Genomic DNA, 57,671 nt, shown 5'->3' on the forward strand with positions numbered 1-57,671 from the left:
CTATCAATTATCGGGTGGGGAGTTGCGTTATTTAGAAATATGCTTATTAATATACCAACCGACGGACTTTGTACTTTTGGATGAGCCTTTTACAGGACTTGAGCCGGTATATGTACAATATATAACAGATTTAATAATACATTTTAAAGATGAAAAAGGATTCGTGATCTCCGATCATAATTACCGAAACGTACTTGATATCGCTACACAGACTATTTTGCTTCAAAATGGGGGATGTCGCCAAATTCAGGATAAAAAAGAATTGGAGTTCTTCTATGTCCCGGATGGTACATTCGATATGGACTGATTTTTACGTCTAAGTCATAAAAAAGAGCTTAATTATCTTAAATAGATATGCTGATATTTTGTAATCTTTTTATCTATGATACGATTATGTGTCGTTTCTAGCTCATCTTTTTATAATATCCATGAACCAATTTATTAGTAGTTTTTATATCTCCTTTGGATCCTATTCCGTCCAAACTGCGAGTTCGTAGCCGTCTAAATCCGTGAATTGAAAACGTTTCCCTCCCGGGAAACTGAAAATATCTTTAACGATAGTACCTCCCGCACTTATTACTTTACTTTTAGTGGCTTCAATATCTTCTGAATAGAGAACGACCAAGATACTTCCTTTGGCTGGTTCTCCATAGGTAAAGCCGCCATCGACATAGTCACCTGCAAAAGCGGTGTACGCTGCTCCATAATCAGTAAACTTCCAACCAAAACATTTGGTATAAAAGTCTTTAGCTTTAACAATATCCTTTGATAGAAATTCAAGGTATTGTATTTGCTCGTGTTTTAGTTTTTGAGAATTAATTTCAGCCATAGTATGCTATTTTATTTATTCTAGTGTTTTTCAGTGCTTAAATTTAGCCTTTTATCGATAGAATTTAACAAAAAATCTTGCTTTGTAGATTTAGCGTCTATGACTATACACATCGTTGTGAGCGTTATACTCTTGGCTTCAGTGGTCGTTTTGATAGATAAGCCTGCTAATCGACCGTTTGCCTTTTCAGCGAGACATCATCTACATAGCAAAATGCTCCGGCATTTCCCTCAGCCACAAACCCAATTTCAACGCGTCCGTGTCTAACGGGTATCTTTTCTATTGTTACCGTAGTCCATCCCTCATTCGACGTAGATATTGATTTCTTCATGATATTACCACTACTTTCGGCATACATTTCAAGCCGAGGAAATCCATTGTTATGTCTGATTTTTGCCGTTAAGTTGTAGTATCCGTCTTCCAAGTCGACGTATGGACTAGATTCGACAGTTTGCACAATTTTGCGTTTAAAATTAACAACATCACTAATCTGGAGGCTTTTTTCGCCGATCACGGTTTGTCGATCCTGCTGTGTATTGAAATAATTTAGACTGGGGGATGTAGAGTTACTGACAGACAGCTTGGTGCCCTCAATGATCGTACTTTCCCATCCGAGCAGTTGCTCCTGCACGGGTTTGACAGGGCTCGGAATCCGACGGCGGTCGGCCTCGAAGCTTCCATTTTTTATGTAATTATTTCCCTCGCCTACCTGCCATTCGCCGGTGGTCGGATTCAGGCACCATGCGCTAAGTGAATTGAAATAAGGCGTCTCTCCATCGAACGATAGGGGACACCACTGATTGTAACCGAGGCCATTGCCCGCAAAATTAGCCCATCGGTCGCCACAATAAATCACAGTCTCTTGCTTACTTCCTTTGACCTTGACAAAAAATCCGGTCTGTGTCACGTGGGCATAGTCCATTTCCGATCCGCGCAAGACCGACATCTCATTGGTTGGCGTATAAGGTCCTCTAATATCGTCCGCCACGAGGTAATACGCATACGACGAATCCCAGCCATACAGATTGGACGCAAACAGATAATATTTGCCCTTATACTTGAACATACAGTTCCCTTCGCGACCAGCACCTTTATAAACTTGTGTACAGTCCAATAAACCGACTTTCCCGTCTTTCATACCTATTTCCGATATATAAATCTTATGGCGTCCCTTTCCATAGGAATAAACAAGATAAGAGATACCGGTATCTTCATCAGTAAACACCGTCTGATCTCCTGTATTTGATGTCCCGATCGTTTCTTCCATGTTAATGCGTTGATGCCATTTAAAAGGGCCATTGGGGCTGTCGGAAACCGTTACCAATACCTCGGCATTGTGCTGTATAAACATTGCATATTTGTCAATCTCTTTGACGTAAGCTACACCTAATCGTCCGGCCCAACGGGTGTGTTGATGCTTGTCCATTTCCTCACGTATAAGGACATCCCCTTTTGATTCCCAGTTTACCAAGTCGGGGGACGTATAGCACGTTACCGAAACAAAATTATCACGGCGCGGAGTAACCGATGGGTCGTTTCGATATTGGGCAGATTCCTTGTATTGTGCACCATACCAGTAATATTTCTCTATTCCGCTTTCGGGATCTTTAAACCGGAATATACCGCCACCCTGACTGTAGATAGGAAGTCCATCTTTGGTATCCCAAAAGACATTGTTTGTAATGGACAGAAATCCTCGAGAAGTTATATCGGTCTGGCATTTACCTGTTTTGAGTATAAGCAATAACAGAACCGGGGTAATTAAAATTTTGGCCAGTGTACGCATGAACGAAATTTATTGATGGTTTACTAAACCCAAAAATAACATGTTATTTTTAAGTAGGCAACATGCGCCATCCTGTATGACTTTTGCGGGTGCTATATCGAGATCTTGATCGATGGAGGAGCATATTATTATTTGTTTGCGTGTAGATTTCCTACTGATGGGAGCTGTTTCATATAGCATCTACCTGGGTCTGATAAGGGCTAAACGAATTACGTGTCATCAATCACACTGCGGCTTTATATATATGTGCATATAATGCAGCACTATAAACCCTAAATCTATTGCCATGAATATGTTCCTTGTCCGTTATAGGCGCGACATATCAAACTACGGAGTGTATCTTCCTGCTCGATATAGGCAAAAACATGATTGTGAAAACTATCACTTTTTATAGCCATGAGCTTAGATGGCTATATTGCCAAACCAAACGACGATTTAAGCTTTTTGAAACTTGTAGAAAAAAAGGATAGCTCTCCATGTGAACTTATAAAGCTGTTTCTAAAAACATCTTCATTAAAAGAGCAAAAACTCCGTTCTTGGAGATGATGTTAAGTTATCAATTATTTAGGTTGTTCCAAACATCGTTATAACAATACCCACTAGTGGGTATTTGCAATTCGACTAACAATATTTAGTTTTGTCAGGACATTATAAGGTAGTTGTAAAAGCCATAAAATATGAAAATGATTGCGCTGATTTCAGTGGTACTGAATATGTATAGAGCTTGTAAGATAAAAAAGAAAATTATACAATTATCTTTATTTATTGCTTGTTTGGGAATGACTACCCTCTCGATGGGACAAACATCCTCTGATGTAGACCCAGATTTAAAAGAAGGGATTTTACATTATGGAAAAGAAAATTATGAAGAAGCTATAATTTCATTTAAAAAAGCTGCAAACAGAGGGGAAGCCAATGCGATGCTTTATTTATCGACAATCTATCTTGGGTTAGATGGCAAAACAACAGTGAATGAAGAGGAATCATTCAACTGGCTTAGAAAAGCGGCAATGCACGGTCAAGATATGGCATTGTACAGGATGGCCACGCTATATTATACGGGTAGTAAATATGTTGAGAAAGACATTTCGAAGGCAATAGCTTATTTTGCTAAATCAGCCGACGCTGGCAATGCCAATGCAGCTTACACTCTTGCATCTATTTACAACAATGATGAAGTGGTTGCGAAGAACAGTGCTCGCTTCATACATTGGATGAAAACAGCTGCTAATTTAGACCATAAGGACGCAGCATTTAATCTTGGGGTACTTTATTATAATGGAGAAGATATTGAGCAGGATCTCGAAACTGCTGTCCACTGGTTTATTAAAGCGGATAGTTTTGGGTCGCAGGAGGCGTATGATGCACTTGAGAAACTCGCTCGAAATGAGGAGATTTTGAAGTTTGAAAATATAAGAAAAATGTTAGAATCTTGGGAAATTAAGCAAGCATCAGGTTTTTACATTCCATTTTAAAAATCTATTATCTCGTGCATGTACTCGGGCAGTTTAGTACTGCGTCAACTAATCACCGCCCAAGATATGTCATTTCTTCAACTCAAACTCATCGTATAGTTTGCCATCTGCAGTATAGGCCTTATATTGCAATATATTTCCTTTGATATCAATGACCTGATACAACTGCATGCGCTCAGCAGATTTCTCTATCCATTCTTTTTGTGGATCGATCTGATACATCTTTGGTCCAGCTACGGAAACGATGTAAACAGGTTTCTTTTCTTTGCTTGATGGTACCACGCTTCGGGCATAGGTATGATCATGCCCTTGCAATAAAAGATGAACACCATATTTCTCGAAGAGGGGTTTAAACAAATCGGCGAACTGATAGTTATCCCGCGATTTGGCCGTCGAATACACGGGATGGTGGCACATGACCACTGTCCATTTCGCAGTGTTGTTTTTCAATATTTGTTCTATCCATTGTGCCTGTGCGGCACGGTAGGTACTATCTAGCATGATCATTTGTGTGTTGAGTGCGATGATGCGAAGTGGTCCATAGTCTACGTAGTAGTTGGACTCTTTTAATCCTTCGACACCGTTTTCAGGTAACCTGAACTGCTGCTGCCAGTGCGGATCGAGCGTGAGCACTTTTTGTTCATCACGAAAGTACTCGTGGTTGCCAGGTACCATTAACTGAGGATAGCTGCTGTTTATACCTGTTCCGGCATAAAACCATTCGCCCCATTCGTTGTCCGAATTGCTGCGGTTAATTAGGTCCCCGGCATGCAATATAAAGTCGGCCTCAGGACAAGTCTGTATGGCTTTGCGGTATACACGTGTCCAGCGTGAACGCAGATCATTCTGCGCATCGCCTAAGTAGATGAAAGATATACTGTCGTTTTGTGCAGCTGTTCGGAATTGAAACCATTCGCTCCACGCACCATCTTTGCCTACGCGGTAGTTGTAGACCCGGTCGGGTTGTAAGTCTTCAAATTGTGCACTGTGATACATCGAGCCGTTATTCTCCCTGTCGGCGAATAGTTTGCTTTCGGCCTGATATACACGAACGACACTGTCAGCGAATTCAGGACTATTGTTCTCTAAACGCAACTGAGCAACCTGCCCGTTCCCCTGGATGACGTTCGTGCGCCAATTCACTGCTTGACTATGTGCAGCGTCGGTGGTTAGATTGAGGATGACACGATCTGGATGGTTGTCTGCAAGATAGCTCTGGCTTTGAGCCATCGCAATTAAAGATAGGCCTAACGTAAGTGTGCTAATCAATTTTTTCATATACGTATGTTTATTGTTAATATTTTAAATTTTGGTCGAACAAATAAGCAAAGGATGTCCTAGGACACCCTTTGTATAAGTCTGTCAATTATTGATTAATCGTGTATTTGACACCGATATTACCCCAACGTGCATAGTATTTATAATCGTTAGGACGTCTGTCTCCGAAGTCAAATCGTACCTGCGAATTCGTTATATTGCTTAAACCTACGAATACGGTGAAATTCTTGTTTATCTTTTGTGAAGCAGAAAAGTCGAGTTGTGTACGGCCTTTTTCCATCAGGTCATTGGCCTCCTCATCTGCCAGTTCGCTGATGAAAGTCTCATAAAAATTGAGTGCGAGGCGTCCAGAGAAACCGTATTTTTCGTACGAAAGAGCAAAGTTACCCACACTTGGACGCATCTCTGGTAGCGCCACTTTACGTACAGATTCCACACCCGGGACCTCAAAAGATGATTTAACATACGTATAGTTGGCGAATACACCGAATCCATTTGCAAAACCCGGTAGAAACGTGAACTGCTGTTGCCAAGCTATTTCTAAACCGTATACATCCGCTGCAGCTCCATTGACAGTCTGTGTGATCGCATAACCGTCATAGGTACCACCAGACCGGGTATAAATGGATTCGTAGATATAATCATTGATTTTTTTGTAGAACACACCACCTGAAAGCAGACCGATAGGATTTAGGTAATGCTCGAACAATAAGTCGATGTTGGTCGATGTGCTTTGATCGAGTTGCGGGTTTCCTTTCTTCATGCGTTTGCGGCGTACTTCAATCTCTTCCCAAGGGACAAGGTCGTAGTACGACGGACGTGACAGTGTGCGTGTAAGCGCACCCCGGATATTAGTCTGTTCGGTCAGTTTGTACTTTAAATTCAAACTTGGGAAGAACCCTGCGAAGGCAGCTTTGGTATCTACAGGCTGCGTAGATTGGTAATTGCCCTGATCATCGAAAGAGACAATATTACCCTCGTACTGAAATCCTGTGCGCTCATAACGCATACCCAGCACAGTCTCGAGTTTTCCTGTAGTCAGTTTACCCATAAAATAACCAGCAGCTAGGTTTTCACTCCCTTCATAAGAATCCGGATCCGTATTTTGGCGGATGTAGTTATCGTTGGGTTGAAAAAGATCCATGTTATTCTGATAATATTGTTCCATGAGGTATCCATTGGCGATAGCCCCCGAAAGGTTGTATTTGCCTCCAAAATATGAAGTACGGCTATAGTTTGACGTGAAATCATTCATAGTCAACGAGCCTGTTTTTAACCGGTATTGGAAGTAGTTGCGCGTGTGTGCATCCTCTTTGTACCGGAAACGCGCGCCAGCTTTAAGATCTAAGGTATGTCCATGACCTAAAGACAGGGAGCGCTTAATATTTCCAGACAACTGTATATCCTGATCGTGTGCAAACTGGTGACGGCGGTTGTAGCTGTTTGCTGTGTATTTTGTGGGATCGCTGTGATCTGTTCCGGCGAATAAAAACTGAGGCGCACTAGGGTCGGTATTATCGATCGACGCACTGAGTCCCCCTTGTTGGAAATATCCATCGTAGTAGAGCGGTTGGTCATAGCGTCCTTTAGCATACGTCGCATCGGCATCCACCTCATAATTGCTGAAGGCTGTCCTTCCACCTAGCGAGAAAGTGATGATATCCCTGTTGTAATCGCGAGGTGTTCCCGAAGAGCCGATACTGATATCAGTACCTTGATCGATACTGCTGTATTCGCCGATATTGTAGGATTTGGTTCCTCTTGTCTGTAATTCGAAATACTTGTTGTACGAGCTGCGGGCGTAAAGCTTGGTCGCATTGTTGGGGTAATAGTTCAGTTCGAACTGTAAGCCCGTGTTTTTACGCTCCAGATCGCTACCCTCCAACTCTAGATTAGACATCAAGATGCGCTCGCTACCGTCGATCTCGTAGGTGTCATAGTCTACCTGTACGCGATCCTCGCCGCGATAGGTCTGGCTATAATTAACATCAGCAAGAAAGCCCCATTTTTTGTAACGCTTACCTAAAACGGCGCCTAGATTGTAATTCGCTTTGGACAGCAACTGATTGTAGCCTCCGCCCACGTTTACGCGGAAAAGTTCCTCGCCTGCCTTTGGTGTTTTAGAAACGATGTTTACCGAACCAGCTGTTGCGTCGGCATCCATATCGGGCGTAAAAGTCTTGTTGACTTCAATAGCTTCGACAGTAGAGGAAAGGATTCCGTTCAGATCGATCTCGCGGCTGTTGGTTTGTGTGGATGGTAAACGAGTGCCATTTAGTGTCACCGATCCCATGCTTTGGCTGAGACCGCGCATCACGACATTGCGTGGTAATCCATAACTATAATCCATAGCTATACCGGGTACCCGTTGCAAAGCTTCGGCTACCGTCGCATCTGGAAAGCGTTCGATCTGTTCTTGGGAAAGTACGTAGCGTACGTTATCGGCATTTTTCATGTTGCTCAATGCCAATGCTTCTCCACGGCGAATACCATTAATCGCGATTCCTTCCAAGTTATTATCCTTTGGCTCCAACAGAATATTGATTGGCATTTCGTCGTTGAGATAGGTGAGTTCTGCAATCTGATTTTGATAACCAATATAGGACACCTGTACATTCGTTTTGCCTGGCTTTACGCCCTGTAAGACGAAGTAACCATTGGCATCGGTCATCGTCTTCCGGTTGTCTGAAAGATTGACAAGTGTAGCGTGTGGTAACACGCGGCCTGAGGTAACATCTTTGACATACCCCGTGATGATATTCTTTTGTGCTGGATTTTCAGTGGCTGGTTTCGACAAAGGCACCACCACAATATTATTTTGGACAATGCGGTAGCTAAGTCCATTCTCAACCAATAACTGATTCAACACACCACTCGCCGTTGTGCTAGATTGCTTCGTTGTATTGGCATTTTTGCCTCGTACCAGGTTTTTATCGTAAGAAATGGGGATATGTAGTTGTTTTTCAAGTTGGTTCAATCCTTTCTCTAGATTCCCATGACTTCCAGCCCAGTAAATTTGTTTTTCGTACAGCATTTCGGATGTCTGTGCTAGGGCAGGAGTAAGCGGCAGCAGACTGACATTGAAGACAGTCGCAGCAAATACTAACTTGCGAACCGTCTTTACCTTTTTTTTCATACTTTTGATTTTAAATTTAAATGTGAATTGGATTTGGAGTGTCGGCGACTTTGGCGAGAGGCTGGCACTCTTTTTATTTTACGGTAATTGTTTGCTGGTTAATAGTGGTGCGTCGGGCGCTGATCGTACTAATTAACGCCGCGATATCCGTGACCGACATCTGTGGTTTGAGTGTAACCTTATATCGCACCCGGGATGCTTTGGTACTTAGACTTTCTAAGGAAATACCATAGTAGTCGGCAAGACATAGACGTAAGGTTGCGAAGTCTACGCCGTCCAAAGTCAAAGATCCAGTCTGCATATCGATATTGACATCACTCAATTTGGTAATTTCCCGTTTTTTAATAGCTGCATGGTACACGATCCTTTCGTTGGGGGCAAGGAGGTGCTGCTCGCCGTCGATTTGGATACGGACTTTTCCTTCTTCGAGAAAGACACTGTGGTCTCCGTCATCTATTGGACTATTAACCGAAAATCGGGTGCCCAATACGGTTGTCTCCAAGTGTTTGCTGTGTACGATGAAAGGTTTCTCTTTGTCTTTTTTGACCTCAAAGAAAGCATTTCCCTCCAGCATCACATTCCGCTCTATACGGTCGTAATCGGCACTGATCTGTAAGGTGCTGTGTGGCCGGAGCACGACCACTGTACTATCTGCCAAGCATATTCTTTTGGAACTATTCATGCTGCTGAATACTTGTACCACAGGCTTTTCGCTGGCCCCTTTGTTATGAAATGATATTGTGCCCCAGATACCGCCTCCAGTTAGCATCACGGTGCCTATCCATATGGCCGCCGATCGCCACATACGGGTACGTCGTTTACGTTTTTCAAGATGATTGCTGTAACTGTTAAGTACGCGTTTATATAGACGTTGTTCCAATAGAAGTTCGGCTTGACTGTCAAGAGCGGTAACTTCCCTTGTAGTTTTTTCTGCTTTCGGATCTGATGACGTACGCTTCGCTGCTTTCATGTGAGGTATACGAACACCCCTCTCGCAAATCCCGGCCTTTTTTTAAGTTTAATTATAAAAAAATATGACGTTTACATAAACTTAACAGAAGTGGTCTTTTTCGAGCTAACGAAGGAATTTTTCGATAGCAGATCGTAGTTTCTGATTGGCCAAAGAGAGCTGGTTGCGAACAGTCTTGTCCGAGATGAGTAACTTTTGTGCAATCTCTGGTGTACTGAAACCTTCTTTGCTATTGAGCTGTACGACACGCCGCATCTGATCGGGTAATCGATTAACCTGCAATTCCAAAAAATCGTCGAGTTCCCGCTTGATGGTAACCTCCAGTACCTTGTTGTCATGCTGACTGTACCAAGTAGGGATATTTTGCTCCAGATCTAGCTGACGTTTGTTCTTGCGGTAATGGTCGGTAATCCGATTGCGTAGAGCGGTATAAAGATAGCCTTTGATCGTGTCCAGCCGATTGTCTAAATCATCGGATTTTAACAATTTGAGAAATACATCGTGAAGTAGATCCTCCGCAAGAGCATGATCCTTTACTTTTTTTAGGGTAAAATAGTAGAGCTCTTTCCAGTACAGCTTGTATATGTGGTTGAAGCAGTCAATTTTAGGATCGGAGTGATGCATTTTTTCTGTTGTTGATTTCTAAAACTCGTATGCCCCTTCGGGGTAATGGAGTTTAAAGACATGACAAATCTAGGTATGTATTGTTAACTGAATATTAATATAGAGAGAATATTTAGCGGTCACGATCTTTGGGGATCTTGGAGAAGCTGGTCAGTTTCTTTGGTCGAAAGGAAGACAAGTAGATTGTCGGACATACACCAATTTCCTTTCGTATATTTGATATCAATCAACCACGGAGATACGAAAGGATGAATTTAGAAGAAATATTAAACTATCGCCGATCTGTCAGAGTATACGACAAAGATATTGCACTGGATCATAACAAAGTCAAATATTGCCTCGAGCTGGCTACGCTCGCACCCAACAGTTCCAATGTACAGCTTTGGGAATTTTACCACATTAGCAGCCCTGAACTAATGGAAAAGTTTGTGCCAGCCTGCCTAGGCCAGGCCGCGGTATCCACCGCATCACAACTTGTCGTATTCGTCACACGGCAAGACCTCCACAGGAAGCGCGCTAAAGCCGTATTGCAGTTCGAACGTAACAACATACAAAAAAATAGCCCACCAGAACGGCAGGCCAAGCGCATCCGTGACCGCGAGCTGTATTACGGTAAGCTTATGCCATTTCTTTATGCCCGGTTTTTCGGCATCCTCGGTTTCTTTCGCAAGTTGGCCATGGCCATCGTAGGGATTTTTCGGCCCATCGTGCATCAGGTATCCGAGAATGATATGCGCATCGTCGTCCACAAAACCTGTGCATTGGCTGCGCAGACCTTCATGATCGCGATGGCCAACGAAGGGTATGATACCTGTCCATTGGAAGGATTCGACAGCGGCAGGGTAAAGAAGTTGCTCGACCTACCCGCAGGTGCTGAAATCAACATGGTCGTATCCTGCGGCATCCGTAAAGGGAATGAGGGTATTCATGGCGACCGTTTCAGATTGCCATTTGATGAGGTCTACCACCACAGATAAGAGAACAGTCTCTTATCTAACAATGAGCGACATAATTATTTTTCATCCGATAGGTCAAGCAGAGCGGAGGAAATGGAAAATTCGGCAAAGTTCTTTCCCGGGACGTCACTGTAAAGCATTTATACGGTGACGCCCTGTTTTCTACTGCACTGCTTCGGTATTATTACCCGAAGTGAGATATTTTAGAGCCAACGACGACCTGTATATTCCTAAGCCAGATCACGGTTGGTTCACATAATAGCGACGGATTTTAGCTGCAGGTCGGATTATGCTCGAAAGGATGACAGCAAGTTCTTCCCATCAAGATATCCTTTCAATATTCCTAAATCGCGCCGTACAGAAGTTCAACACAGCCATCAGAGATACGCCGTGTGTTATTAATTGCGCATTATGGTATTTTAAAAGCGGTGCCGCCTGCCCAGCCCAAAAAGATTTTAACTCAGGATTTGCTTCTGTGTTGGTAGGATAGGCCCCTAGTTTACTAACGATCTGTCCCTGTAAGGGATATGGCGCAAAAGAGTTTTGAAACGCCCTTAATTCTTCCGTTAGCCTATTTCTAATACCCCTTGACCACCTGCCGGTAAACACTTTTGTCAAAGTCGTATAGCGCGCGTCTTTTGAAAACAACTTTTCGCGGTGAGTATGGCTCGCTCCAGACTGCTCGGTTGCTAAAAAGGCTGTTCCGATCTGTACCGCATCAGCTCCTAAAGCAAATGCTGCTTTTACACCTCTTGCATCTGCAATTCCTCCGGCTGCAATAACGGGGATTTTAACGACGTCTGCCACCTGCGGGATTAAGGATAGCGTTCCTACCAAACTATCTTCGGCATTCTCCAGAAACGATACACGGTGACCACCTGCATCAAAACCTGTGGCCACAACCGCGTCAACACCAGCGTTTTCAATTGCAATCGCCTCATCTAACGTTGTTGCTGTACCGATAGTTTTGATATTCAGACGACGTAGTTTTTCTAAGATATCTTCAGATGGAATTCCATAAACAAAGCTAAAAACAGCAGGTTTAGCTTCAAAAATTGCTTCTATTTGGTCGTCGAAAGTAGGGCTTTCCGGGAGTGGAAGTGCAGGTGCTTCCACACCGACTTCATCAAAGTAGGGTTGAAACAGCTCCACCACTTTCTGGAAAGCGACATTGTCAAAATCTTCGATATTGTCATCCTTCTCTTTAATCCAGAGGTTCAGGTTAAATGGCTTACTTGTCGATTTACGAATTTCGTTTGATAAATCAACGATTTCATTTGCAAAAAATGGCTGACAGCCGTACGAACCCATCCCTCCGGCATTAGAAACTAACGATGTCAATTCAACAGCTGATAGTTTTCCCCCAAAAGGTCCCTGTATTATAGGGATGTCAATTCCCGTTAGTCTCTTTAATTTCGTGTCTGTCCACATAGCGTTATGATTTAGTACAAATACTTTGTCTCGAATCTTGCGACCGAAAAAAGACATACCTATTTTCTTGTTTAATTGTACAACACAAAATTCAGATTCTCAGACCAACGTGGAAAGGATATACCTCACAAATAAATCGTGATGTAAGTCAATTTATTTTGCAGCGTATAGACGACTAAGCGTTTCGCGCGTAACCCCTAGATACGATGCTAAAATATGCTTGGGCAACTTCTGGACGAGTAGGGGATACTCCTGTAAGAATTTTTCATAACGTTCCCTGGCACTACTGCTTAGCAAAGAGAGAATTCGATTTTGTAAAACAACGTTTCGGCGATTGGTCTTCTTTCGGAAAAAGCTTTCTATTTGGTGAAATTCGCTACATAACTTTTCCCTATTCTCATTGCTCAAACACAATACTTCGGTGTCTTCTAAACAGTCGATATTCACGATTGCTTTTTTTGATAATAATAAGCCTCATAGTCAGTAATCCACCAATCCTGAACGCCGAAGAGTAAAATGTGAATTTTCCCATTTTCGTCACTGTAGTAAGATTTTACGCAACCCGAAAGTACAAAATAATCATAATCGACATTCTGCCCGTCTTGTACCAAAAATTGATGTTTCTTCAATTTTTGGTAAGTGAAGTGGCCCGATATGTAATCGAATTCATCATCGGTAATGTCGATGATTTTCCGGAACTGATTTTTTAAGATCTGATTCATGGAGGACAACGTGGTTTTCTTAATTATAGTAATAAAGGTAACAAGAAACTTTTATTGTAAAGCAACAGAATCTAATCGCAATGTGTTTTCACAATCTTTATATGCATCCTCCATTATATTGCTGTATCTTTGCGGCTGTTTTTAAAAGACGCATATCGTGATAGACGTAAATAATATCTCCGTATCCTTTGGCGGAACAACCCTTTTCAGTGATGTGTCGTTTTCCATCAATGAAAATGACAAGATTGCCCTGATGGGAAAGAATGGTGCAGGAAAATCCACCCTATTAAAAATCATTGCCGGCGTAGGGAAACCCACTACCGGCCATATCAGTGGACCGAAGGAAGCGGTAATCGCTTATCTTCCCCAACACCTGTTGACGAAGGATAATATGACGGTTTTTGAGGAGACCTCTAAAGCTTTTGATGAAGTCTACCGAATGCGTGACGAACTTGAAGCGCTTAACGAACAACTGAACATCCGTACCGATTATGAATCGGACGGGTACATGAAGTTAATCGAGCAGGTTTCCGAACTAAGCGAAAAGTTCTATTCCATCGAAGAGACCAACTATGATGCAGAAGTTGAAAAAGTATTAAAAGGCTTGGGATTTGAACGAACGGATTTTAATCGTCAGACTGCTGAGTTTTCAGGTGGATGGCGCATGCGTATCGAACTCGCAAAAATTCTGTTGAAAAAGCCCGATTTAATACTTCTTGATGAGCCTACCAACCACATGGATATAGAAAGTATTGAGTGGTTAGAGGATTTTCTGGTCAATTCGGCCAAAGCTGTTATCGTTATCTCCCATGACCGTGCATTTGTTGATAATATCACGAACCGCACGATCGAGGTCACGATGGGACGTATCTACGACTATAGAGCAAAATACTCTCACTACCTGCAGTTGCGTCAAGAACGACGCCAGCACCAACTGAAGGCTTACGAAGAACAACAACGTTTTATTGCCGATACGCAAGAATTTATAGATCGTTTTAAAGGCACTTATTCCAAAACATTGCAGGTGCAGTCCCGCGTTAAGATGTTGGACAAACTGGATATTATCGAAGTGGACGAGGTAGATACCTCCGCGCTACGACTAAAATTCCCGCCGTCACCCCGTTCGGGACAATATCCTGTCATCGTTGAAGAACTTACTAAAGCCTATGGAGAACATGTCGTGTTTGAAAAAGCCTCAATGGTCATCGAACGTGGAGAGAAAGTAGCTTTCGTCGGTAGAAATGGAGAGGGTAAATCAACCATGATTAAAGCGATCATGGGTGAAATTGATTACGAAGGCTCTCTAAAAGTGGGACATAACGCCCAAATCGGGTATTTTGCACAAAATCAGGCATCGTTGCTGGATGAAGAACTTACCGTGTTCGAAACCATCGACCAAATTGCCGTAGGTGATGTACGTGTCAAAATCAAAGATCTCCTAGGCGCATTCATGTTTAGCGGCGATGATACTACCAAAAAGGTGAAAGTACTCTCCGGAGGAGAAAAAACACGTCTGGCTATGATCAAGCTATTGTTAGAGCCCGTGAATGTGCTCATCCTTGATGAACCTACCAATCACTTGGACATGAAAACCAAAGATATCATTAAAGATGCCCTGCAAGAATTTGATGGTACGCTGATTTTGGTGTCGCACGATAGAGACTTCCTCGATGGATTGGCAACGAAAGTTTTCGAGTTTGGCAACAAGCGCGTAAGAGAGCACTTCGAAGATATCAAAGGCTTCTTGGAATATAAGAAAATGGGTAACCTTAATGATATAGAAAGGGTGGGATAGAGATTTTGTCCAAGAATAAGTTTATTAATAGGCGATCAAACTTAAGTTACGGGTTTTCATCGTGCCAATATTGAGCCCGGTACATTCAAAACCCATGGTAAAAAGAGAGACCTTGTAATCGTTGTACGATTGGGATTCAAGGAGATAACCTCTGCTCCAAGCTTCGTCCAGCCCTTGCTTGATCTGGGATAAAATATCTCCTTTCACGGTCTTCCATTGCCCCTGTACCAGACCGGTGGTACTAAAGGATGCTAGGCCTACATCGTAAATAAGCTGACCACTAAATATATCTTCGTTTATAGAGAACCCCGGCAAGCTATACCGGTCATCAAATAGCATAATTAAGAAATACATAGACTTGCCATAGCCAGCACTGCTGGGATTGAGATTCTGGACAAGGAAAACGCAGCTGAACTGTAAGGCATGGATAGCAGAATTATATCCTGCTTTTTGGTTTCTTGCATGGTAGTCCAGATAGGCATCAATCTGGAAATTGAGGCTATCCAACGCTCCAATAAATGGTGTTGCGCTGCCTAACCAACCGTCGGGATCTGCAATCCTTTGATCGATAATCAAATGAGGAAACGGTTGAGACGATGTTCTATAGGTATCACCAAACTCATTTTGACCATTGATGGCAAAAATAATATCCCTATCTGTAGAAGACGCTGGCCCTATAGTAATCGCTTTATTTGAATCGGCAAAGCGGTATGAACCGGACGATAGGAGAGTCGGTGTTGCACCATATAAGGAGGAGTTACTATACCACTGAGACAAATTCCATTTGGGAGACGAACCTCCTCCAGCATATAATATTGATCCCTGTACCACGCCCGTGGATGGATGGAGTACATGGAATCCATGTTGGAAATTTTGATCGGTCAACAAGGATAGGGGAGTTGTTAAGGCAAGAAGACTCTCCGATGTCCCATCGCTTTTTGATAGCTCATTGCTAAATTCTTCTTGTCTATCGTCCGCTTTGTTACAACTACTGAAACCGAGCAAAACGATGCCAGCAAGCAAAGCTATTTTTGAAAGTCTGTAAAAATAGCGTTTAAGGTTCTTTTTTGTTCTCATATGAATACAATTAGTTAATGGATCTCCTTATGCGGGAGTATGTGGTTTATATTTTGTTTGTTCCAGCAGTTAACTTGATTGATTTGCCCTTATATACATATGTTCCCGAAACCCCATTTGGGAGCGTAATTTCTCCAGATAGCTTGTCTATCTCTTTTTTTAGATATAGTTCTATAATACCTGATGGATGAGGGATTTCAGCTTCAATAAATTCTAAACTTCCGAGGTTTGGGCTTATTTTTACGGTTTTGAATCCCGGTGAATCAGGTTCTACACCGCATATGGTAGCCAAAAAATCATAATTAGGGCTAGCACTCCAGGCATGGCAGTCGGATCTGGAAGGTTCCGGACGTTCCGCAAAAGTCGTCAATCCTAGGTCTAACATGTCTTTCCATAATTGTAATTGATCTACATATCTATTGGCTAAACCTGCTTTTTTCATTGCCCTTATAAGATAGAAGCGGTAAAATAGTGTTGCTTGTATGAGAGAAGTATCCGAATCTAATCTTAACAAGACATCGGCTTGCTCTTTTTTAGGGATTGCATCTGCTAGTATTCCCATGATGTTGGCATGCTGACTATAGCTGCTCCTTTTAATATCGTCTGCCAGCAATTGACGATGCGGATCATAGCACTGCGTTAAAACAGCATGGTTTATCTTATTATGAAGTAACCGATATTCCTTTGCTTTCGCATTTTCACCGAAGTAGGACATCAAATCAATAGCATCTTTTAAGGTATAGGCAAACTGAAGACTAATAATAGAAGAACCTCCTTCTATTCCCCCCGGAGGAACACCGCCGGAAGGCCGCTGTGCAGACCAAGGCCATTCGTTTGGCCAATCGACAAAGTTCCAGTGGGACATTGGTCCAAGCATGCCCGTAGCAGGATCGACACGTTCGGTATACCAACGTATGATTTGTTGAGCAATCGGTAAATACTCCTTTACAAAGTTTTCATCCGGCCTGTGCATCCAATAATCATGCAACATATTGATCCAGTACAGCGAAAATGGTGGAATAATCTGTATTCTTTGTGCTGGATAACGGCTTTGTAAGATGCCTTCAGGGACTAAAGAAGACGCTAGGTCGGTAATAGCTTTGCGCATTAAACGTTCATCCCCACTTACATAAAGTGATATCAGGGATTGAATGCGGGTATCTCCGGTATATTGCATACGCTCGTAGTATGGGCAGTCGTAATAGAGATCTACCGCGCATAACCTTGCTGTGCGCCATCCCGTTTTCCAAATCGTGGACAATATCGGATTGCTGCTTTCGAATCGGCCGAGCTCTTGAAAAGGGTATCCGACAAATGTACAGTCAAGCTGTTCAATTATCAAGGGTTGCTCTTTTGTCTCTATATCTAGCTGGATATATCTGAATGTCTTAAAATTCAACGGACTATAGGACCTGTGCTTACCTCCATCAGGGTAAATAATATCTTTAACCCCAAGTAGTTTCTTCCCCTCGATTTCATTTCTATTTCCTTTATTCCCCTCCGTATCGTACAATGCCTCCGCATAAGCAATGGATAAACTCCCTTGCTTGCCGCCGCTTAGCATAACTTCTATAAAGGCATTTGTGATGTATGTCTGATCCAATAGCAGACTGGCTTTTGCAAATGAAGGAATGGTGATTGCCCCTTTTTCTAAAAAAAGGCCATTCATCGTAATCCCTGATGCTCGTCGAACATGCATGGGTTTTTCTGCTTTCAATTCCGGTAAAGGAATGTTGCGAGGTTGTAGCGCACGAATATATTCTGTCCCCTTGCCATAGTTCATCCCTCTTTCTTGAACGGCCGCTTCCTCCCAATGGGAATCGTCATAATCAACCTGCTGCCATCCCCAAGGAAAAAGTGTGCCATAGATTTGGTCTGCCGGTTCGATATCAATTACCGCCATGTGTTCTAAAGAAGGTTCATATGCTTTATTTTTTTTCGTTTTCCAGCTCTTGTCCGTATTGACTACCTGTTCTGCTTCACCGTCACCCTGTATAACGAGCCCTGTGGATAATGTCATTTGTGCACCTGGTGTCCATTTGCCATAGTTTACTACTTGTGCCGTAATAACATTTTCTCCTACTTGAAGATAAGGAGCGATATCCACTGTATCATAATTCCACCGTAATGGCGAGCCTGCCGCCGGTCCGCGGTTAACGCAGTGGTTATTGACGAAAAGTACATAGCGCTGATCTGCAGATAGGTGGATAACGAAATGATCCGGTGCACGCGGAATATTGATTTTCTTTCGGAACAGATGAACCCCGTAATCTAGAGAAGAAGACGAGCTTGGAGCGATCCAATGTGCTGTCCAATTTAGGGCATCGGCCTTGTGTATAATAGCAAAAGACACCCATAGATACACAAACAAAATCTTTCTTGTCATTTTTATTTTTTTAAAATGGCTTTTCTCGGTATTACTCCGTAGATAGCTTCTCAGCAAGCATATAGATATCAAAATTCTTGAATTCCACTCCAGCATCAATAGAACCCGGATTTTCCCAGCCAATATTCATGCTTGTAAGCTCCATATCCTCCCATCGGCTATCTTTGAGATACCCCTTGTTCTTTGCTTGCTCAAACGCCGTCAATAAATCAGGTAAGATGTCTTTATTTATGGATAAAGGCTTGCCGTCATGAAGCGATCCTCCTAGGATATCTTTACTCCCTACCATGTAAATAAATTTTTGGGATGCATCATCTTTTCCTACATCGGCCGCCTGATAAATTTCGACATCTTTATATCGATAGTCATAGAAAGGAAGTCCGAACCAGAGGAAATCTTTATAGCCTTCAGCATCAGGGTTATTATTTTGAAGGGTAAGGAATAGTTGAAATTGAGCAGTATGCAGTTGCGGATTTAAATCTTCTTTTGCTGTTTTCAATTCGACAGCTATTAGGTCCATATCCATTTTTACGAAGAGATGTCTGGCATTAGTTAGCGGTCTAGGGCGCTGGAATCTCTGTTCCAATAGAAGATGTGGCCAATATTCTCCGTCCATCCTTATTTTGCTATATTCACTTCCGGCATTTAAGAACATCTTAACAGTCATCACACAGGTGTCTTCAGAAAAAGCTATTTTCTTTAGCTCATTTTCATAGATTACTTCTCCGTTAGCTAACCTAGGCGCTTCCTTCAATAATTTTTTTGACCCCCATTCTGCTAATCTCCATGCTGCCGTAGTATCGTTTTGCAACTTTCCGAAGGGGTAGATAAATTTGCCTTCTACCAGCTCGCTGGTGTTCGAACCAACTAATGCTATCCCTTTTTGAAAAAAACGATCTTCTAATATAGAAATGGTATCATACACTTGTTGCCCATGTTGGCCGGTATGTGCATTTTGCGAACAGCTGGTCATCGAAAGAAAAATCGCATAAGCACCTAAAATCCTGTAATTCTTTTCTTGTTTTATCATTGTAAAGCCGTGTTTAATTTCCATTATCATTGATCTTATCAAATGACTATAGCTTTGAACTGTTATATTATAGGTATGATAAAACGTATAAATCCCTTACTCCAATTTTTTTTATTTATTTTACGTAAAATATCTTTTACCATGACAGTCCATGACAGAAAGATGAAAAAGAAACTTTACTTTTGTTGCTATGCTTGATAACTCGAGCGAGTTAGCCTTTTTAAACTTATGCATTCTTACCCAGATTTTACAGACAACGAGCTCATAGATTTGTTGAGGCAAGGAGACGAAAGTGCCTTTACCGAGATTTACAATCGCTATTGGAAGAAGCTTTTTACGATTGCATCAAACAGGGTAGATAGTTTGGAAGATGCAGAGGAAATCGTTCAGGATATTTTTATCTCTTTATGGAATAGAAAGACCGATTTGCAGATTAGACTGGAGCTCTCAAGTTACTTGGCGGTCTCTGTAAAATATCGGGTATTTCAAACGTTGAACAGGTATTTTCAAAAAAGGAAATATCGTGATTATATTCTTACAAAAGAACAATTCGACAATTCTACGCAGCAGCTGCTTGACTTTAAGGAACTACAGGATGAGTTGGCCAAATATGTACAACGTCTGCCAGAAAAATGTCAATTGGTTTTCCGACTCAGTCGTGAAGAAGGCTGTACTCAAAAACAAATAGCCGAAAAACTAAACCTCTCCGAAAAAACAGTAGAAGCGCATCTGGGAAAAGCATTCCGAATACTCAGAATAAAACTGAGCAGCTTCCTGACAACTTTATTGTAGAATAAAGCTAAAACTTTCTTTCAAAAAAATATGAATCACCACTAAGGGAAGTAGTGGGTACAACACACCTATTATTAAAGCGATACTATGAACTCAACGAATCGATATCAAGAATTGGCCAATAAATGGTTAGCTGGCACCATCAACGAAGCGGAAAAAATGGAGCTTTCCGCATGGTATAATAGTTTTGATGACGACACTATAGATATTCCTGATTCTTTTTCTGAAAGTGAATACGAGTTAAAGGACAGAATTTTGGCAAAAGTCAAGGAAAGGGTAGATATACCCTCTCCACATCATCGTATTCGCTACCGGTTCAATAATTTTAGGGCAGTAGCGGCAACGGTGGCATTTTTCTTTTTGATAGGGGTTTGTTATTACACGATGGTAGCACCAAACGTAGAGACGAAACATGCTCTCAGCCTTAACGATATATCTCCCGCCGATAATAAAGCGAATCTCACTTTTGCTGATGGAAGAGCAATTGAACTAGATCAGGAACAATCGCAACTAATCATCGATGGCGACGTACAATACCTAGACGGTACCAAGCTTTATGACAAGAACGATAAAAATAGCACCCAATACGCTATTTTATCTACACCTAAAGGAGGACGATATCAATTGAAGTTGTCCGATGGTTCCAAAGTGTGGTTAAACGCATCTTCCTCCATACGGTTTCCTTCCGAATTCAACGGATCGCCCCGTACGGTTGAATTGCTCCGCGGAGAAGCATATTTTGAAATTAACAAACAGACGTCAAAGGACGGATCGCGTATTCCTTTCTTTGTGAAATTGGATCAGCAACTAGTAGAAGTATTAGGCACAAAATTCAATATCAATAGCTATGTGGCAAAAAAAGGCGTCGTGACAACAGTTACGGAAGGTGTTGTGACCGTACAGAAGCTGGATGCTTTAAGCAAACAAAAGCCTGATAAAGTAAGATTGACTGCGGGTAGGCAAGCTATAGTTGATCATTCAGGTATTAAGGAAAACCAGGTTGATGTGGAAGGGTTTACCGCATGGAAACAAGGATTTTTCTATTTTAACGACGATGACATCCATGCCGTCATGGACGAGTTTGCAAGGTGGTACGACATCGACGTCACGTATGAAATAGCGGGGTCAAATGATCTTTTTTCAGGTTACATACCTCGAGATGTAACACTTGGGCAGGCTTTACATCTTTTGAAGGTTGCAGGTGTCAATTTTGAACTAAGGAGTGAAAAGAATCTAGTCGTAAAACATAAAAAATAGATATACATATGATAGAAATAAAAGATCCTTGACAGTTGTATTACCTAGTATAGACCAAAAAGCCGGAAATGCTCGCGACATTTCCAGCCGAAATTTGGACAAACAAACTAGACTTTTTTGTGTAAACAGTATTCATTTGTAAACCAAACCATACAAAAGTATGCATTTAAAATTATTATCGAGCTTGTTGTTTTTACAACATAGACAAAATCTTATGCGATTGAAATTAACGCTTATATTATTAACATTTTTTTCCGTACAACTCTCTGCCAATGTATATGGTCAGCGGGTTACACTTAGCGAGCGTAGGGCGACGCTTGGATCGGTAATTAAAAAAATAGAACAGCAAACAGGCCTAAAATTTTTCTATAATAAACGCGATGTTGTCTTAGAATCTGTAGATATCAATGTACAGAACGAAAGCCTGCAACGCACATTGGAATTGCTTTTCAAAAACCAGCCTTATGGCTATGAAATACAAGACAAAGTCATTGTACTCAACAAAAAAGAGATAGCATCGATTGTCAATAGACCATCCAATGCGCATAACATAGACCAGAACCACACCATACAAGATCCTTCCTTGATCCAACAGGTCATAACCGGCGTGGTAAGGGATCAGGCAGGAAAAGTGCTTGTAGGTGCTTCCGTGATACAAAAAGACGGCTATATAGGAACTGTAACAGATGCCAAGGGGACTTTTTCCATTACCGTCCCGGACGGAACGGATCTGCAGATCTCTTATACAGGCTTCATCAGCCAAACGGTTAAAACAGCAAACCGCAATCATATCGAAGTCACACTTATGGAAGATGTGCAAAATATGGAAGAAATCATGGTTGTAGGTTACGGAACGGTGAATAAGAAAGACCTAACTGGCGCGGTAACGGGCATAAAATCGGAGGAAATCATGCAATCCCAACCAGTTTCATTAGTCAATGCCATGCAAGGACGGATGGCAGGTGTACAGATATCTTCCCAATCGGGAGAGCTTGGTGCCAATTCCCGCATATCTATCCGTGGTGCTACTTCGGTATATGGATCTTCACAGCCATTATATGTTATAGATGGTATTCAAATGGATGTCAATGTCAATGAGATCGCTTCGGCAAAAATGGGTAACGGTAGCCAATTAGATCCTTTGGCAAGCATTAATCCCGCAGATATTGAATCGATAGAAGTATTAAAAGATGCTTCGGCAACGGCGATCTACGGCTCCAGAGGCGCTAATGGTGTTATCTTAGTCACAACCAGGAGTGGTAGATCCGGAAGAAGCCGGATCAATTACGATGGAAATGTCAATCTTGGTGTAGTCTCCAAAAGAATCAATGTACTAGGAGCTTCCGACTTTATCGATTATCGAAAGATAATCGATCCAAATTCACCCCTGTTTTATTCCGATTCGAATAGTGACGGAGCCTACAATGAACTTGATTCTCCTCTAGATCCCTACGCCTTACCTAGCCATGACTGGCAAGATGAGATGTTACGTACAGCCATATCGCATAACCATAACCTTTCGCTGGATGGAGGTAACGAAAAAACGCAATATTCTGGAAGCGTAGGGTATACAAAATATCAAGGGATTATAATCAACAACAATTACCAGCGAGTTACCTCCCGTCTAAAACTAGATCACCAGTCTACAGAAAGACTCAAAGTGGGCACAAACTTCAATACGTCATTCTCGAAATTCAACGGTGCCAGCCAGAGTGGTGGAGAAGGAGGGACGTTCAACGGCGTAGTACAGAGCTTGGTCACATCACGCCCTGTCGAAGTATTTGTCCCCTCTTGGGACAATACAGGCGTGTACGTATCACCCATATCCATGTTGGAAGATGCCATTAAAAGTACGTCCATCATCCGTGCTAATATGAACGCATATGCGGATTATAAAATTATGGAAGGATTAACGTTTAACACGTCCTTAGGTGGTATACTTTCCAGCTCTAAAGGCGACGAATTCTATGGTAAAAATACGGAATGGGGAGCCGGCAACAACGGAAGGGCAATAGTTTCAGAAAGTAGGGCTTACAATATTGCCAATACCAATCAGTTGACGTACAAAAAAGATTTTGGGTGGAGCAAATTAGACGCCATTGCCGTCTTTGAGTTAAACCATTACAATTACGAATCGTTTGGCGTAGACAATGGCAACTATCTCGATGAAAACAACGGACCGTACAACATATCTAAGGGATCAGTCCTGAATAGCCTATATTCATTTCGGGATGTCAATAATCGCGTTTCTTACCTTTCCAGGATCAATTATGATCTGTACGGTCGTTATCTTTTTACGGTGAGTCTACGGGCAGATGGTTCGGACAAATTCGGAAAGGCTAATCGCTATGGCTATTTCCCTTCTGCAGCAGCTGCATGGCGGCTGTCCGAGGAAAAATTCCTGCAAAATGTAGATTTTCTAAGCGATTTAAAATTGAGACTGAGTTATGGACGCACCGGCAACGAACGTATCCCTTCACATCAGTATATGGCGAATATGGAAAACAGCTATTACAACGGTACACTTGGGCTTTCGCCATCGACCATGGCCAATCCGGATTTGAAATGGGAAGCCACCGATCAGTACAATGCCGGTCTTGATTTAGGTATATTCAATAATCGGATACAGCTAACTATTGATGCCTACCGGAAGATAACAAACGATATGCTCATGCCTGCGCCGGTGCCTTCCCAATCAGGCTTTTCCTCCCAGTGGAAAAACATGGGGCGTATAGACAATGAAGGTATAGAGGTACAATTGTCGACGGTAAACGTTAGAAACAGCAATTTCGAGTGGTCTACAAACTTTAACATAAGTACCAATAGGAATACGGTGAGAGATTTAGGTGGCGTAGATTTTATTCCCGTCAATATCGGTGGAGGTTGGATTACTAACGTAGGGCGTGTTATGATTGGGCATCCGATAGGAACGGCGTACGGGTATGTTTTTGATGGTGTATATCAATTGGATGAGTTTACCTGGCAGAACAACAGCGATCCTACTATTCCCTTTGATGATCGAAGCTTTACGTTAAAAGATGGGGTTGTGAGTGTACAAGGAACGAATGTGAAACCCGGTTCATTTAAATTTAAAAACTTGAATGGTAGCGCAGATAATGTTGTTGATGAGGAAGACCAAACGATCATTAGCCGTAGCAATCCTAAATTTTTTGGTGGTATCAATAATACATTCCGATATAAGGGCGTTGAACTATCCATCTTTTTAAACGGGTCGTACGGAAATCAAATTTTCAACGAATCACGTTTCCGTTTAGAAGGAGGAACTCCTTTGGCCTGGTTAAATTTGTCAAAAGATTTTTGGGATAACAGATGGACGACAGAGAATCCGACAGACGAATACGGAACCTTCAGTCTCGATACCAAAAATACAACGTCTATGAAAACCTCTAGCTATTATGTAGAGGATGCTTCTTTTTTGCGGTTGAAAACCCTGTCTTTGGGATACACGATTCCGAACGACTTGTTGAAACGTGCTGGAATGGGCAATGTATCCAATCTCAAAATATATGCGACCGCAGACAACCTGTATACGTGGACGAGTTATTCTGGTTTTGATCCGGAAATAGATTCGAACAACGCGTTACTGCCCGGATTTGATAGGATATCTTATCCGCGTACACGTTCCATAATTTTTGGTGTAAACCTAACTTTCTAAATAAAGTAAGTATATGAAAACTAGTTATTTATATTGTATTTTGCTTTCTGTAACAATTCTATTTTGCGGTTGCGGTAAGTTTCTGGATACGACCCCATATTCCAATACTGTGGTAGACAATTTCTATAAAACGGCCAGTGACGCCGAGCTAGCTCTTACAGGCTGTTACAACACCGTCGTCGCGGCTGTCGCTCAGGGCGAATGGGGAAGAGCTTCATTCAATTCGGGAATGCAAGCATTGCTTGACGGAGGTACGGACGAAACTATTATGCGAGACGGACTCGCTGATCCGCTGTTTGGAGCTATTCCTACAGCAGCCTTTACCGAACAGCATGAGCTTTTCAAATTCAGTTGGAGCTTTCTGTTCAAAGGGATTAATAGGGTAAATTACCTGTTGGATCATATCGATGCCGTCGATATGACAGATGCCAGAAAGGAAGAAATTAAAGGCGAAGCTCGCTTTCTCCGAGGCTTCTTTTACTATTATGCAGGTATACTCTATGGCGGTGCTCCTGTCTACACCACTTCGGTACAAGATCCCATGGCGCCACGAAATAGTCTACAAGAGGTGTTTACACAAGTATTGGATGACCTTCAATATGCTTATGATGTGCTTCCTCATAGAGCAACAATTCCGGGGAGAGCGAACAAATGGTCTGCAGCGGGTTTTCTGGTAAAATCATACAACTACCTCGCCAGTTCAAAAATGAATGATGTCGGTAAAAGCCTAAATTTTGAACTAAACAGTTTTGACTGGGTCAATTCGACCGATTTGTACACAAAGAGCAAAGTCGTATCACAAGATATTATCGATAACAGCGCCTATAAACTCACGCCACATTACGACTACCTTTTTAGAGAAACCACGGAGAGCGCCCAGTATGAAGAATGTCTTTTTACAGGGGAGTCAACATCCGCACAAGTGTCAAGCAATGATTACGGTGCGTGGCTATTCTATTTAATACCTGTGGGCGCAACAAACATTACGGGAGGTGGATACGGTTATTATCGGCCTACGGCAGAGATGTACTATAACCTGTACGATGCTAATGATCCGCGAAGAGCGCATAACTTAGGAGGTATGTTGGTTGATCGGGCGAATACTTTTGAATTTATAGATGGTGTGAAATATTTTATGCCTCTACCGGCTACCCCTGAGGACGAAAATTATTGTATTACGAAATTCCGTTACAAAGATCCAAGCATAAAAAACATCAATGTTGCGCTTACCGAAGGAAACTATCCGATATTGCGCTTCGCCGATATCCTATTACTAAATGCGGAGGCCGAGTATTTCACGGGCGATGAAGCTGCGGCTAGAAGTAGACTTACCGAAGTCAGAAGAAGAGTCGCACGCGAAAACATGGGGAATACAGCTCCACAGGTTTCTTATCTGGACTCACGATACAGACGATCAAACTTTGTGACCGAACTGCTGGAAGAACGTTCGCGGGAATTATGCTTCGAAGCACAGCGCCGGACGGACCTCATACGTTTTGGCAGGATGGAATCTGCCATAGCGGGATTGTCAGACGGAAAAGGAGAAAACAAATCCCGGTGGAATGTCATCGTACCTATTATGCAGGAAAATTGGGACAAAGCTCCTTACAAAATCTGGTTTCCCATACCGATAAACGACGTTTTGTTAAACCACAATTTGGTACAAAACCCCGGATACCAATCCAGATAACAGAAAGGTTTTTAGATGAATTAAAAATAAACAAATGAATAAACTATATATATCAGCTATCATCCTCATTTCGATCTTGGCACATGCTTGCAAAGATGCGTACGACAATGAACCGAAAAGAGGTATAGAAATATTGTCCATCTCCCCCGAGCAAGGCAAGGTGAGAGATATCATCACCATCAAAGGAAAGAATTTCAAGCCTATCAACACAAATGTAGTTCTATTCGCTGACAATATTCCAGGTCGGATCGTCTCCTTCAGTGAAAACGAAATTCAAGTCATGGTACCGGATAGCGGCGTTGTCACCGGACCATTAAAAGTTCGGGTAGGCGTAAATGAGATCGCTACTTCAACGCAGACATTCACTATAGATCAATCTTTACCAGTTATATTTTCAATCTCGCCAAATTACGGTTTAGCTGGAACGGAAGTTACTATAAAAGGCGCCAATTTTGCCAAAACAAATAACAAAGTATACTTTGGTATGGTAGCGGCTAACATCATTAAGGAAGACGAATATAATATTACGGTGGAGTTACCACAAGGGCTTCCGGATGGCGAAGTGGATCTTGTGATCGAAAGCAATGGAGCAAAATCAGCAGCTTCCAAATTTGAGGTTGGTATTATCTACCGTGATAATTTCAATAGAGTAAACAGTTCCTGGATCAATAAGGATGGTATACAGGAAGATTTAGGAACAGGTTGGGCTGTCGCCAACGGTGAGTTTCAGATTCAGGATGGACGTTTTAATTCCCGATCTAACGGCGTAGCCTTTTACCGTGCAAACGGTGCAGAGATGATTAGCGGAGACGGCAATACGTTTAGATTGTCTATGGATTATAGGATACGCGTGGCGGCAGGATCGGTATTTGCCGGTATTATGTTCAATGCACAAGACAACGATCGGTATTACGTGCTGCGTATGAACGGGGATGGCATAATCCAGTTCTTGGCAACAGCAGATGGTGGGGTTAACTGGCCGGGCGTATTCTTTTCTGAAATGGCTCCGCTACCTGGAGCACAGACCTATCAAATAGAGGTGTATTCAGATACGCCAGGAACATTCCAGTTTAAAGTGAGCAACACCGCCGGAAATGTTTTGTTTGATAAAACTGTTTCTGATCCGTCTGCACGTTACACAGGTGGGTACGCCGGTGTATGGGGGCTGGGAGATCATAGTGATTACGATAACTTCTCGTTATTACTTAAATAATTAGGATGAACATTTTTGATAAAACTTACGAGATAGTTATGAAATATTGGAAAGCTTCTTTGTACACATTGCTATTGTTATGCAGCTACGCCTGTTCAACGCAAGAGCCCTCTTTTGATAAGGATGAAGAGGTGGTGCCGCCGGAAGAAGAGCAGAAGGAATATGAAGATTTATTTACGGATTCGAAATATCTGCGAGGCTTCAAGGTAGGTTCGACAGATGAGTCCAACGGGCAGGTACAGGGGTATTTGAATTATAATGAGGTTGCCACGGGGACGCCGGTTTGGCTCATTGCACAGTGGAATTGCATGAACAACGATATACTTCGTTCTAATTATACCGGATCAGGATCAACCCATGAATACAAAACGGAAGATGGGAACAGAATCAACGTCAACACCCAAACAGGAGTTATCATTTTGGATTTAAACACGGTCTCTGAATATGGTAAGAATGGTATAGCCAGCAATCCACGTAAAGCAAACGAGCCTTGGCCCACCATGTTACTGGAGTATGGGCTTACTGAGCAAGAGATACTTAAAGTTTCCGATAAACAGGAAATACGTATGGCCGTTGATTTTAACGTGTTGAAAGCCGAAGATAAAATGCCGACGGGATCTACGGATCCTGGCTTACATACTGCACAGTTCCAGTGGTTCATCACGGTTCAGAACAGGAATTTGTCGTCACCGGATTTTGGTCGGTATATCTGGTTCGGATTAAATCTTTACGATAAGAGGTTTGACTTTGCACCATTGTACGCTGCTGAAGATGGCGGTAAAGAACAAAATACAGGAGCGTTTATATATATGCCTGATATGCGAGATATTATGGGGCAACAGGGAAAAACCGAGATCGGAAAAAACATGCGAGTTGACTATGACGTGTTGCCGGTGATAAAAAAAGCTTTTGCGCTTGCCCAACAACGAAAATATCTTATCCATACCCGTTGGGAAGAACTATATATTGGGGCTTCAAATATTGGCTGGGAAATTCCTGGAACTTATAATGCGGCCGTTCAGATCAATTCTTTCAATGTAAAGTATCGGTAATTAAGGATCCGATAAATTCGTCAGAGATATTCAAAAAACGTAGAAGCAGCATCGAATCAGCTGTTGTGAAGATAATTCATTATGAGCTACAGGACAACATCGAGCAGCCCGCCTGGTGTGTGGCCCAATCCGGGCGCATCCCAAAGAATTCATCGTGGCTTTTTGAATACGGATCTTTAAGAGCCTGCTGTAATTTTACAAAGAGGTTGTTTTCGCCTCTTTGTAATTCTTCTATGGCCATATGAAGCAGGTAATTCCTTAAAATAAACCTAGGATTGGCTTTTCGCATCCGCAGTAAGCTATCCTCCCTTGTGCAGGTGTTCACTTTTAAGCGAGTTTGGTAGCTCGTCATGAGCGAGTAGAGTTTCGTGATGTCCGTTGGCTCAGGATCGCCGTAGAGACTACTCTTAAAGAAGTTAAGCATGTCTTGCTGTGAGTTCAGTTCGCTGGGTAGGTCTATTAGCAGCTGATAAAATATTGTCATGCTATATTCAAAAAGTTCAGCAATCTGGGTGATTTCTTTCCCGATCGAAGAAGCCCAAAGACTGAAAGTAAGCAGCTATCATAGAAATCAAACTTAGCTAAATTGCGCTAACAACACAACATGAAACTAGTCAAAAATCAAAAAAACAGCAGAAAACCAGTTATCTTGCGCTTATATTGAATCACACTAATCCGCAGTATTCATTCCGTCTATAAGGCTTTCAATCAGATCTTGCGCATAATGATATTTTAAAAGCGGTGCCGCCTGCCCAGCCCAAAAAGATCTCAGCTCAGGGTTTGCTTCTGTGTTGGTAGGATAGGACCCTAGCTTACCGACGATCTGTCCCTGTAAGGGATACGGCGCAAAAGAGTTTTGAAATGCCGTTAATTCTTCTGTTAGCCTATTTTTAATACCCCTTGACAATCTACCGGTAAACACTTTTGTCAAAGTTGTATAGCGTGCGTCTTTTGAAAACAACTTTTCACGGTGAACATCGCTCGTTCCTGACTGTTTGGTTGCTAAAAAGGCTGTTCCTATCTGTACCGCATCTGCTCCTAAAGCAAATGCTGCTTTTACACCTCTTGCATCCGCAATCCCTCCGGCAGCAATGACGGGGATTTTAACGGCGTCTGCCACCTGGGGGACTAAGGATAGCGTTCCTACCAAACTATCTTCGGCATTCTCCAGAAACGATACCCGGTGACCACCGGCATCAAAGCCTGTAGCCACAACCGCGTCAACACCAGCGTTTTCAATTGCAATCGCTTCATCTAACGTTGTTGCTGTACCGATAGTGATGATATTCAGACGACGTAGTTTTTCTAAGATATCTTCAGATGGAATTCCATAAACAAAGCTAAAAACAGCAGGTTTAGCTTCAAAAATTGCTTCTATTTGGTTGTCGAAAGTAGGGCTTTCCGGCAGCGGAAATGTAGGTGCTTCCACACCGACTTCATCAAAGTAGGGTTGAAACAGCTCCACCACTTTCTGGAAAGCGACATTGTCAAAATCTTCGATATTGTCATCCTTGTCTTTAATCCAGAGGTTTAAGTTGAATGGCTTACTTGTCGATTTACGAATTTCGTTTGATAAATCAACTATTTCATTTGCAAAAAATGGCTGACAGCCGTACGAACCCAGTCCTCCGGCATTTGAAACCAACGATGTCAATTCAACAGCTGATAGTTTTCCCCCGAAAGGTCCCTGTATTATAGGGATGTCAATTCCCGTTAATCTTGTGAATTTTGTGTCTGTCCACATAGTGTTCATTTGTACAACACAAAATTCAAATTCTCAGACCAACGTGGAAAGGATGTACCTCACAAATAAAGTGTGATGTACGTCAATTTATTTTGTAGCATATAGACGACTAAGCGTTTCGCGCGTAACCCCTAGATACGACGCTAAAATATGCTTGGGCAACTTCTGGACGAGCATGGGATACTCCTGTAAGAATTTTTCATAACGTTCCTTGGCACTACTGCTTAGCAAAGAGAGAATTCGATTTTGTAAAGCAACGTTTCGGCGATTGGTCTTCTTTCTGAAAAAGCTTTCTATCTGGTGAAATTCGCTGCACAACTTTTCCCTATTATCATTGCTCAAACACAATACTTCGGTGTCTTCTAAACAGTCAATATTCACGATTGCTTTTTTTTGATAATAGTAAGCCTCATAGTCGGTAATCCACCAATCCTGAACGCCGAAGAGTAAAATGTGGATTTTCCCATTCTCGTCACTATAATAAGATTTTACGCAACCAGAAAGTACAAAATAGTCAAAATCGACATTCTGCCCGTCTTGTACCAAAAATTGATGTTTCTTAAATTTTTTGTAACTGAAATGACTCAATATGTAATCGAATTCATCATCGGTAATGTCGATGATTTTTCGGAACTGAGTTTTTAAAATATCATTCATGGAGGACAACGCGGGTTTCTTAATTATAGTAATAAAGGTAACAAGAAACTTTTATTGTGAAGCACGAAACTCCCATTTTGTACATGCACATAGCCCGACCTCCATGTACTTAGCGCCTACGTACAGTGACACAATTTACCGCTCACCGTAGTTGACGGCGAAGTGATAAAATACTGGTTTTGCGTTATTGTCATAAACCTTTTATCTATATTACTTTGTATTATCAATACATTGGTCAGAGATGGAAGGTGGAGAATTTTAAACGTAAAATATATTTGTTATGAAAAATGTCAATATGTTGGTTCTATTATCAGTGGCACTTTTTTTTAATATGACGGGATGTTCAAAGAATGATGGTTCCGCAGAGCTCCCAGTAGATGACGAATTCAGCGGCATATTGTTATATGATTCAGGAGAACAGACCTACAAACTAGATCTGAGCACCAAGGTGCGAAGTATATATTTCGACCGAAACACGTATTCCCTTAACGGGTGGGATGTCAGTTGGGATGGAAGCATCAGGCTTGAGTCGGAAATTGTTGCCGGAGAATTCGACGAAATTAAGTTTAAACTCATCAATACAGCCGACAACAGTGTAGTTAAAGAGTTTGTTTATGATAGCCCAAACGGCGAAGACCGCCAAATCAGCGGTTTGCTATCTCCGGATAAGTCCCTAATCCTAATACAGCCCGATTTTGAGCATGGTATCTTTATTATTGATACAGAAGGTCAAGTAAAGCATCACTTGCCTATGGTAAATAATACCAAACTTACACTTGGCGACGAGGTGATATGGTCGTCAAATAATAGCATCCTATTTACGTTTGAAGCGTTTATACTTAGAAGTGATCCTCCATATACATCGATAACGCCTGTTAAGGAATTAAACTATTCGAACTGGGGTAATATCCATGCAAGTGCCGATGGAAGCAAAATATCGCTCCGTATCGATAAGCACATCTACTTAATGAATGCCGACGGAACAGATCTAGTACAGGTGACGGAAAGCGACCGTGAAGAACGAGAAGCAGTTTTTTCGCCAGATGGACGCTACCTCTTGGTGGCAGCCGATTATTATCCGCACACTTTTCATCCCGGTACATGGGACCTTAATATTATTCCTGCGGATGGGAACAAGTACAAAGTAGGAAAAAAACCTGGGAACGGTGTCTTCGAGATTCGTCGGAACAATTCAAAAAATGTGGAGACAGCATCGAATCAGATGTTATGGCGATAATCCATTCGAGCCCGGAAAGACTCTTAACCTTTTGGTTGCAGACATATTACCTCCGCTGTTATGAGCTACAGGACAACATCGAGCAGCCAGCCTGTTGTGTGGCCCAACCCGGGCGTATCGTAAAGAATTCATCGTGGCTTTTTGAATACGGATCTTTAAGAGCCTGCTGTAATTTTAAAAAAAGGTTGCTTTCGCTTCTTTCTAATTCTTCTATGGTCATATGAAGCAGGTAATTCCTTAAGATAAATCTAGGATTGGCTTTTCGCATCCGCAGTAAGCTGTCCTCCCTTGTGCAGGTGTTCGCTCTTAAACGCGTTTGGTAGCTCGTGATGAGCGTGTAAAGTTGGGTGACATCCGTTGGTTCAGGATCGCGATAGAGACTGCTCCGAAAGAAGTTAAGCATGTCTTCCTCTGTGGCCAGTTCTGTTGGTAGATCAATCAACAGCTGATAAAATATTGTCATATCCGGTTGGATAGCTGCCAATACATTCTCGAATTCGCCCACGAGCTTTACGTCATCATCGTTGTTTATACCGTCCATACCCAGCTTATTTGCCATCATCGCGTAGTACTTACTCCAATAAAATTCTTCATATCTTCTCAGTCGGCTTTCTAATTGCCCGGTGTCAGAAATCAGCGGTACTAAAGCATTCGCCAGGCGGCTTAGATTCCAGTAAGCTACATTCGCTTGCTTACCGAAAGCATATCGTTTGCCCGGCAAGTCGGTGGTATTCGGTGTGAAATCCGGGTCGTAGTTGTCTAGAAAAGAAAAAGGCCCATAGTCGATTGTTAGACCAAGCACAGACATATTATCGGTGTTCATCACCCCATGTACAAAACCTACCCGCAGCCACTCAACGATCATGGTTGCTGTACGTTCCACGACTTCTCCAAACCAGTGGAGTACCTTTTCGTCACCTTCTATATGCGGATAAAAGCGTTCGATTGTCCAGTTCACCAGCTGCATGAGGTTATCGATCTCGTTCCTGGCGGCAAGCATTTCAAAATTACCGAAACGTAAAAAGCTTGGTGCTGTACGCATAACAATGGCGCCAGGCTCATCCGCAGCACGCCCATCGTAAAACATGTCGCGCGTCACCATGTCGCCCGTTGTAACAAGTGCTAATGCCCGCGTAGTAGGGATACCGAGGTGATGCATCGCTTCACTCATCAGGTATTCGCGTACCGATGAACGTAAAACCGCCCGACCATCGGCTCTCCGCGAATAAGCAGTAGGTCCGGCGCCCTTCAACTGCAGCTCCCAAGTATTTCCGTGCGGGTTCTCCCATTCGCCTAGCGTGATCGCTCGACCGTCACCAAGCTGTCCTGCCCAGTTGCCAAATTGATGGCCCGCATAGCAGGCTGCATAGGGGTACATCGTCGGGGTGATGAGATTGCCGCCTAGAATTTGTATGTCGTCTGGATTAGGTTTCGCGATGCCCAAGCTATCTGCTAGCTCGGCGGACCATCCGATAAGTTCGGGTTTCCGTACAGCTGTAGGTACTGCCTTGCTATATAAAACTCCTGGCGTCTGGCGGGGATACAGATTACCGCTGTCATCCCCTGGGAACGTATCCACAAAATTCCTTTTGAATCGCTTAGAACTTAAATTTTCCATATCGTACTGCCTTAACTAATCACAGCCAAAGATATGCCATTTATTGATACGCCTGGTTCACATCGTCATTCTTTTCAAGCAGTTCCAACAAATCTGCGCGTAGCTTATCGAAGTACTCGTTAACTAATTTCAGGTTTTTTTCTTTTGTTTCGTCCATGGGTTAGATAAGTCTCAGCTATGATTGCAAACATAGCCGCCAGCGATTAGTAGCTCCTGTTTGCATTCACTGGGCATATTTACCTACGCGGCCATAGCAATTCTCCGGTCTTAAGAAAGTGGGATTGTTGACTTTTTCATCGTTCTGTTGTTAAAGTTACGAATTTTCGTATTTCAATCTGTCCGATTTATAGGAAGGGTTACATTAAGCTTGTGTACAAATTCGGGATTTTGTTTTAATGCTTCAATATCGTTTCAATTCTAATATTATGTATATTTGATACAACATGGAAACTATCGGTATTTTATTTTTTGCGCTAGCCTCCTTTGTAGGTATAGAAGAATCGAGGATACTGAGCCGTAAAGCTACCGTCGCGATAGATCCTGTACACCAAACTTTTGAAGTTGTACAGGAAGATCTTTTTTCGATAGTTATGACAGAAGAAGATAGAATCGCCACGATCAAAGAATTGCAGCTCATAATGGATGTTGAAAAGAATCCTGAAAAAAATGATTCGAGTAGCGTAGTTATAGAGAGCGTGTCTTTACAAAGACAAGGTGACCAACTGCATGCTACTTTGAAAGGTCGCTACACAGATGTCAACGCATTGCGGGAGGCGGGGATTTATGTCGATAACACCGGATTCTCGATGATAAATATCCCTGAATGGAATATCCGATCAACGGATGCTGCTTTGAAAGAGAATTATTGGGAATGGCCGGCAAACAAGAAAGTGACCCTCATGTTAGAAGCATTTGAAAATATTCCTACAGATTATTTGCCGTACCGACATAGTGTATTGCCTTATTGGGATGATGCGCAGACTAACGCAAATAAGTAATCATATTATTCTTCTGATTATCAGGTGTAAAAATAGCGGTGTCCCCTTTAGCGAAACCATTGTGACCACCGTCGCCAAAATTTAAGACAGCTTAGTGATTTTGACAGGTGGTTGTGATTTTCTCTTTATGTTTTTGTCCCCAATCAGCCAACGTGAAGATGACATTGTCGATCGATCTGGCATATTCGGTAGAGACATATTCTGTGACAACCGGCGTTTTATCTACGTGTACCTCTCTCTTTAATAATCCATTCAATTCCAGTTGTTTCAGTTCGTTGGATAGTACTCTCGCTGAAATACCATGGATGGTACGCTGCAAGTCGTTGAATCGTTTGTGCCCACTAAACATGGCTGCGAGAATTCGCAACCGCCACTTTCCACCCAAAACATACAGTGCATCTTCTAGTGCCCTGAGATTTTCCTCACATTTTGTATCAGCGTAATCCATTCTTTTTTGCTTATAACTAACCTAAATACAGCTACTAACCTTTAGTTTATTACTAATAAATTGTTAGTGCAATATAGGTACTTTTGTACTATATAGAAAAAAATGTCATTCTTTTTGCCCAGCAAAAACCTTAATGCACCATACGAATAATTATAAAAGTAGATAAAATGATAGAAATAGGAATCGATAGCTTCGCTACAAATTTCACTGCCTTGGGTAGTAAAATCAACAGTTCTGAGTCATTGCGCTTATTGTTGCAACGTATCCAGTTTGCCGATGAAAAAGGGTTAGACGTATTTGGGATAGGTGAGCACCACCGTAAGGAGTTTTTAGATTCCGCACCTTCGGTCATTTTGGCTGCGGCTGCAGGTACGACTCAGCGCATCAAGCTTACTAGCGCCGTATCAGTCATCAGTGCCGATGATCCGGTAAGACTTTTTCAAAATTATGCTACGCTTGATTTGATCACACAAGGAAGAGCCGAAATCGTGGTGGGCAGGGGGTCATTTGTGGATGCATATCCGTTGTTCGGATTGAACTTGGAAGATTATGATGCGCTGTTCGCCGAAAAATTGGGTTTACTGCTCCAGATAAGAGATAACGAAATCGTCAATTGGAATGGTCGTTTCAGGCCAGCACTTAAAGATCAGGCTATTTACCCACGACCTTTTCAAGAGAAATTGCCTATTTGGTTGGGCGTTGGTGGCACGACACAGTCATTTGTTCGGGCAGGAAGATTAGGCCTTCCACTGATGGTCGCCGTAATTGGCGGAGAGACTCATCGTTTTCGTCCTTTAGTCGATTTGTATCGGGAGTCTGGGTTAGAGGCCGGACACAAACTCGAAGACCTTAAAGTTGGGCTTCATTCTACCGGATTTGTAGGTGCGACTACGTCCGCTTCGACGAAAATTTTCCTACCTGGGTATACCAAAGCCATGAACAATATTGGGAAGGAAAGAGGATGGGGGCCGTTGACCCAAGAGCATTTTGAAAGGGAGACCTCTCCATTGGGCGCCATTGTTTTGGGTGGCCCTGAAGAAGTAGCGGAGAAGATTATCAGACATGCTAAAGCATTGGGAGGCATCAGCCGTTTCACCTTCCAGATGGATGTAGCCAATTTGGAACATGAATATTTGATGGAAGCCATAGAGCTGATCGGCGATAAGGTGATCCCGATCGTTCGAGAAATGGAAAAAGTGTAGATAAAATTATATCCAACCTCCATTATATTGCTGTATCTTTGCGGCTGTTTTTTTAATAGACACATATCGTGATAGACGTAAATAATATCTCCGTATCCTTTGGCGGAACAACCCTTTTCAGTGATGTATCGTTTTCCATCAATGAAAATGACAAGATAGCCCTGATGGGGAAGAATGGTGCAGGAAAATCCACTTTACTAAAGATCATTGCCGGCGTAGGAAAACCCACTACCGGCCATATCAGCGGACCGAAGGAAGCGGTGATCGCTTACCTTCCTCAACACCTGTTGACGGAGGATAATATGACGGTTTTTGAGGAGACCTCTAAAGCTTTTGATGAAGTCTACCGGATGCGTGACGAACTCGAAGCGCTCAACGAACAACTGACTATACGTACCGATTATGATTCGGACGAGTACATGAAGTTAATCGAGCAGGTTTCCGAGCTAAGCGAAAAGTTCTATTCCATCGAAGAGACCAACTATGATGCAGAAGTTGAAAAAGTATTAAAAGGCTTGGGTTTTGAACGGCGGGATTTTAGCCGTCAGACAGCGGAGTTTTCTGGGGGATGGCGTATGCGTATCGAACTCGCCAAAATTCTGTTGAAAAAGCCCGATTTAATACTTCTTGATGAGCCTACCAACCACATGGATATAGAAAGTATTGAGTGGCTGGAGGATTTTCTGGTCAATTCGGCCAAAGCTGTTATCGTTATCTCCCATGACCGCGCATTTGTTGATAATATCACGAACCGCACGATCGAGGTAACGATGGGGCGTATCTACGACTATAAAGCAAAATACTCTCACTACCTGCAGTTGCGTCAGGAACGACGTCAGCACCAACTGAAGGCTTACGAAGAACAGCAACGTTTTATTGCCGATACGCAGGAATTTATAGATCGTTTTAAAGGCACTTATTCCAAAACATTGCAAGTGCAGTCCCGCGTTAAGATGTTAGAAAAACTGGATATCATCGAAGTGGACGAGGTAGATACTTCCGCGCTACGTCTAAAATTCCCACCATCTCCGCGTTCCGGACAATATCCGGTCATTGTTGAAGAACTTACCAAAGCCTACGGAGAGCATGTCGTGTTCGAAAAAGCCTCGATGGTTATCGAACGTGGAGAGAAAGTAGCTTTCGTCGGTAGAAATGGAGAGGGTAAATCCACAATGATTAAAGCGATCATGGGTGAAATTGGTTACGAAGGCTCTCTAAAAGTAGGGCATAATGCGCAAATCGGGTATTTTGCACAAAATCAAGCCTCGTTGCTGGATGAAGAACTTACCGTGTTCGAAACCATCGACCAAATTGCCATAGGTGACGTACGTGTCAAAATCAAAGATCTCCTGGGTGCATTCATGTTTAGCGGCGACGACACGACCAAAAAGGTAAAGGTACTTTCTGGAGGAGAAAAAACACGTCTGGCTATGATCAAGCTCTTGTTAGAGCCCGTGAATGTGCTTATCCTCGATGAACCTACCAATCACTTGGACATGAAAACCAAAGATATCATTAAAGATGCTCTGCAAGAATTTGATGGTACGCTGATTTTGGTATCGCACGATAGAGACTTCCTCGATGGATTGGCAACGAAAGTTTTCGAGTTTGGCAACAAGCGCGTAAGAGAGCACTTTGAAGACATCAAGGGCTTCTTGGAATATAAGAAAATGAATACCCTTAATGATATAGAAAGGGTGGGGTAGCAATGCTGCGTTAGTTTATTCCACTATCTTTTACTCCATTTCTCTAAAGTTGGCTTAAATTCCAATTCGGCTTCATTTTATAAAAATCGATAGCTTTCCGTCCGCAGTTAACATTTGCATATGGAAGTCTTTGTATATCTTCTGCATCTTATCCATGATCATGTGTCCAATACCTTTTCCCTGATAGGAGGGGAGGACGAGTAACACTATTCGGACTCTATTCGTCCATTCAACGAGGATTTACTGTATAAATCATAATGCAGTAGAAAGAGTTTTTATCTAGAGCCAATTCTTGTTATATCGATCTACGATATCTTTCAAATCAATAGACTTGTTATCCGAACTTTCAATCTCTTTGTGTAGTTCGGGGAAGTCGTTTATAAGCTCCAAAAGAATCTTTTTTTGTTGCTTACACGGTACGTGAACTGGCGCATTTTCCTTAGCAAGGAAACGATAGGTGGCTTTAGCACTTGCAGAGGGCGAACCAGTTCCCACAGATGCATAAGTCGCAATTTGCGACTTAAAGAAAAACTTGGTGTCCTTCATAGTATAGTGATTTCACTTGAGAAATACGAGATACTGCTTCGGCGGAGCAGGAGGCGTCGACTAATGCAAAGCTGGCCAAATCTCCTTCTTTTGGCCATTGTTGTACACCTTTGTCATCCAATGGAAGTATTCCAGCGGTCGGCAAACGCAGCATCCGTGATAGCGCAAATTCGGTCGACGCTCCATAGAGCTGCGCTGCTACATTTGCTTTTTGGAGAACACTTCCTGACCCGAACGTGTTCCAATGATCAATAACACTATCTGTACCTACTAGAACCTCTACGCCATATTTTAGTAACGTTGGGATAGGCATGACGGTATTGCCGAACGGAACAGATGAAGCAATACCTATCCCTGCAGAAGCAAGCTTTTCTGCGATCGTTTCCTGCTGAGCTCTGTCCATATTGGCCAGTGCAAAAGCGTGGCTTATGTAGGTCTTGCCACGTAAGGCGGGATTTTCGATTGCCTTATCAATCAGGTATTCGATCGTCTGCACGCCTGTCTTGCCAGACTCGTGAAGATGGATGTCAATACCTTTGCCGTAATCCAATGCTAATTGTACCATGTAATCAACGGGTTTTTCTATCGATCCATCAATAGAGTAGGGGTCAAGACCACCTATAAAATCAATGTCCAGTTGCGCAGCTTCTTTAAGATAAGAAGCAGAGTCTGTGTAGAAGATTCCGTGCTGTGGAAAGGCAACTATTTCTGCGCCGAATGATTGCTTTTTGTTTTCCAATGCTTTCTGCAAGTTGGCTAAAGACTGTAATTTGGATGTCGGCTCTATATTGACGTGGCTACGGGCAAAGTTGGTGCCGTATGACTGAAGTAGCTCTATCAGTTTTTCGGCTTTGTACGTGGAATTTTTCAACAGATCGGGTATGATTTTTTGTTCTAATTCAATCATTCCTTTCACCCCATTAGATCGTGGGCCGATTGCTTGCCATTTGTCGCCGTAGAATGTTTTGTCCAGATGGATATGCATATCCTTAAAGGATGGCAGCATCAGCCAGCCCGATGCATCGGTGCCTACTTGATTTTTATCATTTGGTGAGATGCTTTTTATCTTGCCATTTTCAATCCGAATAGCGAATAGATCGGTCTGTGTAGCGACGACCTGTTCATTCTCGTATATAAAACCCGTCTCTAACCGCACATTCTTTAGAACTTGCGTCGTATCAGCGGCGCTCCTGGCAGCTGCCTCATGTTGTTTGTTGACGGATGTGTTTGGCGCAGACTGACCGATGTTTGGTGATAAGAATGCCCCTGCTAGCCCTACGGATGATCTTTTTAAAAAATCTTTTCGTGATACTCTTCCTGTTTCCACTGTCATATGCTTTGTTACGAATAACAAAGATACGGAGATCAGCAGTTTTATCGTTGAAAGATTCCTTCCATTCCTTGTAGATATTATTCTTTTTTTCTAAAGATCGTCGGCGTTACTCCTGTTTGGGTTTTAAAGAAGTTGGAAAAGTGAGCATGGTCTGAGAAACCTAATTCTAAAGCCACGTATTTGATCGATAAATTGCTGTTTTGCAGTAAACGCTTTGCTTCCAAAATAACACGTCTCTGTATCAGCTGCGTCGCTGATAGCTTAAGATGTTTTTTACATAAGATATTCAGGTAATTAGGCGATACATGCAGTGCATTTGCATAATAGGATACAAACCTTTCGGTCTTGTAAAATTTATCAATAATCATATTGAAATCTGCAAGCCGAGGATTGGATTGGTAGATTTTATATTCTTCAAATATACGCTCAGCTTCCTTACTTACAACAGCCGCGATAACTGCAGCACGAGCACTGATAAGCTCCGCTAACGTATCGGTTACCTTAAGTTCATTTTTGATTGCGTTGAATTCATAATGCAATAAATCATATGCAGAATCAGACAGTTGAATGACGGGATGATTTTGATAATTCGCAAAAGAAAACCTGAAATAAGGTGCAAATCGCTCAAAAAATGCGCGTTGGACCATCAATTGATAACCGATACTGCCATCATGAATGTGCCAAGTGTGCATCTGCTGCGGAAATAGTATATGAATTTCCTTATTTCCTACAGGGTAATCTATAGCGTCAATATGATGCACCCCTGACGCATGGTCGAAAAGAATGATCATAAAAAAATCATGCATATGAGGCGTGTCGATATGTCTCTCGCCTAGCAGCTCATGAAATAGAACATCGCTGCTACCTTGCGGCTGTCCTTCCGTGAAGTTGTTAATACCGATGGTAGGAATACGCTCTTTCTGACTGAAATCCTGCATATAGGAAGTTTAGTGTTTGATAGGAAAAAGCGATCTACATTTACAAAAACGGCGAACGATCTTCCAAATTTTAAATGAAGTTTAGCTTTTTACTTTAAGCTAAAATCTCATCTTTAAATATAGCGATATTCTTAGTGATTTGCTCTATGGCTAGTCGTATTTTGGTCAGTCCCGACAACACCGCAACACCTTGTTCGGTAAACACAAAAGGGTAAATATTTGGAATAGCGTCCTTGTTCTAAGGTCGCATTTTGCGATCTTAGAATGGAGTCATATTCTTCTTTAATCTCCATCCCTATAGTCGATAAGTTCAAATTTCACTACATCGCCCTGCTTGATGGTTATTTTGGTTCCCGAAGGTGTGTATTTTCCTGTCATACATGCTTCGTCAGCACCTAGCGGCTCCATATCTAAGTTCACGTCGTCGTGCTTTTCAAGCAGTTCTAACAAATCTGCGCGCAGCTTATCGAAATAATCGTTAACCAGTTTTAGGTTTCTTTCTTTTGTTTCGTCCATGATCTAAATATAACTAAAAATAGAAATATCTAAGCGAATTTCAATCGGTAGAATGCCGATAATCTTCCGAACAATATGCAAACAAGATGCGAACAAGGTGCTGAACATCATCTTTGTACCATTTGTCTAGCGCGTTTTAAGACATCCTCTTTTGGTTCAGCGTATAAGTTTATTGCCCTAACCTTCCAGGTTTCTATACATTGCTTCGCCAAGTTAACGGTATCGGGTCGAAAAATATCGGTGTCCCCTTTAGCGAAACAGTTGTGTGGATAATGATTGGTATAATTTTGGTACTTAAAAAATATTAAATCATAAAGTATGACTAGAAAACTATTGTTTGGGGTATTTGCTGCCCTTTTCGGTTTTTTTGTTTGCGCATGCAGCAAAGATCCAGTAGCAGACGAGATAAAAACAAATTATCTCCAATTAAAAATAGATGAGCGAGTAAAAACTTTCTCAGATGTGGAGGGGAGATGGGTTGATGGTGGCAACTTTTTAGAAATAATAGCCACAGATGATGGTAAAGAGTGGTTTACCTTTACGGTTATGTCTGAAACGACCAGAGTTTCGGCTGGGAATTACACGTTAGATGATGAATCGGGATTTACTATTCTTTCCACCTATTCTCTAGTGGATGACAATGGTCAACTCAATTACGCCGGAACAAGAGGAACGTTAGCTCCAGAAGATGCTTTCAGTCTTCGAATAGATAAGATAGACAACGGCTCTGCGGAAGGTTCGTTTACTGGAGTACTCGTCCGCGTACAAGGAGAAAATACGCTTGGTATGGTAAAAATTACAGAAGGGCAATTTAAAACAGAACTTAAACCTAACTAAAATTATATAGGTTTTCAATTTCAGCACTATAACTACGCAAATGCTTATTGCGCAACTTTCAGTGGTCACGGTGTCGGCGAAGAGCTTGTCACGGCAGATGTTCACTATGCTAGAACTAAGCTGATACTTAATAGCGAACTGTTTCGGATACAAAAAGCAAATTACTAAAATGGATAAATATATCAGGATATTCAGACAAAGCATTTCCCAAAGTTTGATAGGCAGAACACATTATATTCAGATTGTAGCTGTCATGCTGTTTTTGTTTGGTCTTCTATTAACATCAAGCTGTGGCTCTCTGCCAAGAACAAGGCCGGCGGGAGTAGAACGAGCGTCGGATTTTCACGACTTCAGAATTCAACGGAGCAGGTTGGGCAAAATCGAAATCGGTATGACCATTGAGGAAGCGGAGAAACACCTATCGGGATTTACAAAGGAAGAGCATGATGCAGTAGCTTTTGGTTTTGGAGGTGGAAGCCCAGCATATTTATATTCTAGGGAAGGTGAAATAGTACTTGGATTGATTCCCAGACTCGATACGGATAGCCTGCTCTTCATTATTGCTGCACATGAGAAACTGAGAACGACAAACGGGCTAAATCCCAAATCGACCGTTAGTGAGCTTATTCAAAAGTATCCCGATTTTGCCGTGTGGTATGATGAAATGAACGAGTGGGAGTATTTTCAAGATGAAGACAATGGTTGGGATTTCATCTTTATGACGGATAAAGATACAGAAATTGGAGAATATATGGGATTTGATAAGCCCGCAAAACCGAAGAACCTGGGTGTAAAAACCGATTGGATAACAATCCGATAAGGTGATCCCGATCGTTCGAGAAATGGAAAAAGTGTAGATAAAACAAAAGAAACCAGGAGGGTTGATTTACTTCAGCACCTGCTGGATCAGTTTGTTCATCTGCCGGGCACCTGATCAAGATTGAACCTAGCACCAGCCTCAATCCCCGAATCAGCTTTAAGCCTTCAAGATTTTTCAAAAGTTTGATCGCTTCGTCATCCAGAATATCCAATGTTACCGTTTTCATACAAATACCTCCTTGCTTTTATCTCTAAATTTACAAATTGATTCTCCATTAGTTATTAGATAGCGATATAGGCAGAAGGAATAATCTGTGTTACTCAAAGTTCCATTATGTCTTTCCTTTGTCCAGCTGTACTTGTGCTTCGTGTATTTGTTCAGTGTCTATCGACTTCCTCTGATTTAGTAACCATTCATAGATATCGGGATTGGTCTCATAAAGATATTGTATTCCATGGCCTTCATCTTTAAGTCTATAAAAAGTAATATTCCCATTGCATTTCTTTAGAGAATCGGCTATTCTTTCTGTTTCACTTATATCGATTTCCTCGTCTGCGGTGCCGTGGAATGTCAGAATGGGAATATTCTTGAGTGTGCAAATTCGAGAGATATCATTATCATTTACCCCTCCACATAAAGGAACAATAGCCGCTATTTTTGCGGGGTGATCCAATGCTGCAATATATGTTCCATAACCACCCATACTTATTCCAGTTACGTAAACACGACTTTTATCTATTCGATATCTTGAACTGACATCGTTGTACAAAGAATCAAACCAATTTTCCGAAGACCAGTATTTTCCATCTGGACACTGAGGAGCAACCATGATAAAGTCAAATTCCTTTCCTTGATCTACCAAATAGGGCAGACCGTATACCTTTAGTTTTTCTAGATCATTTCCTTTTTGAGACCCACCGTGGAGATAGATAACGAGAGGGTATTTGGATGTGTCATTATCGTAATTTTTAGGGAGATAGTTTAGGTACTTATATTTGACTTTTTGCTTTTCTTGGGCAATTGATAGTGATGTGAAAAAGCCAAAATTAATTACTACCATCATACCAATATTTAGATAAAGCTTAAATAATTTCATTAGTGATTCGGATTTTTTTAAAGTAAAAAAGTTATTTATAATTTCTTTTGACAATTAAAGCAATGGTATAAAATCTAAATATTTTTACAGATAACCAATAAAGTTAACAATAAACTTTCTAGCACATGGATGTTACTGTTTTTAGCGTACTCTTTTATCTTGTGTAAAGTACGAGGGTAAGATCCTTTGTAGTATTCATGATTTCCGAGAATATAGATCACGGGTATTTGTAACCCCAATGAGTTAAGCCAGGTTATGCCCTTTGTGCCAATATCTATATCTCCAGCCAATACTAAGACATCTATATCACCTACTGGAAAATCCACCCATGCATGTATAAATCTAGTTTCGCATTTTATTTACAGATCGTGTAGGCTATATATTTCAAATAAACTGAAGATTTCCAGTGTCATTAGCCGTATAAAATTAACAAACGATTACATCAAAAACAATGCTCTCTCCTTTCGCTGGTCATATTTGCATAGCCATAGCAATTCTCCAGTCTTATAAGAAACTGGCGACTAAACACGCGACTATAATAAAAGAAAACAGATAGTCCAGCCAAATCAACTTTCTCTTATCGTCTAAATCATAGGAAGAAAATCGTTTGGCCGTAATGATCAATTCCCATGGTGTCAGTTTTTTAAACAGCTGACGGAAAAACTGAAAAGATAGAAGCATCACAAGTAATGTTTTCAGCGATGCTAAATTATTGCCATTGACTTTTTCCTTTTTATAAAAATCGATAGCTTTACCGTCCGCAGTTAACATTTGCATATGGAAATCTTTGTATATCTCCTGCATCTTATCCATGATTAGGTGTCCAATACCTTTTCCCTGATAGGAGGGGAGGACGAGTAGATGCGGATAGATGTCCCCATCCCAGGCAGTAATCAGCGAATGAGAATTTATTAACCCTTTAAGCAGTAGAACAGGTTTCTGGGCTGCACTCCACGCATTGGCTTCGTATAATGGCAAAATTTGATCTGCGGTTAGGATGGTATTTCCGAAACCTGTAATCGATAGCGGGTTGGTAGATGGATTAGTAGATGGGTTGGTAGATACACAGCAGAAGATATTAAGTCTCGTCCATGCTAATTCGAAAATATCAAACCGTGTTATGGCAATATCCTTTAGTCACGTTTTGCGACCCCAATTCAATTCTCATATATTATAATTATAAAATTTAAATGAACTTTCTTTGAAACCCATTTTTTCATAGAGGATTTGAGCGGGATTATCTTTTGCGGTACTTAAAGATATTCTAACACACTCGTCTCTTTTTGCAATTTCTATACTCTCGTTTATTAATAATTTGGCTATCCCTTGTTTTCTTTCAGTTTCTATAACATAAAGATCATTTAATACGAATGCTTTTCTTAACGAAGCCGAAGAAAAAGTAGGGTAGAGCTGGGTAAATCCGATAATACTTCCATTTCTTTCTGCATAGAGTAATATTGACTCATTGCTTCCCAGTCTTTTTCGTAGAAAATCTATTGTTCCCGGACTATCTTTTTCCATTCCGTAGAATTCCCGATAAAGCGAAAAAATCGGTTCTATTTTAATAGCGTCATTTGCGGACGCAAGTTTTATTTCAATATCTTTCATAATTCATTATACCAATAAAGATAACAAATAAACTTTCATTGTTAAACAATTAATCGCTCATTTTGCGCAACACTCGTGCATCGTTGCGTTGCCCGCATGGATGATTTTGACGCGTGTCAAAACCGACTGCTACATTGCTTGTTTCGTACTGACGGATATCAAAGCCGTTACTTACATGGTCGATGGCATATTGAGCATACGCAAAATGAGAGATGTTGCCAGAAGAACTCAATTCAATGCATTGATCCTGTCAATCAAATCTTCTTTGCTGGTCAGTTCCAAATCATCCGTTGCTATGGTAATGATATGATCTTCAGCAATAGTTACTTCTTTGATGTTATATACAAATTGTCCGTTACTTTCTGAAGCGAAAATTACATGTAAGGTCATCCCGACTGGTACGAATCCAAAATGTTCTGTAAAATATTGATCAGGTGTGTTGTACAAATCTAATTGTGCTAGAAGATTGGGTTGGTCTTCGTAAGCTAAATACACGGCTGAGTTGGTTTCATTATAATTAGCCGGAACATTTACTTTGATTTTTGTAAGCGCGCTTGATACTGCCGTAAACCGATCGACATTGGTCCATCCAAACTCATTAATAAAAAAATCGTAGGTATTGGTTACAGGATTGAATCCGAGGCCTGCTTGATCGCCGTCTGTCCATACCATGTTACCGTTGCCATCATCGCCTTCGCCCGATCCAAAGCCAATTTCTACAGGGTTCCATGCTAAATTACCTGTTTCATTGATCTCACCTTGCCATAATATCATTTCGTTATCCAAACCACCGGTATGTTCAGCATCGACTGTAACATAATAGTAGTTCAACGGTTTTAAAACCTGGTCACCTTGCGTTACTTGTATAAAAAATTGGCCACCGGTTATTAGTGGATGAAGATGTCCGGTATTATCTCGTCCCATTAAAGGTTTGTTTGCAACAACCATATTGCCTCTGTCAAAGATTTCTACAAAGGTTAATTCTACTTCTCCAACGATGGTGTTGCCTAAATGATCGGTGAGTTCGTATTGTCCGATATCTAAGATAGTTCCCTTGTTTGAAACGAAATGTATACCATCCCCCGCATCAAAGGTTTGAGTCTGTACGAGGTCTGAGAGTGCTTGTTGTCTAAGCATGTTAAACCCTGTGCTTGTTGGGGGAATAATTTGATCGACAGGTACAGTTGTTTCATCTTTGCTGCATCCTGTTAGCAATAAAGATATTAATGATCCAAAAACGAGTGTAAAGAATAGATTTTTCATCATGATCTGTATTAAGTAATAATAATTTTTCTTTGATAGTAGATCATCGGAATATTCTTTTTGTTACCCCTTTTTCAGGTCAATTCTTAATTATTATTGACAGCATTATGGAGAAACCTTTCCATAAAGTCCTGCTTAGATGACGTGATGATGAAGACGATTGCACCGCAATGTCTTGTCCTGAAATAGCTTATCCCGAAATCGAATTTAAGTGGTTTGAACGTGGTGGACTCCAGTTTCAAGTGCAGTTTATCAATAAGGAGTATATGGCGTAGCAGGAGCTTGGTCAAAATGACGGTGCAATGAAAGCATTAAAACGAAAACTAGCCGTGCTCATTAAGGCTATTTGGAGAGATGAAGGAAAAAATGCTGCAGGTCGTATCATGCTTTGACGGATAAGCGATCTACTATTTATCGAGGAGTATATTTCGCATAGAATCCAATATAAAGTCCTGTCGTTCTTGCTCTGAATATTCGAGGTGCACACTGATCCATTCATCGATATATTTATTATTTAGCAAATCTTGAAATGAATCTACTATATAAGCTTTTAAATGCGTCTCCGTATTCTGGAGTTCTTCCCAAATCGTTGATCTGTTATTCAAAAAATAGACGATATCTTCGAAATCGGTACTCGTACGCCCATCTCCATGTCCCCTGTTATTAAACGCCTCCAGCTTGGTTGCGAGAAAATATGGAGGTGCGAATATTTTGATAATGTGCTTTTCGTCCAATGCGTAGTCAATTGCATTAGAGAAGCCCGGCGTATACCATTTATTGGAGAATCCGAGGATTTGATCTGAGGTTGGCATCACGTCAACGATGATACCTTGTACCTTATAACGACAGATAACACCGGACTCCCAATCGTTAATAAACCCTTTTTTTCTCAGTTTTTCTTCAATGTCCGCATATCCTTGATAACTTACCAGCTCAACCAATATATCTATGTCGTCAGTTGGACGAACTTCTTCGGCCACTCTGTCGGTATACAGCGAGACGGTAGCACCACCTACAAAAACAACGTCTTTTGCCAATTCTTCCAGTGCATTATACACTGCCTTAATCCGTAACAGATTCTCCTTGTGGCTCATAACAAATGCTTTTTCAGTTCCTCAATGGCCAAGTTTTTCTCCCTCACTTTGCCCACCCGCAAAATATCGATACTTGCTAGTAATTTATACAAAATATCATCTTGTAGAGAGGCTTTTACAACACCTTTATGTAACGGCTCGACAGACTGACCTCGTGCATTTCCATCTACTGCTGGCCATACATAAGGTAGATCGCTCGAAAAATGTTGTTTATAAAATGGATGAGAATGCGCAGTCTTCATACCATTGACGATAGGACCCGGTACCTGTGGAAATACATAATGCAGACCATATTGTATAAACTCCATTAGCGCATTTCGTCTAACTTTTTTCTTTTCTTTATCCACTAAACCTGCAACCATACTTCTGTTCAGCGATGCAGAGATTTCCGAAACACTGATAAATAAAGTGGATGATAAATCTCTATATTGCCAAGGCTCATCATTCAGTGCTATGATTTTCATCAATACCACGATGTCTAAAGGACGCATGCCATTATGATTTTTCATAAAACAAAGATAGAGAATTTGTTTTCTGTTCGCAAATCGCAAACAGCGAACAGGGATTTAACCCATACAACTCCGCCAGATCACTATGCAGCATCACTTTTTGTCCTCTTAACTCGTATATCTTGTTGGCGAGGACATCGTTTGCTGTAGCTACTTCTTTTAGTTCTGTTTTGCTTTTACTCATAACTTAATGGTATTGTTCATAATTCATTATACCAATAAAGGTAATAATTCGCTATTTTCCCGTACGCCGACATACTGGGGCAACGACACCGTTTCGTGGTACGGGGATGTAAATAATCCGTATGGAGAAGTGATACTGATGGTCATCCGTTTAATCTCCCCATACGGGGAAACCGTTCTTTCGTGCACCGATATGACACTTCCGTTCTTCGAAATAGTTTCCCTGTACGCCGACATCATCTCGCCGTGTGCCGAGGCGATACAGATGGACGGAAGTTGCATACAGTCGTGCGACGACGTCGCATTTCGGTTAGTGTTGGAGGTGGTAATAATTGAATACCTACTATTGTCTAATAATGAGATTGTTTAGTATCTTGTGAAGACTTTAATATCAAAGAACACCTAGGCAAATGATCATTAACTGAGCTTGCGCATATACCGTTTATAGGTGTTTGTGTTTGTTATGCTTGGGTGTTTTAGACATTCTTAAGATGGATTTTTATACATTTATGCTACACAAAATTGAACTTACCGACAACGGACTAACTATTAATGGCCATTCAGTTCGTTTTCCGATAGCTCCAGCGCATCTAAACGCAATTTTAGGAAACGCCAGAGTGTTTCCCACAAAAGCAAATGTCTTATTTATTTGGGATGATTTTGGTCTAAAAGGTTATGGCAGCCAATCGGAAGGTATACACACCTTGGAAGTACATTATCATCTGGATGACTACAAACATGCTCCTCAACAGTCTTTTGGTGGAATGTGTCTTCTGAACGGGCAGGAGATTCGAACGTATTATCAGGAAAATAGAAAAAAACGTATCAAGCTCTTTTCGGGCGACAGTAGTGGTGCATTTGTAGTGGGGCATCTTAGCGCCTGGTTTGATTATGAGGACGGGGAAGTTGCATCGGTGTCGCTGTCGGTTTATCAAAAAGCAAGCGAAGAAGAACTACCTATCACTCTTCCTCTTGATAAGGAGTATGCGCATTACCACGACCTTTGGCAGGACTGGATTACCCATGTTTCTGTTTTCGTTACGGATAATAACCCTTATTATAATCTGAAGCACGGTATTACGCAAGAAAACCTAGATCGTGTTCGGGCAGCTTTACCGGTAACTATTCCAAATGAACTGATTAATTTTTATAAAGTTCACAATGTGGATTATGATCCCGTGACGTCTCCATTTGGTTTCCACGTGAATAGCTTTGATTATGATCTGCTACCCTTCTCCCGCATTGTTGATCAGTGGAATATGATTGATAGTCTTCAATTCGGAGAACAAGTAGAGCCGGAAAATCTGTTGGGTTATGATTCCCGCATCAAAAGCACAGATTATGCCAACCCCAAATGGATTCCATTTGCAGAGGGAAGAAATGGCGATTATCTGCTTATCGACACGGATCCGAGTGAACAGGGAACCTATGGCCAGATTCTCGAATTGGTAAATGAGTCGTGGGAGCGGACAGTTGTAGCGCCTTCTTTGACTGCTTTGGTGGAAATGGAAATAGCGTATATCAAACAACACGGTCAAGAGCGATTTGACTTCATTATAGAAAAGGAGGAATAGTCCGGGCAAGCGCCATAGGCGCGTATCTCATTTCTGTAAGCTCATGCTGTATACGAGAGTTGTCTGTCAGGAATTGACGCAACTTCGTGAAAACGCGCATAATCTGAATGTTGACCGCTATGGCTTGTTTACTGTTTAGCACACTTGATAACATTAATACACCATGTTCGGTAAATACCATAGGTGCATACTTCGTATGCTCGCCATGCCTTAAGGTGCCAAATTGGCTCCTTAAGATTTCTAACTCTTGCTTCGTAAGCTCAAACATGAAATCTTCTGGAAAACGATCTATGTTTCTTCGCACTTGTCTTTTGAGCTGTTTAGTCTCGACGCTATACAATTCTGCTAGATCACTATCTAATATTACTTTTTGTCCTCTAAACTCGTAAATTTTGTTGGCAAGGACATCATCAGCTATAGCTACTGCTTTTAGTTCTGTTTTGGTTTTACTCATAACTTAATGGGTATCGTTCATAATTCATTATACCAATAAAGGTAATCATAAACTTTTATTGTAAAGCAATAGAATCTTCCATTTTGTACATATACATAGCCCCAACCTCCAGGTACTTAACGGCTATGTACAGTGACATAACCAATCACTCACTGTAGTTAGCGGCTTTGTCACGTTACATTGTGGACTTGTTCGTTGACATAACGAGTAAATCCATGTGTTGAACGTTGTTTAGCTTCAATGTGCGAACATGTTCCTTGTAGTTACGCCCAATGAACATGTCGCTGACGGCTATGTCACATAACATAATCAACAACGCAACGAACATATGTAATTTGTTCTGGTACAAAACAAAGATGTGCAGTGCATGCATTTACATGTACAGTGCAGGCATTCCCATGTACAAGTACATAATGGTAAAGAAATAGACAGGCGTATGCAACGATGTGATATTTCCTTGCGCCGACCTCGCATGTTTAATGGCAGCGGTCAGTTCAACCATAAATTCTCCCACGTTGGAACATATAATCCGTAAAACATAAACGATATTTTGTAACATTGTGGCAGTATTTTATTAATCAAATATCTTTTTATGAGCTGTTACCGTTTTCGCTATTTGTTCAGTGTGGGTGTTTTCTGCGCGTTTTTCATTGGCGTTCTTGCATGCTCCTGTAAGAAAGCCGATGATCAAGAGACAGAAGAACCGGAATCGCCTTCTATTCCACCTCAAGATGTTGAATTACTCTTTCTCCATTCTTATGAAGCACCGGAGTCACGAAAAAAAATGTCTAGCGCAACGGACGGAGTTTCATTTTATGTCGGAGGCGGGCATCATCCTATGTCGTATACTTCCAGCGTGTATAAATTGGATATGCAGACGTTTGAATGGACGTCTGCTCCGCTGAGTAAGCCGAGGATGGAGAGCTTTGTTCATATCTTGAACAATCAGGTATTTGTCTCAGGAGGATGGCACGGTATGCTGGAAGGCCCACGTATAGATCGTTTTACTTTATCATTGGACCATATCGATCACAAGGTACTCGGTACTGGTGATTTCTCCTATCGCGCGGTTACCGTAGGAGGGGATCAGTATTTAATTGTACTTAGCTACGCAAACTTTTACATCTTCGATCATTCTATGCAGGCGTGGGAGACTATTGCAATAGATCCGATTTATCAAGGAGATGTACAGTCTATTATCTCAGATGGCAACACTATTTACTCCTGTAACCTGACGACCAATGATTTTAATACCAAACATGTTTTATTGCAATTTGATTTGAAATCCCGAGTTTGGAAGGAAATGGAGAATAAGGCTCATCACTTTAATAATAAAATGCTTGCCCATAACGGAAAGATTTACTTTTACAGTACATATGCATTTGAGACTCCTCCATATCTCGATGTATACGACATCAAAGATCAACGGTGGTCGACCTTGCGGTTTCCTGAGTACAGAGAGTTGTATGCTATCCTTATAGACGAGCCTTCCGATGCCCTTATTTTGAGTGGTGGCCGTGTGCTGGGCGATGAGGAGTCTGGTTCCCTGATGTCGTCCGATTTATTGGTTTATCAGTTCGGTAATGAGGAATGGAAAAAATTTAAACTTCAACATAGCCGGTTGTTTCATACGATGCAGATAGTTGGAGACCGACTGGTTGTGCATGGTGGAGAGGCTGTGCTCAATGTGGACGACTCTATAGGTCTACCGACGGAGATATTTCAGGTGTCTCGTACAGAGATGCAGTAAAGTAGAGTGATATTCCCATTTGATGCGTCAGATGTTTTAAGGTGTTAAGACAGGTATTAACCTATCCGCGCTTTATTTTTGTTTAGGCTCAAAACCTTTGGATCTCAATAATTCTACAAAATTTTTGAGATCATCATTCAGATTTTCGATCGTTAGGCCCGTTGTGTTTTTTAAAGAATATATTTTTCTTAGGCATCCATCAAAATCAAAATAAATATCTTCATTTTTGAATTCCTTTTCCAATTTTTTAAAGATTTCCTTCGTCATATTAATGGAAATAACATGAGCTATAAAATCGATCTTTTTTGGCGTTTCCCTTTGCACATCACAATGCACCCTATAACCATGGATCTCCGCTTCTTTTATTTCTTCCGTAAAATACCATTTCGTTTTTTCGTAAGTCAAGACTGTTTTAAAGCCTAATCGATCTAATTTGTCAAAAGGATCTTTTTGAAATGCTCTATGTCGATTCCGCGCTTTATTAAACCATATCAAACATACTGATCCCACAATAAGGCTGGGAAAACCGATAGAAGCGGTTAGTAGAACAGTAACTACAATTAATCGATTAATAGGCCCATTTCCGTTAACAATGGATGCTAGAATATCCACCATTAGCACGATAGAGGTAAAGGTTATTGAAATAAAAAGAAATGCGAATTTAAGCTTATGGCTATTTAATTCTAGAAACTTTGTCATCATATTGTTGTTAGTTAGCTGTTTGCACATAGCGTCGTAGGTGTTTCCAACATCCTTTATTTTTACGCTATCGTTGAATCGCTGTTTGATACAATTCCGATCCATAATTTAATAAACCGCTTAGTTTGTCTGAAAGTGTTGAGAGTTTACTTGCAAACATTTTTTCGGCCTACTTCGACTATTTCTTCAATCCCGAACTGGCCAAGCTTCTCAAGTAGCTTATTTGCCCCATTTTTTTTCTTGAATTCCAGTTCTTCTTTGTAAAGTGGAATCAATGTATAAATATCAATAACCTTGTTGTTTTCAATATTAATTTGTGTAAAATCATCTGACAGCTCCATGGATGACACTAACATAACAGCGTTAAAGCCTACGCCCTGAGCAAATTCTTCTTCCTCTTCATGGCTGTATGTATGTCCAAAGCCTAACCAGGTATTATTGGTGTGCGGTAACATCATTAATTCTTTCATCAGTCTGATTGGCCAATAATTTCGTTCGTCGCTAAAAGATTCATCGTTTAAATTCCATTGCTTTGGCAGTAATATCATAACTTCAGCAAATTCTGATGATTCGACATCGCTAGGTATCCTCATGGGTAGTGCGCTCATGCCACAACTCAACAAAATATGATATGGTCTGTCATTGGCTGCTTTAATAAAATAGATGTCCCGATGAATTAATTCAGATTCTATTTCGTGAAAGACAACGATGTCATCTTCATCGGTGAAGAATTCACCTAAATGAGAATCGATAATCTCGACGCTATTCTCAACGTTGTTTTCCATCTATTCTTTTTTTATTTTTCAATCCTTGATTCGTTATTTGTAAATGATCACAAATATAGGAATCGTAGTCGGTTATTTTCAGGTCGTAGACGTCGCTCTATGGTGTTTGCTCAATTCTAGTTGCTAAATTTATATTTGTCTATTATCATTCTTTTTACTTCATGATTATTATTGAATTTTAGTTTTTCAGACCCGCAAATTCCACAAGCACAGACGATATATTTAAAAGGTTTTTTAAACTGAAATTTATTCTTTGTTATCGGAATATTGAAATTTTTGCACTTTTCACAATAAGATTTATTTCGTTCTTCTAGTGGAATTTTTAGATTTTCCATTTGCACAAAAATCTTGAATTCTTCTAGGATGAAATCTTTGGAGTTTTCAATAGTTAAACCAGAATTAAATAGAGTAGAATTGTCATACGTCAAATAATCTAAATCTTCATCAATCTCATAAAATGCTATATAACGAGGATCCTATTCAGTTGCAGAAACTATTTTACGCATTTGACTAAATGCATAGTCAATACCAATTTCTTTATTGATAGCTTTCCTTGCAATTACCATCGCGTATTTTTCGATTAGTTCTTCATCAGTTTTTTCAATATCAAGCTTTAAATCATTGATGCTTTTCCAAAAATATTCTTTTCGCTCTTCTGTCTCTTCATGATCCAAGCCTGCAAGGATATAGAGGTTTTCAGATTCGTATCCTAATTCTAAGACGCTGATAGCCCAATAAACAAGCTTCTTACTGTCAAATTGGGACAATGCTCTTTCGGCTAAAATTTCAAGCGTTATTTCGTCGAGTGTCATTGGGGTGTTTTTAAGTTTTCGTATTTCAACCAGTCCGAGTTTTACGAAGAGCTATATAAGCATCTCATTTTTCTTTTCCATTCAAAGAATTTATCCAAGTATTCACATATTGATCATTACTTTCTTCCTATTTTTGATGGTCTTCAATATTGTAGTATCTTTTTGAGACGCACTGCCGTGAAAACAGCTATTTTACCTAAAAACGGAAAAAGCTGTTTAGATTTTTTTTGACTCAATTAAACTTCTTAAAGTTAACCCATCTAGGATCGTAAATTAATGCATACTTGAAAGATACCAGCCTATCTGCATCGTTGCGAATCTTTTCCAAATACTCGATAACAGGTTCTTCCTGTTCTGCGTAAAGCATGATATACATTCCATTTTCCGAGACAAATCTTGAAACCATATGGCAAATGCAAATTTTGTTTAGTTCATCAGTAAAGAAGTCCTCGATCGTTCCCATATCTAGATCAGGGTTTTCGGTAGCTACAAGGTCGGTTAGGTCGACCTGTATTTCGATGTAGTAAGGGCAAAACTGTCTGTATTCATAGTTTCCATAGCCCTTGTTTACCCAGCCGGTTCCCATCTCACCGTTGGTCATCGTTAACGTGTATAAAGAAAAGGAGTGCTTGGGAAAAGATTTGCCATGTTTTTTTGCTTCTTCCCAATCCTGAGGAGTTTTGTTTTTCCTGAAAAGTTTGTTTAAGAAATTCATTGTGGTAGCTCTAATGCGTTCTTATGTTCACCATGGTTTGTATTATTAATAATTACGAATTAATCTGTTCAATTAACCTACTTGTTCACGTAACATGAACAAGTAGGTTAATTGAACAATAAATTCAAAGAAAACCAGTAAATCTTTGCTTGCTATATTGCCAAAAGTATACAATCAAGAAACTGTCACACATAAAGGTAGATCGCTCGAAAAATGTTGTTTATAAAATGGATGAGAATGTGTGTCAATCAATTAATAGTTCAGAAAGGTCCTCTAATATCAGAAGCTCAATGATTTCTGTCTGCTGACTATCAGGGATTTCCCTTGCTTCAATGTTATGTTTTGTTGTCCACTCACGACCAAGTAACTGTCCAAGTTTGCCAACAGCATCGTCTAGTGTTTCACCTTTTGCAAGCATTGATTTCAGGTCTTGGATTAATGGTTTTTGCCGCCTGTTGAAGTCAATAAGATATTTTGGTTGTCCTGTTTCATAAACTACCCATTCATCTATGGAGAGTTCGTAAAAAGGAATTGTTCGGAATTGTCTGCCTGAGTCTTCGAATAAAAATGACTCAGTATGTAGTTTTATCGTTTCCATAAATCTGAGCTAACTAGTTTTTAGTCTTCGGCTCGATAAATAAACTCTATCTCACCATTGAATGTTTTCAAATCCATTTAATTCACCTTATAGATGAAGTCATAATCGTGAGCAGTCACAAACATAGGAATAGTAGTCCAGCTATCTTGTTTGGTTTTATAAACTTCTCTGAACAGCTCTTGCAAACGAAAAATCACAAGTAGTTCGCACACTTTGTAGGCTTCAGCAATATTGGGATCGTCGAACCTGTCATTTTCGTGTAAGTCATGAAATACAGATTGTATATCCTCAAATCCAGTTATTGTCAGGTCGTTTAATGAAGAATCGTCAGAAAGCCAATGCCAATCGTTTAAACTAAACTTCTCATACGAATACAATTCAATGGACCAACGATCATAATTTATAGTAAATCCGTTCATTTCACAATAAAGTGCGGCAGGTCGCTGTGCGTGGCGTGGACGAAAAATTAATTTTATCAATCCTTGTTTCTTTTTTAGGACAAGGGAGGTTAATTGTTCATAAAGGGAAATGTACTCTGCCAATTCAGAATTCATATGCAATATGTTTCTTCCTAGGATTTTATGAAAAGTTGTTTCTGGAATTTTGAGAAGTTCACTTTCTGCCAAAGCGATTGCGTCGTCAAGTTTTTTCGTTTCCAGAAGGGTATACAATCGGTCTTGTAGTTCAAATTTCATTTGGGTAGTATGATAGTAAAAAGGTACTGTAGGTACTGTTTAATCTTCTTATCACTTTATC

56 protein-coding genes (1 of these 56 running past the window's edge) are annotated in these 57,671 nt (G+C 41.1%); 19 read left to right on the plus strand and 37 right to left on the minus strand.

Annotated features, from left to right (window positions below):
- On the plus strand, positions 1–307 hold the final stretch of the coding sequence (locus H8B06_RS01740; RefSeq protein ID WP_190992544.1) for an ATP-binding cassette domain-containing protein. 377 nt of this gene lie to the left of the window's left edge; 307 of the gene's 684 nt are visible here — the last part of the coding sequence; its start codon lies off the left edge, out of view; it ends in the stop codon at positions 305–307.
- A gap of 162 nt (positions 308–469) precedes the next feature.
- Here H8B06_RS01740 and H8B06_RS01745 read toward each other — a convergent pair whose 3' ends face one another.
- Positions 470–829 (minus strand): VOC family protein, encoded by a 360-nt coding sequence (locus H8B06_RS01745; RefSeq protein ID WP_190992545.1) that lies wholly within the window; start codon positions 827–829, stop codon positions 470–472.
- Positions 830–995: 166 nt separating this feature from the next.
- A complete protein-coding gene (locus H8B06_RS01750; protein ID WP_190992546.1) occupies positions 996–2,615 on the minus strand; it encodes a family 43 glycosylhydrolase in 1,620 nt (539 codons plus the stop codon).
- Between the two features lie 677 nt (positions 2,616–3,292).
- Between H8B06_RS01750 and H8B06_RS01755 the strand changes: the two genes are divergently transcribed.
- Positions 3,293–4,090 (plus strand): tetratricopeptide repeat protein, encoded by a 798-nt coding sequence (locus H8B06_RS01755; RefSeq protein WP_190992547.1) that lies wholly within the window; start codon positions 3,293–3,295, stop codon positions 4,088–4,090.
- A 69-nt stretch (positions 4,091–4,159) separates the two neighbouring features.
- Here the strand turns inward: H8B06_RS01755 and H8B06_RS01760 are convergent, their stop codons facing one another.
- From H8B06_RS01760 to H8B06_RS01775, 4 genes are all read right to left on the minus strand, one after another.
- Complete coding sequence (locus tag H8B06_RS01760; protein WP_190992548.1) at positions 4,160–5,368, minus strand: purple acid phosphatase family protein; 1,209 nt, start codon at positions 5,366–5,368, stop codon at positions 4,160–4,162.
- A gap of 88 nt (positions 5,369–5,456) precedes the next feature.
- Entirely contained in the window at positions 5,457–8,504 is a 3,048-nt protein-coding gene (locus H8B06_RS01765; protein WP_190992549.1) for a TonB-dependent receptor, read from the minus strand.
- 73 nt (positions 8,505–8,577) lie between these two features.
- Positions 8,578–9,474, minus strand: coding sequence for a FecR family protein (locus tag H8B06_RS01770; RefSeq protein ID WP_190992550.1), 897 nt, complete (start codon positions 9,472–9,474; stop codon positions 8,578–8,580).
- A gap of 105 nt (positions 9,475–9,579) precedes the next feature.
- Positions 9,580–10,098 (minus strand): RNA polymerase sigma factor, encoded by a 519-nt coding sequence (locus tag H8B06_RS01775; protein ID WP_190992551.1) that lies wholly within the window; start codon positions 10,096–10,098, stop codon positions 9,580–9,582.
- Between the two features lie 248 nt (positions 10,099–10,346).
- Here H8B06_RS01775 and H8B06_RS01780 point away from each other — a divergent pair, with 248 nt between their 5' ends.
- Positions 10,347–11,075, plus strand: coding sequence for a nitroreductase family protein (locus H8B06_RS01780; protein ID WP_190992552.1), 729 nt, complete (start codon positions 10,347–10,349; stop codon positions 11,073–11,075).
- Between the two features lie 300 nt (positions 11,076–11,375).
- Here H8B06_RS01780 and H8B06_RS01785 read toward each other — a convergent pair whose 3' ends face one another.
- Positions 11,376–12,485, minus strand: a complete 1,110-nt coding sequence (locus tag H8B06_RS01785) for an NAD(P)H-dependent flavin oxidoreductase (protein WP_190992553.1) — start codon at positions 12,483–12,485, stop codon at positions 11,376–11,378.
- Between the two features lie 443 nt (positions 12,486–12,928).
- Positions 12,929–13,207: a Crp/Fnr family transcriptional regulator gene (locus H8B06_RS20550; protein WP_223857411.1), complete on the minus strand. Its 279-nt coding sequence runs from the start codon at positions 13,205–13,207 to the stop codon at positions 12,929–12,931.
- A gap of 157 nt (positions 13,208–13,364) precedes the next feature.
- On the opposite strand from H8B06_RS20550, the gene H8B06_RS01795 reads away from it, so the two are divergent.
- Complete coding sequence (locus tag H8B06_RS01795) at positions 13,365–15,002, plus strand: ABC-F family ATP-binding cassette domain-containing protein (protein ID WP_190992554.1); 1,638 nt, start codon at positions 13,365–13,367, stop codon at positions 15,000–15,002.
- A 24-nt stretch (positions 15,003–15,026) separates the two neighbouring features.
- Here the strand turns inward: H8B06_RS01795 and H8B06_RS01800 are convergent, their stop codons facing one another.
- The 3 genes from H8B06_RS01800 to H8B06_RS01810 are packed head-to-tail and all read right to left on the minus strand — an operon-like array spanning position 15,027 to position 19,495.
- Positions 15,027–16,079, minus strand: a complete 1,053-nt coding sequence (locus H8B06_RS01800; protein ID WP_190992555.1) for a hypothetical protein — start codon at positions 16,077–16,079, stop codon at positions 15,027–15,029.
- Between the two features lie 46 nt (positions 16,080–16,125).
- Positions 16,126–18,465, minus strand: coding sequence for an alpha-L-rhamnosidase-related protein (locus tag H8B06_RS01805; RefSeq protein ID WP_190992556.1), 2,340 nt, complete (start codon positions 18,463–18,465; stop codon positions 16,126–16,128).
- A 31-nt stretch (positions 18,466–18,496) separates the two neighbouring features.
- Positions 18,497–19,495: a hypothetical protein gene (locus tag H8B06_RS01810; protein ID WP_190992557.1), complete on the minus strand. Its 999-nt coding sequence runs from the start codon at positions 19,493–19,495 to the stop codon at positions 18,497–18,499.
- Positions 19,496–19,723: 228 nt separating this feature from the next.
- Between H8B06_RS01810 and H8B06_RS01815 the strand changes: the two genes are divergently transcribed.
- From H8B06_RS01815 to H8B06_RS01840, 6 genes are all read left to right on the plus strand, one after another.
- On the plus strand, positions 19,724–20,287 hold the full coding sequence (locus tag H8B06_RS01815) for an RNA polymerase sigma-70 factor (protein ID WP_190992558.1): 564 nt from the start codon (positions 19,724–19,726) through the stop codon (positions 20,285–20,287).
- Positions 20,288–20,374: 87 nt separating this feature from the next.
- On the plus strand, positions 20,375–21,544 hold the full coding sequence (locus H8B06_RS01820) for a FecR family protein (protein WP_190992559.1): 1,170 nt from the start codon (positions 20,375–20,377) through the stop codon (positions 21,542–21,544).
- Between the two features lie 214 nt (positions 21,545–21,758).
- The gene (locus tag H8B06_RS01825) at positions 21,759–25,220 is read left to right on the plus strand and encodes a TonB-dependent receptor (protein WP_190992560.1); all 3,462 of its coding nucleotides are present in this window, start codon (positions 21,759–21,761) and stop codon (positions 25,218–25,220) included.
- A gap of 13 nt (positions 25,221–25,233) precedes the next feature.
- Positions 25,234–26,910, plus strand: a complete 1,677-nt coding sequence (locus tag H8B06_RS01830; RefSeq protein ID WP_190992561.1) for a RagB/SusD family nutrient uptake outer membrane protein — start codon at positions 25,234–25,236, stop codon at positions 26,908–26,910.
- A gap of 34 nt (positions 26,911–26,944) precedes the next feature.
- Positions 26,945–28,123 carry an IPT/TIG domain-containing protein gene (locus H8B06_RS01835; RefSeq protein WP_190992562.1) on the plus strand — a complete coding sequence of 393 codons (1,179 nt, stop codon included), beginning with the start codon at positions 26,945–26,947 and terminating at the stop codon, positions 28,121–28,123.
- A gap of 38 nt (positions 28,124–28,161) precedes the next feature.
- Positions 28,162–29,175: a hypothetical protein gene (locus H8B06_RS01840; protein ID WP_190992563.1), complete on the plus strand. Its 1,014-nt coding sequence runs from the start codon at positions 28,162–28,164 to the stop codon at positions 29,173–29,175.
- A gap of 79 nt (positions 29,176–29,254) precedes the next feature.
- Here H8B06_RS01840 and H8B06_RS01845 read toward each other — a convergent pair whose 3' ends face one another.
- From H8B06_RS01845 to H8B06_RS01855, 3 genes are all read right to left on the minus strand, one after another.
- Positions 29,255–29,527 carry a hypothetical protein gene (locus H8B06_RS01845; RefSeq protein WP_190992564.1) on the minus strand — a complete coding sequence of 91 codons (273 nt, stop codon included), beginning with the start codon at positions 29,525–29,527 and terminating at the stop codon, positions 29,255–29,257.
- 318 nt (positions 29,528–29,845) lie between these two features.
- Positions 29,846–30,919: an NAD(P)H-dependent flavin oxidoreductase gene (locus H8B06_RS01850; RefSeq protein ID WP_190992565.1), complete on the minus strand. Its 1,074-nt coding sequence runs from the start codon at positions 30,917–30,919 to the stop codon at positions 29,846–29,848.
- A gap of 87 nt (positions 30,920–31,006) precedes the next feature.
- Positions 31,007–31,576, minus strand: coding sequence for a Crp/Fnr family transcriptional regulator (locus tag H8B06_RS01855; RefSeq protein WP_190992566.1), 570 nt, complete (start codon positions 31,574–31,576; stop codon positions 31,007–31,009).
- A 280-nt stretch (positions 31,577–31,856) separates the two neighbouring features.
- Here H8B06_RS01855 and H8B06_RS01860 point away from each other — a divergent pair, with 280 nt between their 5' ends.
- On the plus strand, positions 31,857–32,813 hold the full coding sequence (locus H8B06_RS01860; protein WP_190992567.1) for a TolB family protein: 957 nt from the start codon (positions 31,857–31,859) through the stop codon (positions 32,811–32,813).
- 58 nt (positions 32,814–32,871) lie between these two features.
- On the opposite strand, the gene H8B06_RS01865 is transcribed toward H8B06_RS01860, so the two are convergent.
- On the minus strand, positions 32,872–34,431 hold the full coding sequence (locus H8B06_RS01865) for a protein adenylyltransferase SelO (RefSeq protein ID WP_190992568.1): 1,560 nt from the start codon (positions 34,429–34,431) through the stop codon (positions 32,872–32,874).
- Between the two features lie 443 nt (positions 34,432–34,874).
- On the opposite strand from H8B06_RS01865, the gene H8B06_RS01870 reads away from it, so the two are divergent.
- The gene (locus H8B06_RS01870) at positions 34,875–35,429 is read left to right on the plus strand and encodes a hypothetical protein (protein ID WP_190992569.1); all 555 of its coding nucleotides are present in this window, start codon (positions 34,875–34,877) and stop codon (positions 35,427–35,429) included.
- A 91-nt stretch (positions 35,430–35,520) separates the two neighbouring features.
- Here H8B06_RS01870 and H8B06_RS01875 read toward each other — a convergent pair whose 3' ends face one another.
- Entirely contained in the window at positions 35,521–35,877 is a 357-nt protein-coding gene (locus H8B06_RS01875) for a winged helix-turn-helix transcriptional regulator (RefSeq protein WP_190992570.1), read from the minus strand.
- A gap of 167 nt (positions 35,878–36,044) precedes the next feature.
- On the opposite strand from H8B06_RS01875, the gene H8B06_RS01880 reads away from it, so the two are divergent.
- Positions 36,045–37,079 carry an LLM class flavin-dependent oxidoreductase gene (locus H8B06_RS01880; protein WP_223857412.1) on the plus strand — a complete coding sequence of 345 codons (1,035 nt, stop codon included), beginning with the start codon at positions 36,045–36,047 and terminating at the stop codon, positions 37,077–37,079.
- A 68-nt stretch (positions 37,080–37,147) separates the two neighbouring features.
- On the plus strand, positions 37,148–38,785 hold the full coding sequence (locus H8B06_RS01885; RefSeq protein WP_190992571.1) for an ABC-F family ATP-binding cassette domain-containing protein: 1,638 nt from the start codon (positions 37,148–37,150) through the stop codon (positions 38,783–38,785).
- Between the two features lie 72 nt (positions 38,786–38,857).
- Here the strand turns inward: H8B06_RS01885 and H8B06_RS20930 are convergent, their stop codons facing one another.
- The 5 genes from H8B06_RS20930 to H8B06_RS01905 all read right to left on the minus strand — a co-directional run bounded on the left by H8B06_RS20930 (position 38,858) and on the right by H8B06_RS01905 (position 42,118).
- Entirely contained in the window at positions 38,858–38,992 is a 135-nt protein-coding gene (locus tag H8B06_RS20930; RefSeq protein ID WP_394370014.1) for a GNAT family N-acetyltransferase, read from the minus strand.
- 72 nt (positions 38,993–39,064) lie between these two features.
- Positions 39,065–39,331: a hypothetical protein gene (locus tag H8B06_RS01890; protein ID WP_190992572.1), complete on the minus strand. Its 267-nt coding sequence runs from the start codon at positions 39,329–39,331 to the stop codon at positions 39,065–39,067.
- On the minus strand, positions 39,306–40,658 hold the full coding sequence (locus H8B06_RS01895; RefSeq protein WP_317170824.1) for an amidohydrolase: 1,353 nt from the start codon (positions 40,656–40,658) through the stop codon (positions 39,306–39,308). The genes H8B06_RS01890 and H8B06_RS01895 overlap by 26 nt, the downstream gene beginning before the upstream one ends.
- A gap of 83 nt (positions 40,659–40,741) precedes the next feature.
- Positions 40,742–41,602 carry a helix-turn-helix domain-containing protein gene (locus H8B06_RS01900; protein ID WP_190992574.1) on the minus strand — a complete coding sequence of 287 codons (861 nt, stop codon included), beginning with the start codon at positions 41,600–41,602 and terminating at the stop codon, positions 40,742–40,744.
- A 282-nt stretch (positions 41,603–41,884) separates the two neighbouring features.
- Positions 41,885–42,118, minus strand: a complete 234-nt coding sequence (locus tag H8B06_RS01905) for a hypothetical protein (protein ID WP_190992575.1) — start codon at positions 42,116–42,118, stop codon at positions 41,885–41,887.
- 318 nt (positions 42,119–42,436) lie between these two features.
- Between H8B06_RS01905 and H8B06_RS01910 the strand changes: the two genes are divergently transcribed.
- The gene (locus tag H8B06_RS01910) at positions 42,437–42,955 is read left to right on the plus strand and encodes a hypothetical protein (RefSeq protein ID WP_190992576.1); all 519 of its coding nucleotides are present in this window, start codon (positions 42,437–42,439) and stop codon (positions 42,953–42,955) included.
- A gap of 169 nt (positions 42,956–43,124) precedes the next feature.
- Positions 43,125–43,775, plus strand: coding sequence for a hypothetical protein (locus tag H8B06_RS01915; RefSeq protein ID WP_190992577.1), 651 nt, complete (start codon positions 43,125–43,127; stop codon positions 43,773–43,775).
- A gap of 331 nt (positions 43,776–44,106) precedes the next feature.
- On the opposite strand, the gene H8B06_RS01920 is transcribed toward H8B06_RS01915, so the two are convergent.
- From H8B06_RS01920 to H8B06_RS20555, 8 genes are all read right to left on the minus strand, one after another.
- The gene (locus H8B06_RS01920) at positions 44,107–44,838 is read right to left on the minus strand and encodes a carboxylesterase family protein (RefSeq protein WP_223857413.1); all 732 of its coding nucleotides are present in this window, start codon (positions 44,836–44,838) and stop codon (positions 44,107–44,109) included.
- 107 nt (positions 44,839–44,945) lie between these two features.
- Positions 44,946–45,197 carry a metallophosphoesterase gene (locus H8B06_RS01925; RefSeq protein WP_317170825.1) on the minus strand — a complete coding sequence of 84 codons (252 nt, stop codon included), beginning with the start codon at positions 45,195–45,197 and terminating at the stop codon, positions 44,946–44,948.
- A gap of 178 nt (positions 45,198–45,375) precedes the next feature.
- Positions 45,376–45,849 carry a GNAT family N-acetyltransferase gene (locus H8B06_RS01930; RefSeq protein ID WP_223857414.1) on the minus strand — a complete coding sequence of 158 codons (474 nt, stop codon included), beginning with the start codon at positions 45,847–45,849 and terminating at the stop codon, positions 45,376–45,378.
- A 186-nt stretch (positions 45,850–46,035) separates the two neighbouring features.
- Positions 46,036–46,479, minus strand: a complete 444-nt coding sequence (locus H8B06_RS01935; RefSeq protein WP_190992578.1) for a GNAT family N-acetyltransferase — start codon at positions 46,477–46,479, stop codon at positions 46,036–46,038.
- Between the two features lie 228 nt (positions 46,480–46,707).
- Positions 46,708–47,745, minus strand: a complete 1,038-nt coding sequence (locus tag H8B06_RS01940; RefSeq protein ID WP_190992579.1) for a hypothetical protein — start codon at positions 47,743–47,745, stop codon at positions 46,708–46,710.
- 404 nt (positions 47,746–48,149) lie between these two features.
- The gene (locus H8B06_RS01945) at positions 48,150–48,836 is read right to left on the minus strand and encodes a hypothetical protein (protein WP_190992580.1); all 687 of its coding nucleotides are present in this window, start codon (positions 48,834–48,836) and stop codon (positions 48,150–48,152) included.
- Positions 48,833–49,345, minus strand: a complete 513-nt coding sequence (locus H8B06_RS01950; RefSeq protein ID WP_223857415.1) for a hypothetical protein — start codon at positions 49,343–49,345, stop codon at positions 48,833–48,835. The genes H8B06_RS01945 and H8B06_RS01950 overlap by 4 nt, the downstream gene beginning before the upstream one ends.
- Positions 49,332–49,529 (minus strand): ORF6N domain-containing protein, encoded by a 198-nt coding sequence (locus H8B06_RS20555; protein WP_223857416.1) that lies wholly within the window; start codon positions 49,527–49,529, stop codon positions 49,332–49,334. The genes H8B06_RS01950 and H8B06_RS20555 overlap by 14 nt, the downstream gene beginning before the upstream one ends.
- 6 nt (positions 49,530–49,535) lie before the next feature.
- Between H8B06_RS20555 and H8B06_RS01960 the strand changes: the two genes are divergently transcribed.
- Complete coding sequence (locus H8B06_RS01960) at positions 49,536–49,898, plus strand: hypothetical protein (protein WP_190992581.1); 363 nt, start codon at positions 49,536–49,538, stop codon at positions 49,896–49,898.
- Between the two features lie 139 nt (positions 49,899–50,037).
- Complete coding sequence (locus H8B06_RS01965; RefSeq protein ID WP_190992582.1) at positions 50,038–51,102, plus strand: SMI1/KNR4 family protein; 1,065 nt, start codon at positions 50,038–50,040, stop codon at positions 51,100–51,102.
- On the opposite strand, the gene H8B06_RS01970 is transcribed toward H8B06_RS01965, so the two are convergent.
- Positions 51,083–51,556: an ORF6N domain-containing protein gene (locus H8B06_RS01970; RefSeq protein ID WP_190992583.1), complete on the minus strand. Its 474-nt coding sequence runs from the start codon at positions 51,554–51,556 to the stop codon at positions 51,083–51,085. The genes H8B06_RS01965 and H8B06_RS01970 overlap by 20 nt on opposite strands.
- Before the next feature lie 373 nt (positions 51,557–51,929).
- The gene (locus tag H8B06_RS01975; RefSeq protein ID WP_190992584.1) at positions 51,930–52,115 is read right to left on the minus strand and encodes a hypothetical protein; all 186 of its coding nucleotides are present in this window, start codon (positions 52,113–52,115) and stop codon (positions 51,930–51,932) included.
- Between the two features lie 33 nt (positions 52,116–52,148).
- Between H8B06_RS01975 and H8B06_RS01980 the strand changes: the two genes are divergently transcribed.
- Positions 52,149–53,306 carry a Kelch repeat-containing protein gene (locus tag H8B06_RS01980; protein ID WP_190992585.1) on the plus strand — a complete coding sequence of 386 codons (1,158 nt, stop codon included), beginning with the start codon at positions 52,149–52,151 and terminating at the stop codon, positions 53,304–53,306.
- Between the two features lie 72 nt (positions 53,307–53,378).
- Here H8B06_RS01980 and H8B06_RS01985 read toward each other — a convergent pair whose 3' ends face one another.
- The 6 genes from H8B06_RS01985 to H8B06_RS02010 form a co-directional block, all read right to left on the minus strand.
- Positions 53,379–54,008, minus strand: coding sequence for a hypothetical protein (locus tag H8B06_RS01985; RefSeq protein ID WP_190992586.1), 630 nt, complete (start codon positions 54,006–54,008; stop codon positions 53,379–53,381).
- A 143-nt stretch (positions 54,009–54,151) separates the two neighbouring features.
- On the minus strand, positions 54,152–54,790 hold the full coding sequence (locus tag H8B06_RS01990; RefSeq protein ID WP_190992587.1) for a suppressor of fused domain protein: 639 nt from the start codon (positions 54,788–54,790) through the stop codon (positions 54,152–54,154).
- Positions 54,791–55,266: 476 nt separating this feature from the next.
- Positions 55,267–55,602, minus strand: coding sequence for a hypothetical protein (locus tag H8B06_RS01995; RefSeq protein WP_190992588.1), 336 nt, complete (start codon positions 55,600–55,602; stop codon positions 55,267–55,269).
- 232 nt (positions 55,603–55,834) lie between these two features.
- Positions 55,835–56,317 (minus strand): hypothetical protein, encoded by a 483-nt coding sequence (locus tag H8B06_RS02000; protein WP_190992589.1) that lies wholly within the window; start codon positions 56,315–56,317, stop codon positions 55,835–55,837.
- A gap of 244 nt (positions 56,318–56,561) precedes the next feature.
- Positions 56,562–56,915 (minus strand): hypothetical protein, encoded by a 354-nt coding sequence (locus H8B06_RS02005; RefSeq protein WP_190992590.1) that lies wholly within the window; start codon positions 56,913–56,915, stop codon positions 56,562–56,564.
- A gap of 77 nt (positions 56,916–56,992) precedes the next feature.
- Positions 56,993–57,610: a hypothetical protein gene (locus tag H8B06_RS02010; protein WP_190992591.1), complete on the minus strand. Its 618-nt coding sequence runs from the start codon at positions 57,608–57,610 to the stop codon at positions 56,993–56,995.
- Positions 57,611–57,671 lie beyond the last annotated feature (61 nt).

This window comes from Sphingobacterium micropteri, assembly GCF_014692515.1.
Taxonomy (GTDB): domain Bacteria; phylum Bacteroidota; class Bacteroidia; order Sphingobacteriales; family Sphingobacteriaceae; genus Sphingobacterium; species Sphingobacterium micropteri.

Coding starts and splice junctions, on each gene's coding strand:
- H8B06_RS01800 (WP_190992555.1), bottom strand. CDS start 16,079: ATGAGAACAAAAAAGAACCTTAAACGCTATTTTTACAGACTTTCAAAA.
- H8B06_RS01950 (WP_223857415.1), bottom strand. CDS start 49,345: ATGAAAAATCATAATGGCATGCGTCCTTTAGACATCGTGGTATTGATG.
- H8B06_RS01830 (WP_190992561.1), top strand. CDS start 25,234: ATGAAAACTAGTTATTTATATTGTATTTTGCTTTCTGTAACAATTCTA.
- H8B06_RS01990 (WP_190992587.1), bottom strand. CDS start 54,790: ATGGAAAACAACGTTGAGAATAGCGTCGAGATTATCGATTCTCATTTA.
- H8B06_RS02005 (WP_190992590.1), bottom strand. CDS start 56,915: ATGGAAACGATAAAACTACATACTGAGTCATTTTTATTCGAAGACTCA.
- H8B06_RS01875 (WP_190992570.1), bottom strand. CDS start 35,877: ATGGATTACGCTGATACAAAATGTGAGGAAAATCTCAGGGCACTAGAA.
- H8B06_RS01765 (WP_190992549.1), bottom strand. CDS start 8,504: ATGAAAAAAAAGGTAAAGACGGTTCGCAAGTTAGTATTTGCTGCGACT.
- H8B06_RS01805 (WP_190992556.1), bottom strand. CDS start 18,465: ATGACAAGAAAGATTTTGTTTGTGTATCTATGGGTGTCTTTTGCTATT.
- H8B06_RS01970 (WP_190992583.1), bottom strand. CDS start 51,556: ATGAGTAAAACCAAAACAGAACTAAAAGCAGTAGCTATAGCTGATGAT.
- H8B06_RS01900 (WP_190992574.1), bottom strand. CDS start 41,602: ATGCAGGATTTCAGTCAGAAAGAGCGTATTCCTACCATCGGTATTAAC.
- H8B06_RS01745 (WP_190992545.1), bottom strand. CDS start 829: ATGGCTGAAATTAATTCTCAAAAACTAAAACACGAGCAAATACAATAC.
- H8B06_RS01775 (WP_190992551.1), bottom strand. CDS start 10,098: ATGCATCACTCCGATCCTAAAATTGACTGCTTCAACCACATATACAAG.
- H8B06_RS20555 (WP_223857416.1), bottom strand. CDS start 49,529: ATGAGTAAAAGCAAAACAGAACTAAAAGAAGTAGCTACAGCAAACGAT.
- H8B06_RS01820 (WP_190992559.1), top strand. CDS start 20,375: ATGAACTCAACGAATCGATATCAAGAATTGGCCAATAAATGGTTAGCT.
- H8B06_RS01975 (WP_190992584.1), bottom strand. CDS start 52,115: ATGTTACAAAATATCGTTTATGTTTTACGGATTATATGTTCCAACGTG.
- H8B06_RS01845 (WP_190992564.1), bottom strand. CDS start 29,527: ATGACGAGCTACCAAACTCGCTTAAAAGTGAACACCTGCACAAGGGAG.
- H8B06_RS01915 (WP_190992577.1), top strand. CDS start 43,125: ATGGATAAATATATCAGGATATTCAGACAAAGCATTTCCCAAAGTTTG.
- H8B06_RS01945 (WP_190992580.1), bottom strand. CDS start 48,836: ATGAGCCACAAGGAGAATCTGTTACGGATTAAGGCAGTGTATAATGCA.
- H8B06_RS01920 (WP_223857413.1), bottom strand. CDS start 44,838: ATGATGGTAGTAATTAATTTTGGCTTTTTCACATCACTATCAATTGCC.
- H8B06_RS01880 (WP_223857412.1), top strand. CDS start 36,045: ATGATAGAAATAGGAATCGATAGCTTCGCTACAAATTTCACTGCCTTG.
- H8B06_RS01840 (WP_190992563.1), top strand. CDS start 28,162: ATGAAATATTGGAAAGCTTCTTTGTACACATTGCTATTGTTATGCAGC.
- H8B06_RS01935 (WP_190992578.1), bottom strand. CDS start 46,479: ATGAAAGATATTGAAATAAAACTTGCGTCCGCAAATGACGCTATTAAA.
- H8B06_RS01850 (WP_190992565.1), bottom strand. CDS start 30,919: ATGTGGACAGACACAAAATTCACAAGATTAACGGGAATTGACATCCCT.
- H8B06_RS01835 (WP_190992562.1), top strand. CDS start 26,945: ATGAATAAACTATATATATCAGCTATCATCCTCATTTCGATCTTGGCA.
- H8B06_RS01770 (WP_190992550.1), bottom strand. CDS start 9,474: ATGAAAGCAGCGAAGCGTACGTCATCAGATCCGAAAGCAGAAAAAACT.
- H8B06_RS01960 (WP_190992581.1), top strand. CDS start 49,536: ATGGTATTGTTCATAATTCATTATACCAATAAAGGTAATAATTCGCTA.
- H8B06_RS01985 (WP_190992586.1), bottom strand. CDS start 54,008: ATGATGACAAAGTTTCTAGAATTAAATAGCCATAAGCTTAAATTCGCA.
- H8B06_RS01825 (WP_190992560.1), top strand. CDS start 21,759: ATGCGATTGAAATTAACGCTTATATTATTAACATTTTTTTCCGTACAA.
- H8B06_RS01965 (WP_190992582.1), top strand. CDS start 50,038: ATGCTACACAAAATTGAACTTACCGACAACGGACTAACTATTAATGGC.
- H8B06_RS01940 (WP_190992579.1), bottom strand. CDS start 47,745: ATGATGAAAAATCTATTCTTTACACTCGTTTTTGGATCATTAATATCT.
- H8B06_RS02010 (WP_190992591.1), bottom strand. CDS start 57,610: ATGAAATTTGAACTACAAGACCGATTGTATACCCTTCTGGAAACGAAA.
- H8B06_RS01760 (WP_190992548.1), bottom strand. CDS start 5,368: ATGAAAAAATTGATTAGCACACTTACGTTAGGCCTATCTTTAATTGCG.
- H8B06_RS01980 (WP_190992585.1), top strand. CDS start 52,149: ATGAGCTGTTACCGTTTTCGCTATTTGTTCAGTGTGGGTGTTTTCTGC.
- H8B06_RS01905 (WP_190992575.1), bottom strand. CDS start 42,118: ATGGACGAAACAAAAGAAAGAAACCTAAAACTGGTTAACGATTATTTC.
- H8B06_RS01785 (WP_190992553.1), bottom strand. CDS start 12,485: ATGTGGACAGACACGAAATTAAAGAGACTAACGGGAATTGACATCCCT.
- H8B06_RS01870 (WP_190992569.1), top strand. CDS start 34,875: ATGGAAACTATCGGTATTTTATTTTTTGCGCTAGCCTCCTTTGTAGGT.
- H8B06_RS01855 (WP_190992566.1), bottom strand. CDS start 31,576: ATGAATGATATTTTAAAAACTCAGTTCCGAAAAATCATCGACATTACC.
- H8B06_RS01815 (WP_190992558.1), top strand. CDS start 19,724: ATGCATTCTTACCCAGATTTTACAGACAACGAGCTCATAGATTTGTTG.
- H8B06_RS20550 (WP_223857411.1), bottom strand. CDS start 13,207: ATGAATCAGATCTTAAAAAATCAGTTCCGGAAAATCATCGACATTACC.
- H8B06_RS01860 (WP_190992567.1), top strand. CDS start 31,857: ATGAAAAATGTCAATATGTTGGTTCTATTATCAGTGGCACTTTTTTTT.
- H8B06_RS01910 (WP_190992576.1), top strand. CDS start 42,437: ATGACTAGAAAACTATTGTTTGGGGTATTTGCTGCCCTTTTCGGTTTT.
- H8B06_RS01750 (WP_190992546.1), bottom strand. CDS start 2,615: ATGCGTACACTGGCCAAAATTTTAATTACCCCGGTTCTGTTATTGCTT.
- H8B06_RS02000 (WP_190992589.1), bottom strand. CDS start 56,317: ATGAATTTCTTAAACAAACTTTTCAGGAAAAACAAAACTCCTCAGGAT.
- H8B06_RS01755 (WP_190992547.1), top strand. CDS start 3,293: ATGAAAATGATTGCGCTGATTTCAGTGGTACTGAATATGTATAGAGCT.
- H8B06_RS01890 (WP_190992572.1), bottom strand. CDS start 39,331: ATGAAGGACACCAAGTTTTTCTTTAAGTCGCAAATTGCGACTTATGCA.
- H8B06_RS01865 (WP_190992568.1), bottom strand. CDS start 34,431: ATGGAAAATTTAAGTTCTAAGCGATTCAAAAGGAATTTTGTGGATACG.
- H8B06_RS01780 (WP_190992552.1), top strand. CDS start 10,347: ATGAATTTAGAAGAAATATTAAACTATCGCCGATCTGTCAGAGTATAC.
- H8B06_RS01810 (WP_190992557.1), bottom strand. CDS start 19,495: ATGATAAAACAAGAAAAGAATTACAGGATTTTAGGTGCTTATGCGATT.
- H8B06_RS01995 (WP_190992588.1), bottom strand. CDS start 55,602: ATGACACTCGACGAAATAACGCTTGAAATTTTAGCCGAAAGAGCATTG.